General features: G+C 57.6%; 43 protein-coding genes (2 of these 43 running past the window's edge). 23 read left to right on the top strand and 20 right to left on the bottom strand.

Annotated features, from left to right (window positions below):
- Positions 1-106, top strand: the 3' portion of a protein-coding gene (locus K3556_RS16415) for a LuxR C-terminal-related transcriptional regulator (RefSeq protein ID WP_260519347.1). 1676 nt of this gene lie to the left of the window's left edge; the window shows 106 of its 1782 coding nt (coding positions 1677-1782); the start codon falls outside the window, past its left edge; its stop codon occupies positions 104-106.
- A gap of 562 nt (positions 107-668) precedes the next feature.
- Here K3556_RS16415 and K3556_RS16410 read toward each other — a convergent pair.
- Positions 669-929, bottom strand: coding sequence for a DUF6552 family protein (locus K3556_RS16410; RefSeq protein ID WP_260519346.1), 261 nt, complete (start codon positions 927-929; stop codon positions 669-671).
- On the bottom strand, positions 919-1623 hold the full coding sequence (locus K3556_RS16405) for an SDR family oxidoreductase (RefSeq protein ID WP_260519345.1): 705 nt from the start codon (positions 1621-1623) through the stop codon (positions 919-921). The genes K3556_RS16410 and K3556_RS16405 overlap by 11 nt, the downstream gene beginning before the upstream one ends.
- A 97-nt stretch (positions 1624-1720) precedes the next feature.
- On the opposite strand from K3556_RS16405, the gene K3556_RS16400 reads away from it, so the two are divergent.
- From K3556_RS16400 to K3556_RS16345, 12 genes are all read left to right on the top strand, one after another.
- A complete protein-coding gene (locus K3556_RS16400; protein WP_260519344.1) occupies positions 1721-2599 on the top strand; it encodes a LysR substrate-binding domain-containing protein in 879 nt (292 codons plus the stop codon).
- Between the two features lie 202 nt (positions 2600-2801).
- The gene (locus K3556_RS16395; protein ID WP_260519343.1) at positions 2802-3254 is read left to right on the top strand and encodes a c-type cytochrome; all 453 of its coding nucleotides are present in this window, start codon (positions 2802-2804) and stop codon (positions 3252-3254) included.
- 21 nt (positions 3255-3275) lie between these two features.
- Entirely contained in the window at positions 3276-4646 is a 1371-nt protein-coding gene (locus K3556_RS16390; RefSeq protein WP_260519342.1) for a cbb3-type cytochrome c oxidase subunit I, read from the top strand.
- Positions 4646-5452 (top strand): CbbQ/NirQ/NorQ/GpvN family protein, encoded by an 807-nt coding sequence (locus K3556_RS16385; RefSeq protein WP_260519341.1) that lies wholly within the window; start codon positions 4646-4648, stop codon positions 5450-5452. Before K3556_RS16390 ends, K3556_RS16385 begins: the two co-directional genes overlap by 1 nt.
- A gap of 79 nt (positions 5453-5531) precedes the next feature.
- A complete protein-coding gene (locus tag K3556_RS16380; RefSeq protein ID WP_260519340.1) occupies positions 5532-7478 on the top strand; it encodes a nitric oxide reductase activation protein NorD in 1947 nt (648 codons plus the stop codon).
- On the top strand, positions 7475-8011 hold the full coding sequence (locus tag K3556_RS16375) for a cytochrome c oxidase subunit 3 (RefSeq protein WP_260519339.1): 537 nt from the start codon (positions 7475-7477) through the stop codon (positions 8009-8011). The genes K3556_RS16380 and K3556_RS16375 overlap by 4 nt, the downstream gene beginning before the upstream one ends.
- On the top strand, positions 8011-8274 hold the full coding sequence (locus K3556_RS16370; protein ID WP_260519338.1) for a hypothetical protein: 264 nt from the start codon (positions 8011-8013) through the stop codon (positions 8272-8274). Before K3556_RS16375 ends, K3556_RS16370 begins: the two co-directional genes overlap by 1 nt.
- Before the next feature lie 75 nt (positions 8275-8349).
- Positions 8350-8550, top strand: a complete 201-nt coding sequence (locus K3556_RS16365; RefSeq protein WP_260519337.1) for a hypothetical protein — start codon at positions 8350-8352, stop codon at positions 8548-8550.
- Complete coding sequence (locus tag K3556_RS16360) at positions 8550-8798, top strand: hypothetical protein (RefSeq protein WP_260519336.1); 249 nt, start codon at positions 8550-8552, stop codon at positions 8796-8798. The genes K3556_RS16365 and K3556_RS16360 overlap by 1 nt, the downstream gene beginning before the upstream one ends.
- Positions 8799-8900: 102 nt before the next feature.
- Positions 8901-10118: an NnrS family protein gene (locus tag K3556_RS16355; protein WP_260519335.1), complete on the top strand. Its 1218-nt coding sequence runs from the start codon at positions 8901-8903 to the stop codon at positions 10116-10118.
- 384 nt (positions 10119-10502) lie between these two features.
- Entirely contained in the window at positions 10503-11726 is a 1224-nt protein-coding gene (gene hemA / locus K3556_RS16350; RefSeq protein WP_260519334.1) for a 5-aminolevulinate synthase, read from the top strand.
- 24 nt (positions 11727-11750) lie between these two features.
- Entirely contained in the window at positions 11751-12254 is a 504-nt protein-coding gene (locus K3556_RS16345; protein WP_260519333.1) for a DUF2478 domain-containing protein, read from the top strand.
- A gap of 4 nt (positions 12255-12258) precedes the next feature.
- Here the strand turns inward: K3556_RS16345 and K3556_RS16340 are convergent, their stop codons facing one another.
- The 15 genes from K3556_RS16340 to K3556_RS16270 all read right to left on the bottom strand — a co-directional run bounded on the left by K3556_RS16340 (position 12259) and on the right by K3556_RS16270 (position 29396).
- Positions 12259-12978 carry a CbiX/SirB N-terminal domain-containing protein gene (locus K3556_RS16340; protein WP_260519332.1) on the bottom strand — a complete coding sequence of 240 codons (720 nt, stop codon included), beginning with the start codon at positions 12976-12978 and terminating at the stop codon, positions 12259-12261.
- A 31-nt stretch (positions 12979-13009) separates the two neighbouring features.
- Positions 13010-14572, bottom strand: coding sequence for a nitrite reductase (locus K3556_RS16335; protein WP_260519331.1), 1563 nt, complete (start codon positions 14570-14572; stop codon positions 13010-13012).
- The gene (nirJ, locus tag K3556_RS16330; RefSeq protein WP_260519330.1) at positions 14547-15761 is read right to left on the bottom strand and encodes a heme d1 biosynthesis radical SAM protein NirJ; all 1215 of its coding nucleotides are present in this window, start codon (positions 15759-15761) and stop codon (positions 14547-14549) included. The genes K3556_RS16335 and nirJ overlap by 26 nt, the downstream gene beginning before the upstream one ends.
- A 1-nt stretch (position 15762) precedes the next feature.
- Positions 15763-16251, bottom strand: coding sequence for an Lrp/AsnC family transcriptional regulator (locus K3556_RS16325; RefSeq protein WP_260519329.1), 489 nt, complete (start codon positions 16249-16251; stop codon positions 15763-15765).
- Positions 16248-16700: an Lrp/AsnC family transcriptional regulator gene (locus tag K3556_RS16320; RefSeq protein ID WP_260519328.1), complete on the bottom strand. Its 453-nt coding sequence runs from the start codon at positions 16698-16700 to the stop codon at positions 16248-16250. The genes K3556_RS16325 and K3556_RS16320 overlap by 4 nt, the downstream gene beginning before the upstream one ends.
- Positions 16697-17695, bottom strand: coding sequence for an AsnC family transcriptional regulator (locus tag K3556_RS16315; RefSeq protein WP_260519327.1), 999 nt, complete (start codon positions 17693-17695; stop codon positions 16697-16699). Before K3556_RS16315 ends, K3556_RS16320 begins: the two co-directional genes overlap by 4 nt.
- 3 nt (positions 17696-17698) lie before the next feature.
- Positions 17699-18862, bottom strand: a complete 1164-nt coding sequence (locus K3556_RS16310; protein WP_260519326.1) for a cytochrome D1 domain-containing protein — start codon at positions 18860-18862, stop codon at positions 17699-17701.
- Positions 18859-19164 carry a cytochrome c gene (locus K3556_RS16305; protein WP_260519325.1) on the bottom strand — a complete coding sequence of 102 codons (306 nt, stop codon included), beginning with the start codon at positions 19162-19164 and terminating at the stop codon, positions 18859-18861. Before K3556_RS16305 ends, K3556_RS16310 begins: the two co-directional genes overlap by 4 nt.
- Positions 19157-19921 carry a uroporphyrinogen-III C-methyltransferase gene (gene cobA / locus K3556_RS16300; protein ID WP_260519324.1) on the bottom strand — a complete coding sequence of 255 codons (765 nt, stop codon included), beginning with the start codon at positions 19919-19921 and terminating at the stop codon, positions 19157-19159. Before cobA ends, K3556_RS16305 begins: the two co-directional genes overlap by 8 nt.
- A gap of 225 nt (positions 19922-20146) precedes the next feature.
- Complete coding sequence (locus tag K3556_RS16295; protein ID WP_260519323.1) at positions 20147-20563, bottom strand: copper-binding protein; 417 nt, start codon at positions 20561-20563, stop codon at positions 20147-20149.
- Positions 20564-20630: 67 nt separating this feature from the next.
- Positions 20631-22466, bottom strand: a complete 1836-nt coding sequence (locus K3556_RS16290; protein ID WP_260519322.1) for a NapC/NirT family cytochrome c — start codon at positions 22464-22466, stop codon at positions 20631-20633.
- A gap of 104 nt (positions 22467-22570) precedes the next feature.
- Entirely contained in the window at positions 22571-24247 is a 1677-nt protein-coding gene (locus tag K3556_RS16285) for a nitrite reductase (protein ID WP_260519321.1), read from the bottom strand.
- A gap of 255 nt (positions 24248-24502) precedes the next feature.
- Positions 24503-26104, bottom strand: coding sequence for a VPLPA-CTERM-specific exosortase XrtD (gene xrtD / locus K3556_RS16280; protein WP_260519320.1), 1602 nt, complete (start codon positions 26102-26104; stop codon positions 24503-24505).
- A 222-nt stretch (positions 26105-26326) separates the two neighbouring features.
- Positions 26327-28774, bottom strand: a complete 2448-nt coding sequence (locus K3556_RS16275) for a tetratricopeptide repeat protein (protein ID WP_260519319.1) — start codon at positions 28772-28774, stop codon at positions 26327-26329.
- A 187-nt stretch (positions 28775-28961) separates the two neighbouring features.
- Entirely contained in the window at positions 28962-29396 is a 435-nt protein-coding gene (locus tag K3556_RS16270) for a VPLPA-CTERM sorting domain-containing protein (RefSeq protein ID WP_260519318.1), read from the bottom strand.
- Between K3556_RS16270 and K3556_RS16265 the strand changes: the two genes are divergently transcribed.
- The gene (locus K3556_RS16265; RefSeq protein WP_260519317.1) at positions 29397-29699 is read left to right on the top strand and encodes a hypothetical protein; all 303 of its coding nucleotides are present in this window, start codon (positions 29397-29399) and stop codon (positions 29697-29699) included.
- Positions 29700-29897: 198 nt separating this feature from the next.
- Positions 29898-30716 (top strand): alpha/beta hydrolase, encoded by an 819-nt coding sequence (locus K3556_RS16260; protein ID WP_260519316.1) that lies wholly within the window; start codon positions 29898-29900, stop codon positions 30714-30716.
- 54 nt (positions 30717-30770) lie between these two features.
- Here the strand turns inward: K3556_RS16260 and K3556_RS16255 are convergent, their stop codons facing one another.
- Positions 30771-40019 (bottom strand): non-ribosomal peptide synthetase/type I polyketide synthase, encoded by a 9249-nt coding sequence (locus tag K3556_RS16255; protein ID WP_260519315.1) that lies wholly within the window; start codon positions 40017-40019, stop codon positions 30771-30773.
- Between the two features lie 39 nt (positions 40020-40058).
- Positions 40059-44510 carry a MupA/Atu3671 family FMN-dependent luciferase-like monooxygenase gene (locus K3556_RS16250; RefSeq protein WP_260519314.1) on the bottom strand — a complete coding sequence of 1484 codons (4452 nt, stop codon included), beginning with the start codon at positions 44508-44510 and terminating at the stop codon, positions 40059-40061.
- Between the two features lie 756 nt (positions 44511-45266).
- Here K3556_RS16250 and K3556_RS16245 point away from each other — a divergent pair.
- The 8 genes from K3556_RS16245 to K3556_RS16210 are packed head-to-tail and all read left to right on the top strand — an operon-like array spanning position 45267 to position 54154.
- A complete protein-coding gene (locus tag K3556_RS16245; protein ID WP_260519313.1) occupies positions 45267-45656 on the top strand; it encodes a DUF2946 family protein in 390 nt (129 codons plus the stop codon).
- 59 nt (positions 45657-45715) lie between these two features.
- Positions 45716-47833, top strand: coding sequence for a NosR/NirI family protein (locus K3556_RS16240; RefSeq protein ID WP_260519425.1), 2118 nt, complete (start codon positions 45716-45718; stop codon positions 47831-47833).
- Between the two features lie 23 nt (positions 47834-47856).
- Positions 47857-49764, top strand: a complete 1908-nt coding sequence (gene nosZ / locus K3556_RS16235; protein ID WP_260519312.1) for a TAT-dependent nitrous-oxide reductase — start codon at positions 47857-47859, stop codon at positions 49762-49764.
- 3 nt (positions 49765-49767) lie between these two features.
- Positions 49768-51036, top strand: a complete 1269-nt coding sequence (locus K3556_RS16230; RefSeq protein ID WP_260519311.1) for a nitrous oxide reductase family maturation protein NosD — start codon at positions 49768-49770, stop codon at positions 51034-51036.
- Positions 51029-51925, top strand: a complete 897-nt coding sequence (locus tag K3556_RS16225; RefSeq protein WP_260519310.1) for an ABC transporter ATP-binding protein — start codon at positions 51029-51031, stop codon at positions 51923-51925. Before K3556_RS16230 ends, K3556_RS16225 begins: the two co-directional genes overlap by 8 nt.
- On the top strand, positions 51922-52743 hold the full coding sequence (locus tag K3556_RS16220) for an ABC transporter permease (protein ID WP_260519309.1): 822 nt from the start codon (positions 51922-51924) through the stop codon (positions 52741-52743). Before K3556_RS16225 ends, K3556_RS16220 begins: the two co-directional genes overlap by 4 nt.
- The gene (locus tag K3556_RS16215; protein ID WP_260519308.1) at positions 52740-53258 is read left to right on the top strand and encodes a nitrous oxide reductase accessory protein NosL; all 519 of its coding nucleotides are present in this window, start codon (positions 52740-52742) and stop codon (positions 53256-53258) included. Before K3556_RS16220 ends, K3556_RS16215 begins: the two co-directional genes overlap by 4 nt.
- The gene (locus K3556_RS16210; protein WP_260519307.1) at positions 53255-54154 is read left to right on the top strand and encodes an FAD:protein FMN transferase; all 900 of its coding nucleotides are present in this window, start codon (positions 53255-53257) and stop codon (positions 54152-54154) included. The genes K3556_RS16215 and K3556_RS16210 overlap by 4 nt, the downstream gene beginning before the upstream one ends.
- 10 nt (positions 54155-54164) lie before the next feature.
- Here the strand turns inward: K3556_RS16210 and K3556_RS16205 are convergent, their stop codons facing one another.
- Positions 54165-57671, bottom strand: partial view of a translocation/assembly module TamB domain-containing protein gene (locus K3556_RS16205; RefSeq protein ID WP_260519306.1) — the 3' portion only. It continues 258 nt past the right edge of the window; the window shows 3507 of its 3765 coding nt (coding positions 259-3765); its start codon lies beyond the right edge, outside the window — the gene reads right to left on this strand; the stop codon is at positions 54165-54167.

The raw sequence follows: 57671 nt of genomic DNA, 5'->3' as shown, positions 1-57671 counted from the left end.
CCACGACTGGATCGACTATCGCGTATACGACGACAGCGGCCAGTTAATCTTCTTTCGGCACTGGAAAAAGGTTCTGGACGAGGCAGAAAACCACCTGTCGCGCTAGCTTTTACCCTATGTGGGGTATGATCCTTTCGGTCACAATTCCTATCATGGTTGTATTAAGACCAAGGAATTTAAAGTTGCCAAACGTATTCTCAATTACCGGGAAAAACCCGAGCGTCTGCTGTGCAGGGGTTCATGGACCAATTGCCCACTTAGGTGGGCATCGCGCTGGTCTTAGAAGGGGGTGGGCGTGTGGTGATGGCACGGGGTATTTGCTGTCGGGAACATCGGCAGCGACCCCCGTGTTTTAGACCCTAACAGATGCCACCGGACCGGGGACTTCCTGCCCTGATCCGGTGGTTTTTGTTTTTTGGGTGGTTTTGGAGTGCTTTGTCTAACGGCGTTTTACCTTTGACCTGAGGCATCAGACAACGGCGGATCGCCTGGGGGTGGAGCGGACCAAAGGGCAACCCACCGCAGGACGCGTCAGTGACTGGCTCGGTTTGGCTCGCGGTGGGTTGCTTTTGGGTTTTCTGACTTGGGGAGGGCGAGGCGTCAGGCTGCAGCGAATGCCCGGATTGTGTCCGAGCTGTCCGATGCTGCACTAAGTATGAATGGCTGGCCTACAAATGTGACCCACTCGCCATTCCTGCGATCATCGCGCCAAGCGCTACAAGATGGACCAACATCAGTGCTTTATCGTTCCACATCGCACCGACCGCAAACCAACCCAATACGCCGATCAAGAATAAATAGAGGTTCCAAGGCGCCCACCCAAAGCCCGTCGCGGTGTATCCCATAATCTGAATGATTGATGCTCCCCATTTGACCCCAAAGACGATGCGGTCAGATGGTGACCTCTGCGCAATGAAGTCAGACGGCACGGGTTAAACCCCCGTCGATACGCAAGTTCTGCCCCGTCATGTAGCCGCCGCCATCAGACGCGAGCAAAGAAATCACCGAGGACACTTCATCAGCGCGACCATAGCGACCCATTGGAATGCGCGCTTTGCGATCTTCGGTTTCCGGCAGACTGTCAATGAAGCCGGGCAGGACATTGTTCATGCGGATGTTGTCGGCCGCGTATTTGTCAGAATAGAGCTTGGCAAATGCAGCCAACCCCGCGCGAAAAACGCCTGACGTCGGGAACAGAGGATCAGGTTCAAATGCAGCGAAAGTCGAAATGTTGATGATCGCACCACCGCCTTGCTTTTGCATCAGCGGAGTTACCAATCGCGTCGGGCGGATGACATTCATCAGGTAGACTTCCATGCCTTGATGCCAGTCGTCGTCGCTAATCTCCAACACCGGGCCTTTCGGACCGTGGCCTGCCGAATTGACTAGCACATCAACACGCCCCCACCGATCCTGTGCGCCTTGAACGAGTGATAACAAATCATCCCCGTTCAAGTTAGAGCCGGTCACACCAAACCCACCAAGCTTTGTGCCAAGGGCTTCGCCCCGTCCCGACGACGACAGAACACCAACCTTGAAACCGTCGGTTGCAAGGCAACGCGCCACATCTGCGCCCATCCCGCTGCCGCCTGCCGTAATAAGAGCTACTTTTTCTACTGACATTTTCGCCTCCATAACTGGTACGATGGAGTATATTGGCCAATGATTGCATTAACGATTGAGATTTGATGTTTCATGGCAATAGAAATACTATTGCACAATGACACCACTTCCCCCTCTAAATGGACTCCGAGCTTTTGATGTTGCCGGTCGTCGGCTGAGTTTCCGCGCTGCGGCCGATGAGATGGGCGTCACGCAAGGAGCCGTGGCGCAGCAGATACGTCAGCTGGAAGCGCATCTCGGCATCACACTATTTGACAGATTACCAAAAGGATTGGCACTGACAGCCGCAGGTCGCAGTTATCATGAAAGAATCGCGCGTGCGTTTGCAGAGCTGCGTTCAGCAACAATTGAATTGAAGCCGGAACCCGGTAAGGTCTTGATCAGCGTCACGCCAACCTTTGCGTCTAAATGGCTTATTCCAAACCTGCCCGACTTCGCTGAAAAGCATCCTGACGTTGATTTACGCATCCTCGCGACCGAAAAGGTGTCCAGCTTTCATAGCGATGGAATTGATCTTGCTATTCGGCAGGGAAAGCCACCGTTTGGTTCGGCGCTGAACGCCACCCTTTTGTTCAAACAAGAAGTGGTCGCGGTTGCTGCACCCAAGCTGGTTGAAGGCTCAGGGCGGTCCGTTGAACTGGAACTACTATCAGTTTTGCCAAAGATCCATGACACCCATGATCTATGGCCCAGCGTTTTGGAAGAACTGGGCGTGTTGGATCAAAGCAAGCGTGGACTTCGGCTGAGTCAAACAGCGCTAGCGGTGGATGCCGCCGTTTCTGGGCAGGGCGTCACTCTTGTAAGCCGATTTCTTGTCTCTAACGACATCGCAGCAGGCAACCTTGTAGAGATTGGACCATCGAGCACCGTCGGAACACAGGATTTCTATCTTCTGTCTTTGCGTAAATCGGCATCAAATGCGTCGATTGAAGCAGTTGTATCTTGGTTGGCTTCACGCGCCGACCATGCGGATTAAACTCCAAGAACATCATGCAGCAGCGGAGATTGGTTCAGTGGCAGCGAACGGCAGCAAAGTCCGCACACCCAACATCGCATCGCTGGCGTTACTTAAACTGGCCTAAAACCCTCGGGATTCTGCCCTCTCCTTAACAATAGTCAAGCTGCTGACATCACGGCTCCGTTATCCAGAAAATTGGATAACTGAACTGGAGGCCAATATGCGAGAAGTCATGACCAAGACCATGGCGCGTAACGTGTTCTATGGCGGCTCGTTGTTTTTCATTGTGGTCTTTTTGATCCTGTCGGCGCATTCGGTGCGATACGTGGTGACCAAATCGACTGCAAATGCAGAACTGACGGAAAGCGTAGTGCGCGGCAAACATGTGTGGGAAAAGAACGCCTGCATCAACTGCCATACGATTATGGGCGAGGGCGCTTACTTTGCTCCCGAGCTGCAAAACGTGATGTCCCGGTGGGGTGTTGACGATGACCCGGAAGCAGCATTCGAAGTGCTGAAGGGCTGGATGGAAGCACAACCCACCGGCATCGAGGGGCGGCGTCAAATGCCGCAATTCAACCTGAGCGACGAGCAGATTCGTGAACTTGCAGACTTCTTCCTGTGGGTGAACACCATCGACGCACAGGGCTGGCCCCCCAACGAGGCGGGCTAAGGCCGGAAGAGGAGACGTGAAATGAAATACCAAACACAAAAAATTGCCTATTGGTACTTCCTGGCAGCCATGGCGGTCTTTGCCGTTCAGGTGCTGGGCGGTCTGTGGGCCGGCTGGATCTATGTCAGCCCGAACTTCTTGTCCGAGCTGATGCCTTTCAACATCGTGCGCATGTTGCACACCAACGCGCTGATCGTCTGGCTTCTGCTGGGCTTCTTCGGTGCGGCTTACTTCCTTGTACCGGAAGAAGCCGAGCGTGAGATGCATTCGCCAATGCTGGCCTATCTCCAGCTGGGCATTATGCTTCTTGGCACTGCGGGCGCGGTCGTAACTTATACGTTCGACCTGTTCCACGGTCATTGGCTCTTTGGTATGGAAGGGCGCGAGTTCATCGAACAACCCGTCTGGGTCAAAGTGGGCATCGTCGTGGCTGCGCTGATCTTCCTGTACAACGTGTCGATGACAGTGCTGAAGGGTCGCAAGACGGCGATCACAAACGTGCTGCTTCTGGGCCTTTGGGGTCTGTCGCTGCTGTTCCTGTTTGCCTTCTATAACCCGGGCAACCTGTCGCTGGACAAAATGTTCTGGTGGTACATCGTCCACTTGTGGGTGGAAGGCACCTGGGAGCTGGTTATGGCGTCCATCCTTGCCTTCTTGCTGCTGAAACTGACCGGTGTCGACCGTGAGATCATTGAAAAATGGCTCTATATCATCGTCGCCACCGCGCTGTTCTCGGGCATTCTGGGAACGGGTCACCACTACTACTGGATCGGTCTGCCGAGCTATTGGCAGTGGATCGGGTCGATCTTCTCGACGCTTGAGGTGATCCCCTTCTTCGCAATGATGAGCTTCAGCTTCGTCATGGTGTGGAAAGGCAAACGCGACCACCCGAACAAAGCTGCCCTTCTGTGGGCGCTGGGTGCCGCAACCGTCGCCTTCTTCGGCGCGGGTGTCTGGGGCTTCCTGCATACGCTGCACGGTGTGAACTATTACACCCACGGCACACAGATCACCGCAGCCCACGGTCACTTGGCGTTCTTTGGCGCTTATGTGTCAGTGAACCTTGCGATCATCACCTATGCCATGCCGATCCTGCGCGGACGTGATCCGTATAACCAGGTTCTGAACATGGCGAGCTTCTGGCTGATGACCGGCGGTATGTCCTTCATGACCTTCGTCCTGACCTTTGCAGGGACGGTTCAGACCCACATGCAACGTGTGTTGGGCGAGAACTTCATGGAAATTCAGGAAGGCGTGCACCTGTTCTTCATCATGCGTTGGGTCTCTGGCCTTGCGGTGGTGATTGGTGCGATCCTGTTCATCTATGCGCAACTGGTGCCGCGTCGCGAAGTCATCGAGAAGACGGACCAGTATGAAAGCGAAGGTGCCTGATGGCTGCCGTTGACAAAAAAACGGAGGGGGCTTCGGCCCCCTTCTACTCACCCGTTTCTGACGAATGCGATATTTTCGAAGCTGCCGAACGCCATGGGCTGCCGCTGCTTTTGAAAGGTCCGACCGGTTGCGGCAAGACCCGCTTCGTCTCTCATATGGCTGCCCGACTGGGTCGCCCGTTATACACCGTAGCCTGTCACGATGACCTGTCCGCCGCCGACCTTGTTGGTCGCTACCTGCTGAAAGGCGGGGAAACGGTTTGGGTCGATGGCCCACTGACCCGCGCTGTGCGGGAAGGGGCAATCTGTTATCTGGACGAGGTGGTCGAGGCGCGCAAGGACGTGACCGTTGTCTTGCACCCGCTGACCGATGACCGCCGTATCCTGCCGCTGGATAAAACCGGCGAAGAGATCGAGGCCGCCCCCGGCTTCATGCTCGTGGCAAGTTACAATCCGGGGTATCAGAATATCCTGAAGACCCTGAAACCATCCACCCGCCAACGTTTTCTGTCGATCGACTTCGATTTTCCCTCCCACGACCGTGAAATCGATATTGTCACACGCGAAAGCGGGCTGGATGTCAGCCGGGCGACGTCCCTTGTCCGGCTGGCACATAAATTGCGCGGCCTGAAAGGGCAGGATCTGGAAGAGGGCGTATCGACCCGTCTGGTGATCTATTGCGCCACGTTGATCGAAGACGGCATGCCCGTCGAACGCGCCATCCGCGCGGCGATGATCGAACCTCTGTCCGATGACGAAGACGTCAAGCAAGGGCTGATGGATCTGGTCACCGCGATCTATGGCTAATGCCACATCCGCGACCGGCCTTGGTGTCGGTCGCGGGCTTACTCACACTGGACGGTCCGCCTGACACCCGAGGTTCCCCATGTCCGAACGCATTTTTGATCCTTTTGAGCCCGAAGAAACCGTCGGCAAGATCTGGCACAAATACGCCAGTGTGTTGGACACGCCGGGCATCCACGATGAAAACGCGGTCAATCTGACCGATGTCGAAGGGCGCTTGGGCGTCTTCTACCGCGGCCTTGGCGGATCGCATTCGACCGAGATCAAGCAGGCCACTGTCGCCGCCTCGCACCACCGTCTGTCTTTCCGCCGGTCGCTTGGCACGTGGCGCGAAACGCAGGCCCGGCCCAGTTTTGACGGCGAGGCGTTGCGCCTGCCAGAAACCATCGCTGAATTCCCGGCGCGCGAGGCCAATGCGGCCTTGTATTTCTGGCTGGTCGCCTCGGTCGCGCATGCGCCCGACCCGGTGGGGGACACCGATCCGCTGCGGTCTGATCTTCGCGCACTGCAAGCGTCGATCGCCATGACACAGGCGACGTTGAAAGACTGTCCCGGCCTGCGCGGGTTTTATGAAACGCTGGTTGGTGCGTGCCGCGCGATGCGGCCAGATGCTAAACTCCCCCGAACCGAGGCCGCGATGGAAGCGGCGATTGACCATCTGCTGGGCGGGCCAGAGCCTGCACGCAAATTGGCAAAGGAATATGTCGGTTTGATCCGCTCGCCCGATGCGGACCTGTCGCATCTGGCAGCCCCGCACGGCTATCGCCCGTTCCGCCCGGTGCCGATGTGGCCCGACCTGCGCCCGATGGTGGCGCGGATGCCAGCCGACCGGTTGGGCGAGGGCGACGAGGAACAGGGCAGCGGGCCGGGGGACGAAGCCGAAGGCACCAAGGCTGCGCGCCGGTCTGAAAGCGATCAAGCCGAACGCCGCGACAGCCTGATCCTGCACAAGTTCGAAGCGATCTTTTCGTGGGTCGAAAGCCTGAACATGAACCGTCGCATCGAAGATGATGACGAGGATAACGCCCGCCGCGCCGCCGAGGATCAGGACGAGCTGGCACTGGGGCAGGTGTCGAAGAAGACCGCAACGCGGCTGAAGTTCCACCTCGACCTGTCACCCGAGGATGCCGAGCGCGAGCGTTTGTCCGGCAAGCACCTCTATCCCGAATGGGATCACCGCACCTCAAGCTATATCCCCGATCACGCGCGGGTTTTGTCCAGCGTCGCGGACGAGGTTGAGGCGATTGACCACGACCCCGCCACCAACCGCCGTATCCGCGCGGTGAAGCGCCAGTTTGAAGCGCTGCGCCCGAAACGGGTGATCCTGCCGCGTCAGCTGGACGGGGACGAGCTGGACCTTGAAGCCGCGATTGCCGCGCAGGTCGAATTGCGCGCCACGGGTCGGTCCAGCGACCGTGTTTACCGCGCGGCGCGGGTGATGGAACGCGATCTGGCAATCTCGGTCCTGATGGATGTATCGCGCTCGACCGAAAGCGCCATTGGCGACCGGCAGGTGATCGACGTCGAAAAAGAAGCACTGACCGCGCTGGCCTGGGGGCTTGAGGCGTGCGGCGACGATTTCGCGATCCACACGTTTTCATCCCTGAAGCGGGGCCGGGTCTTTGTGCAGGAATGCAAAGGGTTCGACGAAAAAATGGGTCCGCGTGTCGAGGCGCGCATCGGCGGGTTGACGCCAGCCTTCTATACAAGGTTGGGCGCGGCGATCCGCCATGCCTCGGCCGAGCTGGACGACCGCCCGAACACCCGTCGTTTGTTGCTTGTCATCACTGACGGCAAGCCCAATGATCTGGACCATTACGAAGGCCGCCACGGCATTGAAGACAGCCGCATGGCGGTGCGCGAGGCGCGGCGCAAAGGCCACGCCGTGCATGGCGTCGTGGTCGACCAAAAAGGGCAAGGTTGGGTGCACCGCATCTTTGGGGCCGATGGCTTCTCGGTCGTGCCGGACCCCACGCGATTGACCGCCGCATTGCCCGAGATTTATCGCCAGATTACCGGTGGGGCATGACGGATCAAACCTCGGTTCTGGATGAACTGCCCGGCGATCTGATGATCTGGGTTCTGATCGTGTCTGAGCTTTTGGTCTTCGGCGCGGGGCTTTTGGCATTCCTTGGAATGCGCGCGATGGACCCTGTGGGGTTTGCCGCCGACCAGGCGGCACTGAACCGGGTGGCCGGTGCGGCCAACACTATCGTGCTTGTCACCAGCGGCTATTGCACCGCGCGCGCGGTGCATTCGGTGCGGCACATGCGGCTGTGGCTGACGGCGGCGATGGCGTTCGGCGTCGTCTTCCTTATCGTCAAATGGTATGAATATGCTGAAAAAGCCCGCCACGGGATCAGCATCGAGACCAGTGACTTCTTCACCTTCTACTATCTGCTCACCGGATTTCACGCGCTGCATGTGGTGGCTGGGCTGATCATCTTCGCGCTTCTGATGCGCTGGGGCAATCCCCGTAATCTGGAAGCGGGGGCTGCGTTTTGGCACATGGTCGATCTGGTCTGGGTGTTGCTGTTTCCCATCATCTATCTGGTGCACTGATGTCAAACGCTGTCCTGACCCGCGCGCTTGTTTTGCTGATCGGCCTGAGCATGGTGACCACCATCTTTGCAGGCGTCTTGCCTGAGGCTGGGCCAGTCTTTGTGCTGACGGTACTGGTGCTGTCGGGCCTGAAATCCTTCGTGATCCTGTCCGACTATCTGGGCCTGCGCGCGGCCCCATCTTTTCGCGGCGGGTTCACCGCCTTTCTGATCGGGTTTCTGGGTCTCGCCGCGCTGCTTTATGCGTTGCCCTTCGCGATGTAACGCGCTTGATCATGATCAAGCCCCCCGCCACCCGGATACGATATGCTGACTGAAGAACATGACAGGAGTCCTGTAATGAAAACTCTCTATCTGGCCCTATTGGCCGGGATCGTGGCCTCACCCGCCCTTGCCCACCATGATAAGACACCGCTGCGTGAAGCGGTGATTGACGGACATTCGCACGCCGTTGGCGGCGCGACCTTGTGGCTGCTAGGGGCGGCGATTGCGCTGATCCTGGCGCTGGTGGCCGTGCAAAAATCCATCTTCCGCAAGTGATGTCTGTGCCAGAAGGAAAATCCGGGCGGTGGCCGGTCTGGGCCGTTGCGCTTGTGCTGTATCCGCTGGCAGCGGGGGCGGCGGCGGTGAACCTGTTCTTTCTGTTTCTTGTGCTGCAAGCCGTCGGCTTGCGCGCGTTGACCCCGATCGAGTCGATTGTCGGCGGCATCATCCTTGGCGTGCCATTTGCCTGGATTTCGGGCAAATGGATGCGTGGCTTGATTGATCAGGCCGAAGACGACAGCTGACGCGGGTCTTTTTTCAACCTATGCGCGGCGGACTTGACTTTGGTCATTCGGCACGTCCGCCAACCCCATAGGCTACGGTACGTAAGCCAAAAGGGGCCTGTCATGGCAAATGTGGTGCAACGCGTCCTGAGCGAAGGGTTTCGCGCCTTCTTTCTGGGTGCCGCGATCTGGGCAATTTTATCCGGTCTGGTGTGGGAGTTTTGGTTGGGGGCGCAAGCCGCAGGCAACGCCGCCGAATTGACCAGCCTGTCGATGGCCCCGCATCTGTGGCACGCCCATGAAATGGTGTTCGGCTATGCCGGCGCGGCTGTTGCCGGGTTTTTCCTGACCGCCGTGGCCAGCGGGCGCGGGTTGGTTATCGGCATTCTGGCTGCGGTTTGGTTGGCGGGTCGGGTCGGTCTTTGGTACTCCGCCGCGCTTCCGCCCTTGGTGGTCGCTGGTGTCGATCTGGCGTTTTTGACTCTGCTCGCCGTTCGGATCGCGCTGCAACTGGTCAATCGCCCCAAACCACAACACGCAATATTTCTGGTTTTCCTTGGCACGCTGTTGATTGCCAACTTTCTGGTGCATCTGGAATGGACGGGCCTGACGGTCGACACCGCGGGCGCGGGGTTGCGGATTGGGCTGTTGGCCCTTTGTGGCCTGATTGTCGTGCTGGGCGGGCGGGTCACGCCGGGTTTTATTCGAAACGCGATGAACCGGGCGGGCCATGCGCCCGAGGCCCTGCCACCGCAGACCCCGCGCCTTGATCGCCTGGCGGTGCTAGGGGCGATTGCCCTGCCGTGGAGCGTGCTGGTCCCGATGCTCGCGCCCATCGTCGCGCTGGTGTTGGGGGCGGTCCACGGGGTGCGCATTTGTCTGTGGCGTCCGCGTTGGGCTCTGCGCGATCCGCTGTTGTGGTCGCTGTTTGCCGCGCAAGTCTTGATGGTCGCCGGGCTGGTGCTGTTTGCCCTGTCCGGCTGGGGCATCGCCGACGAGGTTGGCGCGCTGCATGTTCTGGGACTGGGCGGCGTCGGCGGTATGACCCTTGCGGTGATGAGCCGCGCTACGCTAGGCCACACGGGTCGCGCGCCTATCGTGCCGCGCGTGGTGGCAATTGGATACGGGCTGATGATCCTGTCAGCACTGACCCGCTGGCTGGCCGCGGACCTTCTGTATCGCTGGTATGATGTGCTGGTGCTGGTTGCGGGGGCGGCGTGGATCGGGGCGTTTGTGCTGTTCCTTGTTGGCATGGTGCCCGCACTGACAGGTGCGCGCACGGCCCGTCCCGCGCCGCCGCCACCCCCGATGCCGCTGCATATGAAAACGGCATCGGCTTGACGTTGGTTAAGTGCGACCGGGCAGGGATGTGCCACTTATGGAGGAAGGCCCACCCACCGAGGTTGTTCCCACATCCTCGTCCCTGTTCTGCGAATACGGCCTCTGTGATCAATGTCGCCTCTGTTCTTGGGTGAGGCCGGCGGCGAAACCGATCACGTTCGGGTTTTCGAACCCATAGGCCAACCGCCCAGACGCATCTGATGCGTTCCGAGGCCGGGTGTCCCCAACCGGGGGCGGGCGGTTGGTCTTACCTTCTTGTGTCATTTGGTATTTATGGCGGCAACACGCGCCACGGTTTTTACCGTCCACTTGACAAACATCATGTCAGCCCCGCTTCCGATCCGGTTCAATACCACAACCGATAAGGCACCGGAGGGACGTCCCATGAATTATCAAGACTATTTCACAAGCCGCCTTGATGCGCTGCGTGATGATGGCAATTACCGTGTTTTTGCCGACCTGCAACGCAAACGCGGCGCGTTCCCGAAGGCCCGCCATACGGGTGCGGATGGCACGGGTGACGTGACGATCTGGTGCTCGAACGACTATCTGGGCATGGGGCAACACCCCGATGTGCTCGCTGCCATGCACAATGCGATTGATACGGTGGGCGCAGGGGCAGGCGGCACGCGCAATATCTCCGGCACCACCCATGACCATGTGTTGCTTGAGGCCGAGCTGGCGGATCTGCACGGCAAAGAAGCCGCGCTTCTGTTCACCTCGGGCTACGTGTCGAACTGGGCCGCCCTTGGGACGCTGGCGTCACAAATTCCCGGCTGCATCGTGTTTTCCGACGCGCTGAACCACGCCTCGATGATTGAAGGCATTCGTCATTCGAAAGCTGCGCGGGTGATCTGGAAGCACAATGATCTGGAGGATCTTGAGGCCAAGCTGGCGGCTGCCGATCCCGACGCCCCCAAGCTGATCGCTTTTGAAAGTGTCTATTCGATGGATGGTGACATCGCGCCGATCAATGAAATCTGTGATCTGGCCGACAAATACAACGCGATGACCTATCTGGACGAAGTGCACGCGGTTGGCCTTTATGGCCCGCGCGGCGCAGGTGTTGCCGAACGCGAAGGGCTGATGGATCGCCTGACGGTGATCGAAGGCACGTTGGGCAAAGCCTTTGGCGTGATGGGCGGCTATATCGCGGCCTCGGCCGAGCTGTGCGATTTCGTACGCAGTTTTGCCAGCGGGTTCATCTTCACCACCGCCTTGCCGCCCGCCGTGGCCGCAGGGGCGCGGGCCTCGGTCCAGCATCTGAAACGCTCGAACGAAGAGCGCAACAGCCAGAAAGAGCGCGTCGCGCGTGTGCGTGAGGGGCTGGATGCGATGGGCATTCCGCATATCGACAACCCCAGTCACATCATTCCGGTGATGGTGGGTGACCCGGTGAAGTGCAAGTTCATCTCGGACACGCTGATGCGTGATTATGGTGTCTATATCCAGCCGATCAATTACCCGACCGTGCCCAAGGGGACCGAGCGTTTGCGCATCACCCCATCGCCGGTGCATTCGGATGCGGATATCGAACATCTGCTGGGCGCGTTGGAAGAGCTTTGGCACCAGTGCGAAGTCGCGCGGGTGCCGATGGCGGCGCAGTAAACCCCCATTCTAAGGACTAATGTGATGAGGATCGCTTCAATCTCGGCCCCCGGTCCGGGTGAAACCGACCGTCTGATTGCCGAGGCCGCCGCGACGCTGGAAGCCGAAGGGTTTTTGCTGAACGGCATCGTGAAAGTCCTGCAAGACGCGCCCAAAGGATCGCATCATTGCGAGATGGATGTGCGCGTATTGTCGGACAACCGCACCATTCGGATCACCCAATCATTGGGCAAGGGCGCACAGGGATGTCGTCTGAACCCGGAAGCCATTGCCGAAGCGGTGGCCGCTGTCGATCAGGCCAGCAGCCTGGAGGCCGATGCCTTCATCCTGAACAAGTTTGGCCCGGAAGAGGCCGAGGGGCGCGGGTTTCGTGCCGCTATCGCTGCTGCTCTTGAGCGCGGCATTCCCGTTCTGGTCGGGCTAGGCGGGGGCGAGGCCAGCCGCAAAGGCTTTGCCGCGTTTGTCGGCGACATGGCCGAGACCCTGCCCGCCGACCCCGACGCCATTTTGACCTGGGTGCGTGGCTAGCGGTTTAGGCTGACGCTGCCTGTTGTGCGGCGTGACCCTCGTCCAGTTTTGCTTTGATGGCGCGGGCCACCATGGCATCAACGCCCGCCAATTGGCTGATCACTGGCAGAACCCGGCCCTTGAAAGCGCAATCGCCCAATTCCTTATGCACGTCTTCGCGCACATGGTCGCCCTCCATTGCGAAGAACGGCAAGCACAGCACGCTGGCTGGCAGGTCTTTGGCAACTTCGGGGATGGTCGGGGATTGTTCTAAGAAGCCGACCTCGACCTTGGTGCCGCCAAGGGCTGTGGCCAATGCGGTGGCAAAATCATAGGTGGCGCGTTCGGGCGCCGGGCGGCCACTGCCGGACCCATGTGCAACCAGCAACAGCGCGTCTTTGGGGCTGACACCTTGGTCTTTCAGCGCGGCGGCAGCCAGATCAGGCAGGGCGGGGTCCATGCCAAAGGGCGCCATCACCTCGAACGGGGCGTCGCCCACGCGACCTGCCAGACAGGTGCGCACGAACCATCCATCGGACATGAACAGCGGATAGACCGGCGCGCCGGGCACCATTTTTTCAAGCTGCGCGCTCAGGCTGCCGCGCTTGGCCAGCGTGGCATGCCCCAGCCGCAATCCGGGCAGATGCGCCTGCACCCGCGCTACGTATTGCGCCAGCGCGGCTTCGGCCGGGTCGGGTGACGACGGTTGCCCGTGCGAGACGATCAGGGCGTCGATATTGTCCATTGGCTGGCTCCTTTTCAAAGCTGGCGCGTGATCAGTGGCTGGTGCCTTCTTCGAAGGTGATCTTGTTCCAGACGTTATACTTGCCGGATGGTTTGCGCATCGGCAATCGTTTCACAATTTCGAGCGTTTTGGCGTCATAGACCAAAACTTCGCCCTCGTCTTCCCAAACTGATACCAGCGCATGGCTGCCATCCTTGGTAAATTCAACGTGGGCGACGGTGGCACCGGGCACAGGTTGCAGGGTCTGCACAATCTCAAGCGTTTCCTTGTCGATGATGTGCATTTTGTCCTTGTTCGGTCCAAAGAACACATCGGCCCAGACATAGGGCGAGTTCTTGTGGCTTCGCATGAAAAAGCCGGGGCCTTCGGTTTCAACCCGTTTCACGGTTTCCCAGCTTTTCATGTCGATCACCGACACAACACCTTCTTTCAGGTGCGGTGTGGCCATGACGGTCGTGTCGCCCCGTTGCCAGGTGATGCCCGACCCAAGATGCGGCATGCCGGGCAGGTCCAGATCGGCGACTTTCATGCCGATCACAAGGTCGATGACCAACCCGTCCTCGCCTTTGCGCGATGCGCCCATGATGTGCTCATAGCTTTGGTCAAAGAAGAAATCGTCCAGATAGTCGGGCGTGGTGATCTTGCGGATCGGAAAGGGCGTGTCCTGTTTGGTCGGCCCTTCGATACGCCAGTCATGGGTGAAGCCTGCTGCAAACAAACCCAAGTCGGGGTGCTTGCTGTATGACACTTCCCAAATCTCGGGCACATCTTTCAGCGCCAGTACGAAACTTTCGCGCGGCGGGGCCTGATACACGGCCGAAACCCGGCTGGGTGTGCCGTCTTTACCCACAACCTCGTGCACCTCGGCGACAGACAGGTCGTCGGTGGACAGGATGGTCAACGTATTGGGCAGGTAGTTCGCGACGGCCAACCATTTTCCGTCGCCCGACATGGCGATGTTGCGGCTGTTCAAGCCGGCGCGCACGCGACCCACCTGTTTCAGAGCGTAAATGTCGTATTTCTGCACCCAGCCATCGCGTGACATGATGAAGACAAACTTGCCGTCGGGCGTGAATTTCGGCCCGCCATGCACGGCGAAGGGTGTTGCAAACCGGTCCAGCACCTCGAACGTGTCGCCATCCAGAACCGAGACGTGATGGTCGCCGGTTTCCACCGCCAGCGTGATGTTCATCGGGTCCGAGGACCAGACGGGCGCATCCACCGGGGCGTAGTCTTCGTCCATCACACGACTGGCCATGATCTCAGCTTCGTTCCACGGGGGAATGACGGCAAGCGGGGTTTTCAGGTAGTCAGCGAGTTCGGCAATACGCTCTTCCGACAATTCCTCGCCATAGGCTGGCATTTGCGTGGTGACGCGGCCGTCACGAATGACAGCAGCAATCTTCGGGCCGCGCATCCGGGCCAGTGTTTCGGGGATCAGCGCAGGACCTTGCGCGCCCAGCCGGTTTTCAGCGTGGCACTCGGCGCAATAGTCCTGATAATCCTGCGCCGGATCGGCGCTTGCCACGAAGGGCAGGGCGGTCAGGGCTGCGGCAAGTGCTACGGCTTTAGAAAAACTGGTGTTTCGGGTCATTACTTTTGCCTCGGAAGGGGGTGACTTCAAGCCGGTCGGCATCGGTCACGCCAATTTCGTCATTTGTCAGATAGCAGGCCGGATCTTCGGCCCACGGATCGCCCGTGACCTGCAGCGCGCGGATGCGGGTGTTGCCGCCACAGACGTCCTTGATCGCGCAGGCCCCGCAGCGGCCCTTCAGCGGACGGGGGCGGGTGCGCAGGGTGGCGAGCATCTGGTCATCGCCGGTCCACAGCTCGGAGAACGGTGTCTCTTTCACGTTGCCGATGGTGTAGTCGGACCAATATGTGTCGGGATGGACCTTGCCCAGAAAGTCGATATTGGCGACGCCCATGCCGGAGGAGTTGCCGCCCCAGGCCACAAGATGCTCGCGCAGATTGGCGACTTTCTCGGCGTCAAACTTCTCGGCCGCCCATTGCAGGAAATAGCCCGCATCGGCGTCGTTGTTGCCAGTCACAATGTCCAGCTGCCGCCCGCCCGAGGCACTTTCCCATGCCCGATCGATCAGCAGGTCCATACCCTTGCGGGTCATGATGTGATGCGCGTCCTCGCCCCGGTTTTTGTCACCGCGGCCGGCATAGACAAGGTGCGACAGATAGAATTTGTCGACCCCTTCGTCATCGCACAGTTTCAGCAGGTCGGGCAGATGGTGTTGCGTGCCTTCGGTCAGGCAAAAGCGCAGGCCAACGCGCACATCGCGCTTTTTCAACTCGCGCACACCGCGCACCGCATCGTCAAACGCGCCATCCACGCCGCGGAACCAGTCGTTGGTTTCGCCAATCCCGTCGATCGAGATGCCAACATAGTTGAACCCGATCTCGGCCACCTGATCGGCGGTCTCGCCGTGGATTTTGGTGCCGTTGGTCGACAGGGCCAACACGCGGGTCAGCTTGCGCGCGCGCTTTGCCAACGGGAACAGATAGGGGCTGTCCAGCGGCTCACCGCCTGACAGGATAATCGCGGGGACTTTGAATTGGCCCAGATCTTCCAACGTGTCCATGGCCTGCGCCTCGGACAGTTCGCCGGGGAAATTCACATCGGCCGACACGGTGTAACAGTGGCGGCATTTCAGGTTGCAGCGACGCGTCAGGTTCCAGATCACCACGGGTTTTACCATCCCGTCACCCCGGCGCTGACGCACGGGGGTCGGTTTGGCAAGCTGGTGCATGTATTCGGTCAGGCGGAACATGTCAGTCCCCTTTCTTACGAAGCCGCAGCCCCGTCTTTTTCAGAATGCGAGTGGAATAGAGCGTGTCACTGCAGCGCAGCGCATCGCCCAGAAGGTCAACGATCTGCTGGCGCTTTTCCTCAACCTCGTCGCGCGATGATCCGTGGACCATGGCAAACAGATTATAAGGCCAGTCGGGCAGGGCGCGCGGGCGTTCATAGCTGTGGGTGACGAAGGGCAGCGCGCCGATTTTCGGGCCGACTTCGTTCAGAACTTCGTCGTCCACATCCCAAACCGTCATGCCATTGGCGGTCATGCCCAGTTTGTAGTGGTTGGGCGCGGCGGCGATCCGGCGGATGACGCCACTTTCCTTCATCGCTGCAAGGCGCGCAGTCAGATCAGCTTCCTCCAGTCCCAGCTTTTCGGCCACCTCGGCATAGGGGGCAGGGACCAGCGGCAGGCCGGATTGCAGCGCTTCGATGATGGCGCGGTCTGTTGCGTCGATGCTCATGCCGCCACCCTGAAGCCGATATAGAATTCCTGAAGTTTTGGGAACAGATTGACCTTCAGGCCGGTTTTGCCCTCGATCCGGGCTGCGACGTCTGCGATGCCCTCAGGGGTTTCGCAAGCCAGCACGAACCACATGTTCAGCTTGTGGGTGCGTTCGTAGTTATGGGCGACTTCCTCGTGGGCGTTCACTTGGTCGTTGACCTCGTCAAACCGGTCGGCTGGCACTTCCATCGCGCACAGGCAGAAGGCCCCACCCATGGCCGCGGCGTCGAAAAACGGACCAAAGCGGGTTAGGACGCCGGAGGCGCGCAGGGCTTTTACCCGGTCCAGCAATGCCTCTTCCGTCAGCCCAAGTTTCTCGGCCAAAGGCGCAAAGGGGCGGTGGTCCAGCGGCAGGTCGTCCTGCAATGCGTTCACCAAAGCGCGGTCGATATCGTCAAGGGCGGTCATTCTGCGGCCTCCTTTTCTTTGGCGATCATCGCGCCGGTCTGGCGGAAGCAGCGGGTGGAAAACAGCACCTTGTGGTCCACATCAGTCAACGCTGGCAGCGCCTTTGCCTTGTCCAGAACCGCCAACGCATCTGCGCGCGATTGGGCGTGGATCATGCAATACAAGCGGTAGGGCCAGACACCAGCGACCGGGCGGCGTTCATAGCACAGCGTTATTCCGGGCAGGGCGGCCAGTTGCGTGCCTGCGTCAATGATACGACCCTCTGGCACATTCCAGACGACCATCGCGTTTGATTTCCAGCCCAGCTTGCGGTGACGCACGATCACGCCAAGGCGCGACAGAAGACCCGCCTCGGTCAAGGCGGCAACGCGGGCCAGCACGTCGGCTTCAGTCCGGCCAAGTTGATCAGCGATCACGGCATAGGGGGCAGGGACCAAGGGCATACCTTTGGTCAGGATGTTCATCAGGGCTTTGTCGCCTTCGCGGATCGCAGACATATCCACGGCGCGCGGGGCGGAGTGCATTACGGGGGTGTCGCCGGAGCCCATCTTGAACCCAAGATCGATGTTGAAGGGTTGCCTCAGACGCAGGTCCAACACCCGCAACCCGGTGCGATCCGAAATCCGTGCAAGCGAGGCATTCACCGCGTCGCGGTCCGGCCCGGTGGCGACAAACCAGAGGTTCCAGTGATCCTCGCGTTCATACGAATGGTTGACGCCTGCGTCTTCATTGATGATCGCCGCAACCTCTTCGATGCGACCCTCGGGCGCGGCCACCGCAGCCAGCGTTGACGCCGACAGCGTATTGGGCGCACAGGTCGCGCCGACCCGCGTGATGGTGCCACTGTCGCGCAGGTCAGCCAGACGGTTCAGCACGTCCTCTTCCGTGGTGCCCGCCGCGCTTGCCAATTCGGCAAAGGGGCGACGGACCACGGGGAAATTGCGCTGCCAATCGTCCAGCAGGTGGCGGTCAATGGGATCAGTGACGTCTTTCATCGCTTACAAACCCGTCCGGTGCGCACGTGCGGTGAAGAAGATGCCAGACGGGCTGTCGGCCTCAATTTCGCGCAGAAACTCGAACGTGTGCGTGTCATAGATCTTGACCTTGTTTTCATCCCGAACGCTGATCCAGATTTCATGGCCGCGCGGGGTGAACTCCATGTGCAGCACGGCGGGGCCGGGCTTGAATTCGTGGATGATCTGCTTGGTCACCGTGTCGATCACCTGAATGGTGTCGTTCATCGGGTGGGCAAAGTTGACCCAGACCTGACGGCCATCGGGGCGCGCCATGGCAAACACCGGCTGGGAATAGGTCTTGGTGCGACCGGTTTCTTCCAGCGTGTTTGCGTCGATCCACAGAACCTCGTGATGGCCCACGGCAGGCAGCACAAATTCAGACCCGGTCAGCGCCCAGCCTTCTAGGTGGGGCATTTTGTAGACCGGCATATCTTCTTGCCCGCGGCCATAGTTTGGCAGCACGCGGATCGGTTTGGGATCATCTTCCCACAGGTCCAGCGCGGTCAGGCCGTCTTCGCCAAACAGCCCGGTGATATAGGTGCGGCCATTGCCAGTGACCAGCGCGTCATAGGGGTTCTTGCCCATGTCGGGGATTTTGGTGATCGCGGGATCACCTTCGCCGGACATGTCGGCAATCCACGTCTCGCCCGTGTCCCACATGGTGAAGACAAAGCGACGACCGGGGGCGTCGACCAGCCCGATGGTTTTCGAGCCTGTCGGGATATCGGCCACCAGCTCCAGCGTGTCGGCGTCAAAGACGCGCACGCCGCCGGGTTCATAGTTCGATACGGCCACCAGTTTGCCATCGTCAGATATCGCGCCGCCGATCGAGTTGCCAGCTTGGACGACGCGGTTGGCTATCTTGCGTTCGACGATGTCGACCTTGGTCAGCCCACCGTCGCGGCCAAACACGTAGGCAAAGCGTTCGTCGGGGGAATACACCATCGAGGCATGACTGAGATCGCCCAGCCCTTCGATGCGGGTGAGCGAGGCGCGGTCGGACTGATCGACCAGCAGCACAGAGCCTTTGGCGCGTTCGATCACAAGACCAAGGTCACCCGTGGCAATCGTTGTGGCGATGGTGTCGGCAAGCGCGGCCGTGCCCAGCGTGGCAGCCAGCGTCAGGGCGGAAATCAGCGTTTTCATTCGGTGTCGCCTTTCAGAAGATAATCGGCAATCCAGGCGGCCTCGGCCTCGGTGATGAGGGGGCGCCATGGCGGCATGGCCGTGTCGGGAATTCCGTCGAGGATCACGGATTGCAGAACCTCGGCGTCGTAATGTTCGATGGTTTCAGGCCGGATGTCTGGCCCCAAACCGCCCATCAGCGTCAACCCATGGCACGATCCGCAATCCTGATGCACCAGACGGGTCAGCGCTGTCGGGTCCAAACCGGGCTCACCCGCATGGGCAGCCCCGGTCAGAATCAGAAGGGCCAGAAGGCTACGCATGGGCCGCAATCGCTTGTGCGGGATCGAACTGGCCGGCGTCATAAAGCGATACGACCTTGCCGATGATGAACAGGGTGGGCGGCTTCAACCCGGCGCGGCGCGCGTCCTTTGCCACGTGATCAAGGGTCGAGAGCATGCGGGCCTCGTCGGGCGTCGAGGCGCGCGAGATGGCCATGACGGGGGTCGACCCTGCCAGACCTTCGGTCATCAGGCCCACGGCGATCTGGCCGATATTGGCCACGCCCATGTAAACAACAAGCGTGGTGTCGGGGTTGGCCAGACATTTCCAGTCCAGATCCAGCACATCGTCGGCCTGACGGTGGCCCGTGACATATTGAACGCCGGTGGCAAGCCCGCGATGGGTCAGCGGAACGCCGGTGACGCTTGCGGCACCTTGCGCCGCGGTGATGCCGGGGGCGTATTCAACCTCGACCCCTTGCGACACGACATATCCGGCTTCTTCCGAACCGCGCCCGAAGATCAGGGGATCGCCGCCCTTCAAGCGGGCGACATTCAGGCCAGCTCGGGCCTTTTCGACCAGTATTTCATTGATACGCTCTTGAGACACCGTGTGACATTTCGCGGCTTTGCCGACGAAAATCATCTGGGCGTCCGGTTTGGCCATGGCGACAATGTCGTCAGACACCAAACGGTCATACACCACCACATCAGCATCTTTCAGCATACGGATGGCTTTCATGGTCATCAGCTCCGGATCTCCGGGGCCTGCGCCGATCAGGTAAACTTTGCCGGTCATGTTGTGTCTCGCTCGTCCTTTGGATGGCTGGAAGCCGGGCACCCTCTGGGAGCGACAGCATGAAACATGCGTCTGAAGTTAGACATCGCCAGCGGGTGAGGCTTGGGCCGGTTAACGATTGTAAGATGCCCCGGCTGCTGTTTAGCCTCCTTGACATAAGTTAAGGCGTGCCGTTTTCAGCACCCCTTAACACGTGAATAATTTTAAAGTACTGTATTAAAACGATTATTTAGAGGTCACCGTGACCATGCCGATCATCTTTTGTGTTTCCCAATGTGGGCCGCACAGGTAATCCTGATCACCCTCAGTCAGGAAGGTGAATTCGATGGTTTCTTCCGGGAAAGCGCGGTCACTTTCGGGCTGGTCGGGCAGAATCACACTGTGGCTGGTGCGCTTGTCGACATTGACCCAACGCACTGTTGTGCCGACGGGAACGACCAGTTCGCCGGGGCAAAAATTGTAGTTGTACATTTTCACGACGGTGACGCCGTCAGCATCTGCTGAGGGCGCGCCGAAAAGTTCGACATATCGTTCTTCGGCCTCGGCGCAGATGGCATCGGTTTTTTCATCCGCCAAAACGGGGAAAGCCGCGCAAAGCACGGCAGCGGAGGACAGGGCAAGTGCATGAACAGAGCGTTTCATAAGCGTTCCTTTCTGAACCTCGGGCAAAGGACGCTGCGGCCGGTTGAGGCGGCCGCAGCGCAGTTTCTTATTGCTTGACCACGTTAATCGCAGCTTCTGCATTGTCCAGAGCCAGGCTGGTGTTCAGCGTCACATGGTGGAAGCGCGCCGCTGTGAAGTCATCGTGGATCGCAAAGCCGACCGTGTAGGTCTTGCCAGCTTCCAGCGCGACATCGCCCGCGCCACCTGCCAAGGGCCGCGAGAACGTGACCGTCCAAGTGCCATCAGCGCCCAGATTGGCCTCGCCTGCCATTTCGCCTTCGTTCACTGTGCGATTTTGCAGCAGATAGCCGTTTTCGGCTGTACCATCTGCATAGACCCGCATCAGATCCATAAAGGTGCCATCGGCCAGAAGCTGGTCGATCTCAGCCTGGTCTTTGACCTTATCCCAACCACCCAACGGCTTGTCGCCACGGCCTTTCAGCTCGATATCGGTCCGGCTTTCGGCCAGATACTTGGTGATCGTCGTGTCGGCCTGAAGTTGGGTCGCGATGTCGCCACTGGCGGCAATCGCCTCGGCACCCGGATCGAAAGGCATATAGGTGTTGTCGGCGTGACAGGTTGCCCAACAGCCCACTTGTTCACCCATTTCGATCCCCGTGCCGGTGATCATCATACCAACCTTGATCTGGTTGTCCGGGTCCATCTTGCCGCCGTCAACAAACGGGGCAGGGGTGTGACCAGCGTCCAGCCACTGCAGGCGGAAATAGACGTTTTCATCGTCATATGTTGCCTTCAGGCTGGCTGCGATCGTGCCGCGTTTGCCGGGGATTGGGGTCGGCTCAAGTTCGTCGTTCTTGCCACCGCCGCCTGCAACGATCTTGTTACCGATGGTTTCCAACTCTTTCGCATGGCAGGTCGAACACTGGTCGCCGCCTTTGGTCAGCGGACGCGCACCACCATGGGTTTTACCATTCTGCGCCCATTCAAACGAGGCTTGGCCCGGATAGAACAGGGTCATGTCTGTGGCCGCCACTGCGTCCCAATCGACATTGGCCCCAACCGACCCACCAGCGCTTGCGCCGTCGGAGCTGCCTGTGTCACCAGCCGCCGGGGCTTCCGTCGCCGCGCCAGCCATCTCAGCTTCGACTTTGGCGCGTTCGTCTGTGCGGGCGGCTTCAACTGCTGCCATCATACGGGCCTGAGCCGCGTCGGCCTCGGCTTTGCGTGCGGCTTCTTCTTCGGCTTCCTTGGCTTCAACGCGGGCAAGGCTGTCCAAATAAGCTTGCGGCACTTCACGGGCAAATTTCGGGTTCGGGGCTTCCAGCGCTTCCAGATATTCCTCTTCCGCGCGGTCACGCAGATCCGAGTGGGCAATGCCTTTGTGGCAATCGATACAGGTTTGCCCCGTCTCCATCGCGTTCAGGTGTTGCTGGCGGGCGCGCGGGCGCTGGAATTCTGGCATCATCGATTCAAAATGGTGACAGTTGCGGCATTCGCGGCTGTCGGAATTTTTCATCCGTTCCCATTCGTTCATCGCCAGATGCAGACGCTTGGCCTCAAATTTCTCTTCAGTGTTGATGGTCCCGACCATTTTGCCCCAAAGCTCTTTCGAGGCTTTGATCTTGCGGATCATCTTGTGGGTCCAGTCCTTCGGAACGTGACAGTCGGAACAGACCGCGCCAACGCCCGAGCGGTTCACATCGTGAATTGTGCCCTTGTATTCCTGGTAAACGAAATCTTCCATCTCGTGACACGAGATACAGAAATCTTTGGTGTTCGTGGCTTCCATGGCGGTGTTGAACCCGCCCCAGAAGATGATGCCGGCGACAAAGACGCCAGCTATGCCGGCAAGCGGCATTCCCCACAGGAAATACCGGCGCCAAATTGGCTTTTTCGGGTCACTACCGTTGGTCTGGGACATGTCCAGGCTCCGTTCTGGCTTCGTGGTTGGTCCGTGCTCAGACCAGTCAGTAGAAAAGGGGCGGGCGCTGTGCCCGCCCCCTTGGGTTCTTTTTCAACTCACCCTTAGGTGACGTGGTTCGAACGGTTGTAGACGTTGAACTTACCGGTCGGGGCAAACAGGCCGTCGATCCGGGATTTCTCTTCCAGCGTCTCCGCGTCGAAGATCACGATCTGACCATTCGGCTCAAGCGAGTCCGAGAGGTTCCACTTGGACACCCAAACTTCGGTGCCGTCCGCGTTGAATTCGAAGTGAACAGCGGCGCTGCCTTCGTCTTCAGTGATCTGGATCGTTTTCACGATCTCGCCGGTCTCTTTCGAGATGACCTGAACCGATTGCTGAATTTCAGGCTCGGGGTGTTTGGTCTGGTCCGCCCAAATGTATTTGGAATTCGGGTGGGTCCGGACAAACAGGCCAGCGCCGTCGGTTTCAACTTCGTAGCAGGTCTTCCAGGCGTTATCCGGATGGCCTTCGGGGTCGTTGCCCCAGACCGTCACAGTACCAACACCAAGGTGGGTTGTGCCTGCAACCGGACCACAATTCGGGTCAATCCAGTTTGCGCCGGGGCCGGGGTGCGGCAGCGCTGCGGTGTCGATCATGGCTTCAAGCTTGTGGGTTTGTGTGTCCACAACAACCATTTTGTTCGACGCGTTTGCCGCGATCTGGAAGTAACGACCTGTCGGATCAAAGAACCCATCGTGCAGGAACTTGGCCGAGTTGATCTTGTCGATGCTCAGGTTGTCGAGGTCGGTGTAATCCACCTGCCACAGCTGACCCAGCTCTTTCACTGCCACGATCCATGTCGGTTCGTTCGGTGTGGTGTAGATCGCGGCCACACGGGCCTCTTCCACATACTCACCATCGACGTTCACGCCGCGGGTCGACACAACTTTGACCGGTTCCATGGTCTGCGCATCAACGATTGCGAAGTGCGGCGGCCAGTAACCACCACCGATGACGTATTTACCGTCGCCGGAGACTGCTACGTCGCGTGCGTCATAGGCAATCTTGACTTCCGAAACCAACATTTTGTCCGGCGTCTGCCAGAGGTCGATTTTGGTCATCTTGCCGTCGCGGCCCATGGTGTACCAGAAGCGACCCGGATTTTCCGGCTCTTCCAGTTTATGGTGCTCTGACGCTTTCAGAACGTGCACCGCATACCCGGTGGGGATGTGTACCAGAACTTCTTTGGTGTCGCCGTCGATGACAGCCACTTTACCTACGTCACGTTCAATGACGACGAAGAAGTTTTCCCAGTTGCGGCCGTGCAGCGGCTCGGTCGGGTAGTCGGCTTCTTCGACATAGACCTTGCGGGTCTCTTTCATCTGAGCCAGCGACATTTCTGGCGGTTTTGGCGGATCCATCATGATGTAGGTCGCCATGTCTTTGATCTGCTCCTCGGTCATAATGTCCGAGAAGTTGTTCATGCCGCCTTCGGTGCCCCAGGTAATGATCTTCTCTAGACGTTCCTGGCCGAGCTTCAGCGTGCCACTTTCAGTGACGGTGCCGTCTGCGGCAGTGGTTTTCACAACGGGCTCAAGGCTTTTGCCTGTCGCACCTTTGCGAAGCACGCCGTGACAACCGGCGCATTGTTCAAAATAAAGCTGCTTTGAGGCTTCAAATGCTTCGTCGCTGAGGGTCGGACCCTCAGCCATTGCTGGCAGAGCGACGCTGCTGAGCATCATGGCAAAGCCAATCCCTAGCGAGCTGCGAATATTCTTTTGGGTGGTTCCAAGTGACATGATCACTCTCCATTTGCTTGGTGAGGCACAAGGAAGATGGAACCAATGGCAAGGCAGTGTCTTGATATTTGTCAACGAGGCTCACGAAAAAGAGAGCGAAACGGGTAAATCCCTGTTAAATAATGATTTAAACCCAGATGCCTTGGAGCTCCGACGTGTATCTGTACGCGGCTAATCAAAGTTCATCGCACTTTCCCTGTTTTGTTTCGACTCGGCCATCCAAAAGATAACCTATTGGGAAATTTCGAATGCAGCCTACATCGGGACAAAGCGTGGCAGGCGCGGCAAGCTCATCGAAATGAAGTTGACCAGACGTGCGTCGGCGTCGGCATCCGTCTCATCCGGCAGGATCGGAGTGACATACCGAACCAGAGCGCCATCCGTCCGACCGATGGTGATGCTGTCGATGACAACGCCGATCTTTGCGGCGAAATCATTGGTCTGCCGCTTGCCGCGCTGTTCAAACCAGTAATAAACCAGCTGTTTGCTTAGTCCTTTTTGAATGACGGCGCGATTGACGTCGAATGTGCCATATTCCGGAACTTTCGGGTCAATCTTATAGGGTTCCAGGCTGAAAACTTCCCAACCCCCCACCGGCAGGCAAACCTCGGGTGAATGTATGCCGGACCCTTCGGTTTGCTTGTCGTAATAAGCGATGAACAGATTGACGAAGCTGGGCTGTCCGGCAGCCGCGTAAGTCGTCTGAAGATAGTCTGTGGCCCCAAGTACCTTTTCGACCTTGGCATCAAGTCGAGAAGATGCCCCTTTCCATTCTTCAATCTGCTTTGGGAAAAGTGAAAACGGCGCGCGTTCGACTTTGACGGTTTCCCCGCCCTGCAAGTTGAACCAGATCGCCGAGGTGGCAACGGTGATGAATGCGGCGGCAGTGAGCGCTTTTGACGCCTGAATGTTGAAAATCCGGGCTGCAATGCCTCCGAAGCCCTGCGTATCCAAGTCGATCGCTTCACTCAGCGGCTTAGGGTCGCGGCTTAGGCGTTGTAGCGCGACCGCCAGAATAAACAGGATCAGAATGCAGATAACAAAGATCACCCAGCCTTCAAAAAAGTGCAGGAAACCTTCTGCTTGCTCGATACCGTAACGGTCAACCAGAATGCCGATGATCCCAATGCGAACAGAGTTCATGAATACCGTCAGCGGCGCTGCGGAAAGAAGAAGCACGGCTTTGTGCCAGACCGGGCCACGATAAAGAATTGCAAACAGGTACGAGAAACTGAGGATCGGAAACAGGTATCGCAAGCCCGAGCAGGCTTCCGCGACCTGAAGCTTATAAACCCCAAGGTCAATAATATTACCTTCCAGAAAAACAGAGACCCCAGCCAAGCTGACGAACCAGACACCCAGAGCGGACGAGAGGTATTGGAGCAGGATGGTCAGTTTCCAGTACAGGAACTGAGGCAGCGGCAGCATGAAGATCAAATGCAGGACCGGCAACTGGTGCCGTTTGCCGCGTTCCCATCCGAACACAACCAAAACCACCCCACCAAGCCAGATGATCATCGCATAGGTCACGATGTCGGGAATTCGGGTTAAGTTTCCAAGAATGGCGATGGCCAACCCGATCACGATCACAGCAATTCCAGGTCCGCGATCGGTAACCGTGAGTTTCGGCGGTGGGGCTTTGCGCAGTTCGCGCAGAAACAGGTAAAGCGAGATTATGGGAATCAGTGGTCCGTGGCTGTATTCCGGTGTGGTCCACGCGTCGGCCAGTGATTTGAAGCCGATCCAGAAAACGGGAAGTGATCCAAGGATCAGAATCGCGAACCAGAACAACCCAACCACATTCATTTGGGGCAGGGCGGACAGTCGCTTTTCTGGCTTATCACTCGTTATGGACATACAATCTGTCTCTTCATTGAAGTTTGCAAACAATGGTCGCAAATGGAATCCGCGTAACAATAACCTATTTATCTCGCATTTTCAGGGCATCGCCCATTGGAAACTGCAAAAACAGAGAAATAACCAAGCATCTCACCTGAAAGTGAGACATTTGTTCGCGATCAAGAAACGAAATGTCCACGGAAAGCCAAGATACAAGGTTATGGACAGTGTGTTCTAGGTTTACTGGGCCTGCTCAGCCTTCAGCTTTGTCAGTCGGGAGATTTCAGTATCAATTGTTCCGGCAAACTCTGGAAGGTTGTTGGGGTCAAGCATCGCTTTGACCTTTTCAAACTGCGCCAATGCGTCGTCCAAACGGTTCACCGATGCATAAGCCATCGCAAGGTGGAACTGCACGGCGGCATTGTCAGTCATCGCCGAAGCCGCGGGCTCAAGGTACTCGACGGCTTCGTCATAGTTCTGAAGCCGATAGGCGATCCAGCCATAGGTGTCCTGGAATGGGGCAACATTCGTGCCACGCAGTCGTCGGGCTACAGTATAGGCGCGCTCCAGACTCTCTGTATCTGACCGGTGGTCTGCCAGCAGGCTGGCCAGGTTATTCGCAATGATCTGGTTGCTGCTATTTGCGGCATAGAGCGTTTCATAGATCGATAATGCCCCGTCGATATCGCCCTCTTTCTCTAACCTGCCGGCGTCTAACCACAGCAACTGTAAATCGTCGGGCAATTTACTGCGCGCGCTCATCAGTGTTTGTTTGGCTTTGTTCTGTTCGCCGCTGCTGTTTTGCAGGCGGTAAAGTGCGATCCAGACCTCTGGGCTTTGGTCATTCTCATCGAGCAGATCGACATACAGCTCTTCGGCTTCCAAGGTTCGCTCGGCCTGTGCGAGGATCGCAGCTTTGACAAATCTGAGCAGTGGCGCGTCAGGTGCGTCGTTCAGAAGGCCGTCGACATGGTCAAGAGCCTTGTCGATAGCGTTTTGCTTAAGATGAAGCCGAATAATTGCAATGTCGGCGTTATCTACACCTTCGCTTTCGTCGGACATTGAACCCAGAAAGGCGTTCAACTCTTCTTGACGATCCTGAGATGCAAGGCGACGGGCCGTCATGTCGTTGGCAAATGACGTCGCTCTTTCGGTGCCGATTGACTGAAGTTCGGTCACCACACCTTCATTGCGTCCCCAATCCTGCATTTTCAGATAGAGATCACCCAACGACACCAGAATGGGTATGTTTTCCGGATCTTTCCGTAGGGCGGCAAGCAGGATGTCCTCAGCAGGTCGGTATTTTTCCTGTTGCACCAGTAGCGCGGCATAGCGCAAGCTCTCCGCCGGAGCGCTGCCAGAATTCTCGACCGCAAGCGCCAGCATTTCGGCCATCAATTCCCTGTTTCCGTCACGCTCGTGAGCGCTGGCCATCAGTGTCATGATTTCGGGATCATCGGGGCTACCAGCCAACGCTGTGCGCAATGTCACAATAGCGTCGCCAGATTTGTCATCTGAAATCAGCCAGCGCGCGCGTTTCTTCAGCGCTTCAGTATGCGTTGAATCGCGTTCGAGGACTTCTTCGACTAATGCCCGTGCCCCGACAAAGTTTCCCGTGACCTCCAGCATATGGGCCAACGAAACCTTGATCGAGTCGGTATCTGCAGACGGTTCCATTTGTTCAAGCAAAGCCTGCATTTCTGCAATCGCCTGATCCCTTTGCCCGAGGTCGAATTTGACAGAGGCGCGAAGCGACTTAAACATCGCCTGTTGCGGTACGCCGCTGCCGATCAGAGTGTTTAGTTCGTTCAGAGCAACCTCGTTCCCGCGATGTTCAGAAAGAAACTGGACGAGTGTTGCCCCCGCCTCGGAATCCTTGCTCTTCGGGTCCACCCGGTTGCGCAGCAGCGTTTCGGCCTTGTCCAGTTCGTCGCGGGAGATGTACCACTGTACCAATGCACCAACGATGCGATTGTCTTTGGGGAAAGCCGCAATCATCTTCATGAGCTGAGCTTCGATCCGGGCCGGATCATTAACCTGATAAAGAACGCCTAGGCGAGTTTGCTGCAAGGAAATGGACTTCGGATCAAGGGCAATTGCGGCGTCAATTTGTTCCAAAGCTTTGTTCCAGCGTCCCAAGCGGATGAAATCGTCGATGACCAACCGCCGCAGGCCCTGACGCTGTGGGTCTTCTTTCAAAAGCTCCATCGTGGCGTCGAACGCCTTTTGTCGCGTGGCTTCGTCCCGTGCAAGCACGGCGTCACGATAAGAAAGGGCGACAACAGAAGCGCGTGCTGTAAAGTCGTCCGGCGCCAATTTTGCCAAATACTCTCCGTGCCGTTTCAACTCATCCCAGTTTGCGTTGTCCAATGACATTTGAGCCAAGGCTTTGCGACCTTCCAAATCATCCGGGAACTGTTCGACCAGCCGAAGATACTGGCTGTAAGCGCTGGCGGTTTCACCGGCGTCTATTTGCATCTGTGCAAATCTGGCCCGGGCTTCACGATGCTGACCATTTAGTTTGAACACGTTCTGAAACTCGACTTTCGCCCGCGCGTAATCGCCGTTTTCGATGTGCTGCAATGCAGTTTTGAAGTGTTCTTCGGCACGTTCTTCCGACGACTGACAGGCCGTCAGGGCGAACAATGCTAAGGCTAGTGTTAATCCGGTAAAGAGTTTGTTGATCATGGGATGCGTTTAGCTTTTGATATGTGAGTCGAATAGGATCTGAGAATGCAATTGCGCCCCAGTATATACCCATACTGTGGATTCTAACAAAAAATCAGAACGCAGCGACGCCAGATGAGAAAAGGGCAGGTGCTTTGGAAAAAAAAGGGCCGATGAAACGGCCCTTTTTGTTATATGTGCGCTTTGATCAAGCAGCTTTTTTCCGCTTCCGACCAACCAGACCAAGCCCGGCAAGGCCGCCCAGCAGCAAAAACCCTGCTGCGGGAACGGGAACGGCTGCAACCGTGAACGATTTGATGCGGAAGTTGTCATTCCAACCATCAGCACCAATAGTGAAAGAGCTGGCGATAGTGTTCCCGAACAGATACGGGTTCGCGGTGCTCTCGTTCGCAACCATTGCGCCATTCACATAAACATCAGCGTCGTCGCCCCACCCAAAATACGAATAGGTGACGGACATCAGGCGAACTGACTTGTCGAATGTAAACGTGATAGCCTCATCAACTAACCCATCCAGCTGTGCCGAAGTATCCAGGAAGCCGGTTACACCAAGGCCGCCTGAAGTCTGTGTCAGGTAGTCAGTTGACCACCCGTAGCGCCATGGGTCGATTGAACCCGACACGTGCCAGATGAGAACGAACCCAAGCTGCCAAGCGCGGTGACATCACCCCCTGTGGTCAAATCAACGGTGGTTGCGGCTGTCGCAGCAGTTGCAACCATTGTTGCTACGGCTGTTGTCGCCAGTAATTTCTTCATATCCTCGCCCTTCCCAATAAAGACTAATCAATTGATACGCATAAAAAATTTATTACTACTAAGCGATTTTAGCATTAAATTGCGTGCTTGTCAGCCAGAATTTGTCGGAAAGGGGGCAAATTTGTGGTGGAATTTCCGAAATTTAGACACTGCAACCAGTTTGGCGTGATTGTTGGCTTTGACGAAACAATGACCAAGGGATTTTAATCCTGAAAAAGCGTGTGCATGGCCAGGATGGACTGTAGTTTCGCACTATTTTATCAATGGATTGTGCGCCAATTCGAACTGTCTGTTACAGTTGCCACAGCCACGGCGTTTCGCGATCAAACAACTGGGACGATATTTGAATGACGACAGGATACATGACATGAGCGGGTGGCATTGGCTTGCAATACTTCTGGTTTCTGGCTTGGTTTTTTCCATCTGGGCCTTCCAGCGCTGGGGTATTTACGAGTTCCCGAAAACCGAAGAAACGCCTGCAGCTTACGGCCTGTCGGAAGTTGTCGTGAAAGAACTCATTTCAGAAGACGGCGCGCGCATTCAGGTTTGGGTGTCTTCACCAGATGAAGGCGCGCCGACCATTTTGTCGTTTTACGGCAATGCGGCAAAGATCGGCGGTTCGATGGAGCGGTTCAAACCCTTGATGGCCAAAGGCTATGGTATTGTGGTCATGCAATACCGGGGGGCAAGTGGCGACAAGAACCGATCGTCGGAGCGAGGGTTCGCCATGGACGCACGGGCGCTTTACGATCAAATGGACACCCTGATCGGGCGCGTTGTGCCATCTGAACGACGTATATTACATGGTTTGAGCCTAGGTTCGGCCGTGGGCGCGCGGCTGGCATCTGAGCGTGAGTTCGGCGCGGTTATACTGGAGGCTTCAATGCCGCGTGCGTGCAGGTACTATACCAAACGCTACCGTGGTTTTCCCTTTTGCTACCTTATGTGGTCCGAGCGCTACGATACCGTCGACCTGATTGACCGCGTGACGGCCCCAAAGCTGTTTGTACATGGTGCAAAAGACAAATCTCTGCCTTTTGAGTGGGCAGTCCAGTTGGCCGAGATCGCCCCGGATCCAAAACGGATTGTCGTGTTCCCTGATGGCGGGCATGCCGATTTAGCAAAACACGGCTTGATTGATCTAATGTCTGAATTCATTGAAGATGTGATACCGTCAGCGGAATGATGGCGTCTGTGTTATTCTGGGCGAACCATTATGGCGCAAGGGCAGATTGGTCGTTCAGTTAATCAGTCGTTTCACGATGTACTGGGCCAAAGCCGCCCCGTTTTTACCGGTGACCATTGATCGGTGATCGCCTTCGACATGAAGCGTCTGAATGCGGCGTTCCGGCACCCATTTCTCCCAACCATAGGTGTCAGATTTTTCCCGTACCAAGAGTTCGCGCACCGAGGTCGGGTTGCTTTTGAACAACAAGACATCACCGTCGAATTGGCCGCCTTCGTAATGGCGTGCCGCGTCGATCCAAGCCATCTTCATGATCCTGTAGCGATGATAAGATGGATTATAATGCTGTAGCAGTTTTAATGCAGGACCCCGATAGACCAGGTTCTTGAAGAAACTGCGCGACCGCTTTTTCAGATTTGACAATCCGCTGTCACGCATCAATGCCACTTCGTGCTCAACACGTTTTCTTAACGGCAATGAGGCATTCGTTCCGAAATCGGCCACAAATCCTGGAGCAAATGTGTCCAGAACAAAGAAAACATCAACGACGTCGCCCTGTGCCTGCAATTGGCGCGCCATTTCAAAGGCTGTGAATGCCCCGCCTGAATATCCGGAAAGGACATAAGGACCGTTTGGTTGGTGTGCCTTCAAATAGGTTATGTTGTCGGCGGCCATTTCCTCGATGCTGTTGCGTGGGGTGTGACCAAGGATGCCCCGTGTTTGAAACCCGATAACGGGGCAGGTTTTGCCCAGACTGCGGGCCAGATCCGCCAGGTTGTTAAGGTTGCCTCCGACCCCGCCTACGATAAAGAGCGGCCTGTTCCCGGTGCCGGGACCGGGGTGGATCACGGTCGAGGTGTCCCAGTCAAGGTCTTTGGCATCCTCGGTCAAGGCGAGGGTTGAATCTGCTTGCCCCTCATCTATCACTCCGGCCAGATCACGGATGCTGGGATTTTGAAACAGGGTCGAGATCGGAAGGTCGAGCGAGAACTCTGCCCTGATCTTGTCAAACAAGCGCACGGCGAGCAAAGAGTGCCCCCCTAGATCAAAGAAGTTTGCCTCGGCGCTTATGGTGTCCAGTTTCAGAACGTCGCTCCACATCTCAGCAAGTCGGCGTTCTGTTGCATTCTGCGGTTCCAGATAGTCCCCCATCTCCATGGCGTCCGAAAGGGGTGGCAGGGCTTTGCGATCCACTTTGCCGTTCTGGTTCAAGGGAAGTTCGGATACCGGAACATAGAAACTCGGGCGGGCATATTCCGGGATGCGTGTCTTGACGTGTTCCGCCAGAATGCGGCGCGACGGCGTTTTGTCTTCCGGCACAATGAAGGCTGCAAGCACCTTGTCAGTTTGCCCTTCAGGGACCACGGCGACGACGACAACCTGTTTCACCATAGGATGATCTTCAAGCACGCTCTCAATCTCAAGCGGTTCTACGCGGAACCCTCTGACTTTGACCTGCGTGTCCTTGCGGCCATAGAAGCGCAAAGACCCATCGCCGGGGTCCATAGCCAGATCACCAGAGAGATACAGCCGCAAGTCGGGATCCCATGGCGCCGCAACAAACTTTTCGGCCGTCAGGTCCGGGCGGTTCCAATATCCCAGTGCCAGACCGCGACCCGCGATGCACAGTTCCCCCTGAATGCCAGCAGGCACAGGGTTCATCGCTTCGTCGACGATAAAGATCTGCGTGCCGGGGATGGCTTGTCCGATGGGAAGAGATTTGCCAGAGACCGTGTCTTCGTAGGTAATGGGATGGGCGTTGGTGACATTGCTTTCTGTTGGGCCATATCCGTTTATCACGGTTATATTAGGACACGCATCCATGACCTTTTTCACGTGAGGGGGCGATACGACGTCACCGCCAACGATCACCTGATCTACTTTTTCGAAAGTCAGGGGATTGGTGTCTGCAACGGCATGAAAAAGACCGGATGTCAGCCAAAGCGTGTTGACATCATGGCTGGCCACGGCGGTCGCCAGATCGGAAATGGATAATGTTCCATCTGGCGGAATGACGACGGTGCCGCCGTGCAAAAGCGCTGCGAATATATCGATGATCGAGGTATCAAAAGCAAATGCCGAGGAATGAAGCGTCACTGTTTCCGGACCCATCTTCAGCCAATCGGTATCACACAGCATTCTGATAACTGTGCGATGGGGCAATACGACCCCTTTGGGTGTACCGGTGGTGCCGGAAGTAAACATCACATAAGCGATGTCTTCACCTGTCAGGTCCGGCTTGGGTGCCTCCTTTGCATCAAGGTCCAGATCAGTCAGAGAAATCGTTTTCACGCCGGTGTCTGCAACAGGATCGCACGTGCCAATCAGCACCCCGATGCCGGTATCTTCCGCCATGAAACGTAGGCGGTCAGCGGGCAGGGCGGTATCAAATGGGACGTAGCCAGCACCGGATTTCAGGACGCCCATAACCGCGACAATCAGATCAACCGATCTTCTGGATGATATCCCAACCAGCTGCCCGCGCTGCACGCCCAGATCGACAAGCCATTTTGCCAGCGCATCGGATCGGGCGTCCAACGTCTGGTACTCCATCGTTGCGTCGCCTTGACGGACAGCAATCCTGTTTGCGTGCTTTTCAACGGTGGCTGCAAAAACCTCGGTAATGGTTTGAGGCCCAAGAGCGCCCGGATCCTCAAAGGTTCCGCTGCTAGGCTGGATGGAACCGGACAATAACGCACTCGTTTTGCCGATTTTGACATTCGGATCAGCCGTGAGACCTTCAAGCAGCGACAGGAACTGGTTCAGGTATCGCTGGATCGTGTCCGCATTGAAAAGGTCGGTGTTATAGCTCCAGTAAAGCTTTGCTCCACTGGGGGCATCCAGCAGATTGAAGAAGATCTCGAACAACTCGTTACCGGTCGGATTCACTTTGAACTCGGTCGAAAGCCCGCTGTAGGGCAGGGCGTCAATCTCGGACAGGTTGTCGATATTGACGATGATGGGCACCAGCGCCAGACGCGATGGGTCGCGCGGAATGCCAAGGTCGCGCATCAATGACCCATAAGTATAATTTTGATGATCAAGCGCCGACAAAAGATTGCGCTTCACCTGTGCAATCAGGTCAGCAAAGCTCTCTTCGGGTTGCACCGAAGACCGTATGGGCAGGAAGTTCACACAATGCCCAACCGTATTCTCTGACCCGAAGGACAGCTGGCCGGCGGCCGGCAGCCCAACAACGATATCGCGCGAACCGGTCAGATGCGAAAGGAACAACTGGAACGCGGCAAAGACGACATTTTCAAGTGACGAGCCGGTTGCCTTCGCCATGTCCCGCAGACGCTTATCAAGGGACGCGCTTAGGGCGGTGTCGATACGTTCAGCCGAACTGGTTCTGACGGGGGGGCGTGGTCGATCCGTAGGAAGATCCATAACAGGGACATCGCCCGAAAAGCGATCGAGCCAGTAGTCACGATGCTCCGTCGCCCTGTCGGTGACCAACCAGTCCTTTTCCTCGGCGACGAAATCCACAATGCTTTCGATCGGTGGAAGCTTGGCGTCGCGGGCTTCGACAATCGAATTATAGATTTCTGATAAGTCCCGCATGATAACACCAATGGACCAGCCATCGCAGATCATGTGGTGCAGCCCTATCAGCAATTCGTGCCGCGCAGGGGCATAGGTCAGAAGACGCGCCCGCAGCATCGGACCATGTTCCAGATCAAATTCTGTCGATGCCACATCGTGGTGTATTGATGCGCGCGCGTCAGATTGCTGTACCGGTGCCGCATCCTGCAGATCGGCGGTTTCAAGTGCGAATGCCACATCGGGAGAAATCGTCATTTGCAAGCTGTGGGGGTCGAAGGTCGCCCTAAGGCTGTCATGCCGTTGTCCGACACGTTGAAGCGCCTGCGTCATCGCATCGGCGTTGATATCCCCGTCGATATGAAGGCTGCAGGACAGGTTGTAAGCTAGGTTCGCACTTGGGTTGCTAAGGATGGCCGAGAAAACTTCCCGCTGTCCTTCAGTCAGCTCGCTGCTGCGCGCCTGTGGCGTCTCGTTCGTTCCGGGGCTGGCCGTATCCGGCGTTTCGGCGGGCGCGGTCTCATCAACATAGCCGCGCGATCGCATCGCGTCCGCCAGCGCGGATACGGTTGGGGATTCATAAAGCTGGGCAAGCGGCATATCGACGCCGAAGGACTTGCGGATACGATTGAACAATCGCACAGCGTTCAACGAATGGCCGCCGAGCGCAAAGAAATCGTCATCCGGCCCAATGGAATTTACGCCCAGAAGCTGCTGCCATTCACTGGCTAGGGCGGCCGCCAACGGATCCGAGATGGCCACTTCCGCACCCGCGCCTTCGTCCTCTGATTGGGATTTCGGAACTTCTGCCATCGCAAGGCGAATTTGTTCCAGGGGGACCGGGGCTACCGTGACGTTCTTCCCCATAATGTTGAAAACACGGGTAAATACTTCGTCCGCGTCGCGACGGCGAATTCCTGTCGCCAACATTTTTTCAGTCAGGCTTGTGGCTTCTTGACCGGGTCGCAAGTTGCCTCCGGCAACAGCGCGAAGCACGAGGTTTTCGATCACGACAACCAAAGCACCGGACCCATCACGAATTTCCACATCGAAGGCTGCGATGCTTTTCTTCGCCGTGTTACGGCGCACCGCGCGTGAAATGATCTTGGCTGGCACAGGCGCAAGGACCGACACATGTTCGAACGAGATGGGAACATACACGTTGCCTTCCATCTCGCTTGCATCAATCAAATGCAGCCCCACCGTCATTGCCATATCGACAAGCGCGGGGTGAAGATGAATCCCAGTTTCCAGATCAGACAGAAAGGCGTCTGGAAGGGTAAACTGACCCTCTGCATACTTCTGATCAATTCGGATTTCGCCGATGTTGTTCCAGCGCGGCCCGAAGTCAATCAGCACCTCTTGTGGCGTCTGGCCACTTCGTGGCGCGAGTGTTTCTGGGGCAACAAAGTCGGGCAAGCCCGGCGTGGGCGACCCTTTCTGACGTGGCTCGATCCGGGCATTGGCGTGTTCGACGGGCGGCTTGTCGGTGCCCGCTGAACTTGTGATCCTCAGGTCAAATCCCTCGTCAGACGGAGTCAGGTGCACATCAACATTTCGTGCAGCACTGTCAGTGAAGACCATTGGCGCCGCAAGCGACAAGGATTGAATTTCGAATTCCACCGAACCGAACTGATCTTTCGCCGCCTCGGCTGCTATTTCAAGATAAGCGGTGCCGGGCAGGACCGGAGTATCGCCGACAATATGTTCTGCGATAACCCAGTCATCCATGGGGTCCAGACGCCCAGAATAAACCACAGCGCCATTCTCATCCAGCTGTCGCGATCCAAGAAGTGCGTATGGGCTGTCCGATTTGGGGCCGACACCATAAGTTTCAGCCGCCATGCCAATGTCGCGCCAGATGCTCCATGCAATGGAAAGCCCATCAGACCGTTCGGCGGCCAGTGCTTCAAGATAAGCATTGGCGGCGATGTAATCGCTTTGACCTGCGGGACCGATGACTACGGATGAAGATGAGAACACCGCAAAAAGGTCAATCGAGCCATCCGGCAAAAGCTCTGCAAGATGTTGCGCGCCGATGATCTTCGGCGCCATGATGGTATGCGCCTCGTCCAATGATTTGACCGAGAAGGGCGCGTCGGCGATCGCACCAGCCGCGTGTATCACACCATTGATGGTGCCAAATTTGGCCTTGGTCTGTTCAATTGCGTCTGTCAAAGCGGCTCTGTCAGTCACATCAACAGCGAAATAAGCAACATCGCCACCAAGTTTTCTGATTGCCTCGGTCAGCGCATGATCTTCCTGTGCCGACCGGGACATCATCGCGATCTTGGCATGAGTTGTTTTCGCCAACCAAAGCGCCAGTTCGCGCCCGATGCCGCCCAGACCGCCGGTTACGACATAAACGCCGCCGCGCTTCAACCGACCGGGCAGATCTTTGGATGCTGCGATTGACGAGGGCGATCTTTGAGGGATCAGACGTTTCTGATTCAGATAAGCAAGTTCGTCTGCCGCATCCGCGCTGGCTGCTTCCGCAATAACGTCCTGAGCGCGCGCGGATGTGGTTTCGATCCCGATCAGTGCAGCTTCCAGCCCCGGAATTTCGCGAGGGGCCACACGTACCGGCCCAATCAGCGACTGCATATCTGGTGAGATCGAGACCAGGTTCTGTGCATCTGGCGCGACTGGCACAACAAAAGCCAGCTTTGAGTTTGGTCCGATGCCATTGAGCTGCATGGCACGCAACAAGAGATAGGCATGGTCAAAGGGCGCTGCGGTGTCCGTTGTCTCTAACGGCCACAACTGCAACATCGTTTTGCTTCCATCACCCAAGGCCTCGAGAAGTTTCTCGAAATCTTCTGCAACGTCTGTGCGGATCTCAAATTCGTTACCGGATTGGCGATAGGCATCGCCCGCGCGAACAACGGTCACTTGCGCCCGGGATGATTTCTGGAGCGTCGCCAGGACGTCGTTTGCGAACGGGTTCTGGTTGGCAAAAATCACCCATGAACCAGAAATCTCGGGCGCGGAACCAGCGGGCTTTTCTTCGACCCAAGCCGTAGTTTCCAACCATGTATCGATATCTTCGCGGCGGTGCAGGCTGGGCAGTTCCTCTTCGATGGGTTTGGCCGCTGTTTGTATTCCGGGTTCAATCCAGTGTTTGGTTTTATCGAACGGATAAGTGGGCAACGAGATTTTGCGCCCGGTCTGTCCGGGCAGCCGTTGCCAATCTAAGTCGACACCATTTGCCCATAGCCCGCCAAGGGCAGCGACCGACACGCCAATTTCGCTGGTCTCGTCCTTAGGCTTTGGCGCGCAGGGGATCAGTCCGCGCGGAGGATTTGCTCCCGGAATCATCTGGACCAACGGAAGCAATGACTGCGAGGGACCCATATCAATGATTATCTGGTCCGGTTTCTCCAATACACATGATATCGCGTCTGCGAACCGCACCGTGTTGCGTAAGTGTCTGACCCAATATTCGGCCGAGAGGAAATCATCATCGATGCCCCAACCGCCGCGCAAGGCAGATACCATCGGAAGTGTCGGAGTGCCGAATTTGATGCCTTCGAACCCTTTGCGGAACCGGTCAAGTTGCCCGTCCAGCAAGCGGCTGTGCGCAGCGACGTCCAGCGGTATCCTGCGGGCAGCGTGTTCCGTTTCGCAGAGTTGTTTTTCCAGCGCTGCGATCTCGTCCATATGGCCTGAAATGACACTGACTTCAGGCGCATTCAGGGCGGCAATGTCCAGATTGTCACCGACCAGTTTTCGAACAGTGGCTTCATCGGCGGGGATGGTGGTCATCGCGCCTTTGGGCGCGTCATCCATAACCTGCCCCCGCAACGTCACAACCCGAAGCGCATCGCGCAGAGACATGGCTCCGGATACGACGGCCCCTGCGTATTCCCCGGCCGAGTGCGCGACGATGCTGTCTGGTTTAATACCCCAGCTTTCCAACTGCTTGGTGTATGCATAACCAAGAATGGTCAGGGCCGGGATCGCATAGGCGGATTTCGTGCTGAGCTTGTCGCGCGCATCGTCATCGGCAAGTGTGCGCAAGAACATCACTTCGTACAGATCGTCCGGCGCGCTTGCAGGCAGCAGTGAAAAACACTCGTCAACGGCAGCCTTGAAAACGGGTGACTGCTGCAGCATCTCGGCGCCCGCGCCGGGATATTGCGCGCCGCCGCCCGGATACATGAACACAATGGAAGCGGCAGAGTTGCTGTCGGATTTACCAGCTTGCAACAGGGCAGGGGCAGCACCAGTCAGGGCTGCGAGAAGATCGTCCTTGGTTCTGGCAGCAATGGCCATTCTGGCTGGAAATGCACGTCGCCCATTTATCAATGTATGAGCGACATCACCCATCCTGGTATCGCTTTGTTCAAGAAAGGACGCCCAGTTTTCGTTTCCACGCGCAAGTGCCGCGTCGTCACGGGCAGAAAACGGAAATACACGCCAGCAGTCTTCAGCCGGTGTTTCGGGCCGTTCCGGTGCCTCTTCTATGATTACATGCGCGTTAGTCCCGCCAACGCCAAGCGAGTTGATTGCCGCCCGTCTTGGACGCCCTTCGGACCTCCACGGCTTGCCTTCACCAGAAACCTGAAACGGGCTGGACGAAAAATCGAACCGGCTGTTGGGTGTCGAGAAATTGGCAGTTGCAGGGATGAACCTGTGGCGCATCGCTTCGACGATCTTGATCAAGCCAGCGACACCCGCAGCGGTGTCCAGATGCCCAATGTTGGATTTTACAGAACCGATATCAATCGATGACTTGTCGCCGGGGCCATAAACGTCGTTGAGCGCCTCTAGCTCGATCGGGTCACCGATGGGTGTCCCTGTGCCATGAGCTTCGATGTATGAAATCGTTTCCGGTTCAACCTGTGCAATGGCTACCGCTTCCCCTGCGGCCTCGGCCTGCCCTTCGACAGACGGCGCAAGATAATTTGCTTTCGAAGACCCATCATTATTAATCGCCGAGCCAAGGATAACGGCCTTGATGTCATCACCGTCGGCCAATGCGTCTTCCATCCGGCGCAGCGCCACCAGCGCGGACCCTGAACCGAAAACCGTGCCTTCACTGGCTTGGTCAAATGCGCGGCAATAGCCATCTGGTGACAGGATTTCGCCTTTCGCGAATTTATAGCCAACCCGGTGTGGCAACTCGATCGTGACACCGCCGGCAAGGGCCATGTCACACTCGTAAGACAGCAGCGCATTGACAGCCATGTGGACCGCGACAAGTGATGTCGAGCACGCGGTCTGAACCGCCACCGATGGACCGGTTAAGTTCAGAATGTACGACGCACGGGTTGTCAGGAAATCCTTGTCATTCCCGGTATGGCGCAACAGAAACAAGCCGATCTCTTCCACGAGGTCGGGATTAGAAAGCAGGTTGTATGGCAAATAGGCCTGCATGCCTGAGCCCGCATATATCCCGATGCGACCATCGAAGCTTTCCGGGACATGGCCCGCGTCTTCCAGAACTTCCCAGCAGGTTTCAAGAAAATGCCTGTGTTGGGGGTCAAGGATCGCCGCTTCGCGCGGTGAAAACCCAAAGAAGCCAGCATCAAAACTTTCCATCTCAGGCAGGATATTGGCCGCCTTGACATAGTTTGGGTCCGCCAATGCTGCCCGACTAACGCCCGCGGCAAGCAAGGCCTGATCGCTCAGCTTTGTAGTCCCGACCCGCCCGCTGGAAATTAAATCCCAGAATTCCTCAACATTTCTCGACGCGGGAAATCGACCTGCACGCCCCACAATGGCGATGCGGTTATCCGGTTTGCTTTCCTGCGTCATGCCTGAATACTCGATATTTGGCGGTTTTGCATCATGAACTCAGCGCCTGCCCATACGTGCAAGGCGGGCGGCGGCGCGTGCAGCACCACGATTAGCAGCAGTCTGATCGGTTTTGGTTTCACCGCTCATAAATTCGCTGAGCTTGCGGACGGTTGGATATCGGAACACATCGGTGATCGAGATCGCCCGATCCAACTTGCCCTTCAGAGCACGCTGCACCTGAACGACAAGCAGTGAGTGTCCCCCCAGATCGAAGAAGTTGCTGTTGACCGAAAAATCGTCGATCCCCAATGCATCGCGCCACACCTGATAGATGATGTTTTCCGTTTCATTATCAGGGGCTTCGGCGGGTTGATCGGTCCTGGATCTGACCGGATGAGGCAGCGCATTGCGGTCGACTTTGCCGTTGGGTGTCAGCGGTATCTTGTCTAGGACAACAAACTGTGACGGGACCATGAAATCGGGCAAAACGGAGGACAAAGCCTGCTTGAGGTGCTCGGTTGATGGTGGCGTGCCGGACGATGTAACGTAGGCGACAAGGCGAGTGTCGCCCGCCGAAAACTCGACCGCCTTGGCAACGGCTTCAGCGATGGACGGGTCTGCACGAAGTTGGGATTCGATCTCGCCCAGTTCTATCCTGTGACCGCGAATTTTGATCTGGTTATCGATACGACCCAGAAATTCAAGGACACCGCCCGGTCTGCGACGAACCAAATCGCCTGTCTTATAGAAGACGCCGTCATCTGTTTTGACAAACCTGTCGGCGGTCAGGTCTGGCTGCTGCCAGTATCCGTTCGTGACACCTTGCCCGCCAATCCACAATTCGCCAGCAACGAATTCGGGCAAACTGTGGCCCTGCGTTGAACGTATGTCCAAACGAGTGTTGGCGATTGGTTCGCCCAAGGGAACAATATGCTCTATCTCGCTGAGCTCTGCACAGGAGGACCAAATCGTTGTCTCTGTCGGGCCATACATGTTGAAAAACCTTGCGTCGGTCGCAGATCGTAAATCGCGTGCCAGATCCAGAGGCAGGGCCTCTCCGCCGACCATCAGCACATCAAGATGCGAAAGCGCACGCTGTCCCGGCTCGTCCGCAGCCAGCATTGATGCCATTGAGGGCGTACATTGCAGATGCGTGATATCTTTTTCCACGATTTCTTCCGCAACGGAGGCTTTTCTGCCAACGCCGCCTTCGGCTTCCAGCGCGTCCATGAGCGCTTTGATATTGGGCAGGTTTTCAAGCGCGATATCTGTATCAACGCCGAAATCAATCAAACAGCCGATCTCATCGACGCCAATGGCCGTCACCTGACGCACGATGTCTTTTGCGCTTTCGGTTGTGCCGAACAAACCTGACGTCATGTAGTACCGCTCGAATGCATGATCGAGCAGCTGATCCAGATCTTCCGGTGAAAGCTCTTCTTGTTCGAACATTTCAACCGGTGACATGCCTGCGGTGTTGGCGCGCTCAACAATTGTCGGGAAAGTCCATGCAGCGCGTTTCACAAGATCTACGGCGCTTTTAAGGTAGCTTTTCATCGGACCGCGCACGGTTTCGCGCACGGTTTCTTCGTCGTCACCCACGAATGTATGAAGCATCAGGGTGACAGTACCATTCCCGGGGTGGCCAGCCTCACGCCACGCTACACGGTAGGCTTTGATCTTTTCAGATACCTCCTCAACCGTTTGCCCCAGAAGGTGAGTCAACACCCCGCAGCCTTTTTGGGCTGCCGCAGCAAAGGTTTCCGGATTGCCAGCCGCAGTGAGCCACAGCGGCAAATCAGCCTGCATCGGTTTTGGGTGGATCTCGACGTCTACCGGTTTGCCATCATGCCCGGCAAACGTCTGTTTTTCACCGCGCCACAGCGATCGCAATGTATCAACGTTTTCAAGCATGATGTTCTTGCGGTCCGCGAAAGCATCTGGCCGGACGACGAAGTCGTTTGGTTGCCAGCCAGACGCCAATGCGATGCCGGCGCGCCCGTTTGACAGGTTGTCAACCAGCGCCCAATCTTCGGCCACACGAATGGGGTGATGCAACGGCAAAACCGACGATCCCGCCCGAAGCTTCACGTTCTTTGTAATACCGGCCAACATGGCCGCACTAATTGCGGGATTTGGGTACAATCCGCCAAAGGCATGAAAATGGCGTTCGGGTGTCCAGATCGCTTCAAAGCCATTTTCGTCTGCGAATTTCGCGCCTTCCAGCAACAGGCGATAGGCATGATGCCCAGTTCCAGCCACTTCGGATGCAAAGTAAAACAGCGAAAACCCTGGCAGATCAGCACTAGCCGGACCATCGGTCTGAAGCACAAGCGTCAGCCCGCGGGTCAAGGTCCAAAAAAGTTCGAGAACCGAGATGTCGAACGAGATCGAAGTCACGGCGAGAAAGCGAGAGCTCGTACCATAAGGGATCTTCTGATCCATCCCTGCAAAGAAGTTCTGGACCGCTCTGTGCGGGACCATAACCCCTTTCGGAGTGCCGGTCGAACCGGACGTGTAGATCAGGTAAGCAAGTTCATCCGACGACACTTTGGGCATCGGTGCCGCTTCGGCGCCTGCGGTGGGAAGGACAATTTGGCTTGGTTTAACATCCAGAAGGGATTGCGTTTTGGTGCTGGCAACCACCAGACAAGCGCCAGAATTCTCGATCATGAAAGACAGGCGTTCAGCTGGATAATCGGGGTCCAGTGGCAGGTAAGCTGCCCCGGATTTGAGGATCGCAAGCAAAGCAACAACCAGATCGACAGATCGTTCAATACAGAGACCGACAACTTTTCCGGACTCAGCACCTCGATGCATCAACTCGCTGGCAAAAATATCCGCATGTTCTTTCAATTCCTGATACGTGAGCGTTACGCCCCCTACATCGAGTGCAATCGCATCAGGCGTCTTTTCCGCCTGCTGGTCAAAAGCGTCATGTATGGTGAGGTCAAAATCGACCCCGGTTCCAGAGTCGCGCAATTCGTCCTGATCAGTCAGGGCGAGACCAGTCAGCGGCGCCGACGAGTTTTCCAAAAAGTTCCGTAAAAAGAAGCTGAAATGTCCGGCCATTACGGTCAAGATATCTGCGTCAACGCCACGCGCCACGAACCGAGGATTATCCGCGATCAGGGCGAACGTGCCACCGGTTAAAACTTCTTCGTCCGCGCCTTCGGATGCGAAAATTACAGACAGGGCAAGCTGAGATGCTTCCCGCTGTTTCGGATCGGTTAGGCGCCGCGGAAGGTCAGCAGCCATGGGCGCCAAGGCCCGCGCATCTTCCAAAGCAGCATCGAATTTGGCGGTTGTGGTTAATCCGGTGTCATCTGGCGTCAGGTCAATGCTGACCAAGCGCCGGTCAGACAACGCGGGATGAAGCGACGGTTCGCGCAGCGCAAATGTGGCGCTGGATTTGCCGGATAACGCACAAATCCATGCCAGATATGCTGCACTGAGGTGCGTTGTTGAACAGGCGGGTAAGTCTAGTGGGGCCCTAACGACACCTTCCTGTGTTTCCGCAGCTAACGGGTATGGGGGGACCGCAGGAAAGGCTTTCGAGCAGATTTCTTCCCATTGCGCTTCATTGTGGCCCACGGCCTTTAGAAGTTCAGCCTCCAACTCAGTCGAGGTTTGGAGAATTTCACCTGCCTGAAGAGACAACGCCGCGAAGTCCACCGGATCGCCGGTCAAAGTGCTCAGATCAGAAAGAACGACATGCGCGTCTGCTGCTGCAATGACTATGCTGTCGTCCTCAACAGAAATGACTTCGCCCGGTGTTCCCCCGTGGTCATCGCTGATCTTTAAGTTTCCGACAACAAGCAGAGTGTGCCCGGTCAACAGCTTTGCGGTTCCCAAGGGATTGGCATAATTGCCAAAATCAAGTCCGCGAACGATTGCCGACAATGACTTGGCGGGTTGATCAAACCGCAACAGCCCCAGATTGGCGGGACGCTTGATACTGGAGTGCCAAAGCATCTTTCCGCTTTGAGGGGTCGCATTCAGTGTGCCCGCAAACAAATCTTCCAACAGATCGCGGAATGTTTCCAGCCCGACCTCGTAGCATTTGGCGTTCAGGCTGAACGCGGTTTCTGTGCCTGAAATGGGGAATGACTTGGTGCGGTAAATACCCCCCGCATCGACCTGCATGGTCATTTCGTGCCAAGTGACCGCGTGCTGTTCTGCACCGGACAGAATGGCCCAGACCGGCACGTTGCGCCCGGCAAGGTCTGGCAACGGGCCGTCGTGGAAGTTAATCGCGCCGGTCTTGGCTTGTGCGACCAATTCTTCGGGCAACACGCTGAGATTGGCGACACTGAAAAGCCAATCAACGGATATGCCACCTAATTTAGGGTCTTCAGGAGTGCCCAAAACGGGAATTTCTTTGGATCTAGCCCATTCTGCAATCTGGGTGTCGGAAGAAATAATACCGGCACACTGGCCACCTTTTTCAAGAAAGGCTTCGGCGCACTGGATAAGCAATGTCCCATTACCGCAAAAAACACCGTTCATGTTTAAATCCTTGTCTCCGTTGACAAAAGCAAATCAAAGTCGATTGCTGTTTGGCCGCAAATCCGCAGGCCGTATGTCTCTAAAATTTGAACAAATCAATTTGAGTGTGTGGTCGGATGGCGCGAAATACACCAATCCATCCAGCCAAGTCGTGTTCATAGAATTATTCTGAACGGCGATGCTGATTGTGAGCGAAACAACAAAAAGAATGATCGGTCAGGAAAATGCCTCCCGTTCCATTCTGCCGTCAGCAAACTCAAGATTTCCCCCTATTCCCTTCCTTTCCCAGCACTTTTGGCCGATGCCACACATGGGTATCAGTGCGCGAGCTTTGTCAGCAACTTGTTTTTCTTCTGATACCAAGAATCATGTTGGGGGGCTTGCCGTGCTATGTCCAGTTTTTTCTGGATTGCAAATTCGAGAAAGGCCGTGGTGCATTTTTAGCCAGCCATGAAGGCATTAGATGCAATGGGTAGGACCTTGGGATACGGGCGATTCCTGTCAAACCTCATGATGTCGTGAAGCAAAGGCTACGCAGCTATTTCTGCAACATTGCACTTCTGTTTGCAGGAAGCTGTGTATCACCACCACGAGTTCGCGGTTCATGACTTAGATCAAGGAAGCTGAACCTGCCATCCCACACAGTTCTGGCTGAAACGCGAAGAGGATTCGGAAATGCGCTGCGTGGGGCAGATGTCAAAGATCGTTGTGGGGCCCGTTTGTCGTGCCACCAACAGTGGTGCTTTGGTGGTCTCGATGCTTGCGCTGGTTTTGCAACTCATCACCTCTTCCATCGGTTACGCCTCCAACGGTACCTGGATCGAGATTTGTTCTGATTTTGGAACGGAATACGTGCAGGTAGACCTGTCCGAGGCGCCGACAGGTGATCATGACAGATGTCCCGATTGTGCGAATTGTGCGATGTGCGCGGTCTCGCTGACCGGGCTTGTCGGCGAGAGCCACACAAGTTTTGCACCCGTGTTCGCCGTGGCTTCGGTCACGCAGCAGCAGTCCCAGACCGATGGCCCGGCCTTTTGGCGGGCATGGCCGGAAACCCGGGGTCCTCCAGCCGCGAAAAAGAACAAAACTGACCGCGCCACCTGCGCGTTTATAGCGACATTCCAAGAAAACGGAGGTGCGCTGTGAACGTAAAGCGCGCGATTTCTCACTGGCTCAGTGCCATTGTCGTGATCCTTGCCGGGGTCATGGCGGGCGAGGCAAACGCCGAAAGCCTCGCAAATTTCCTTCCCGACATAACGCCCTCTGAATTGGTCGAAGGTGCCGACGCGTTCGGCCCGATCCGCGAGGATGTGCCGGTAGCCCCCGTCCTGAAGGGCGGCGAGACCATCGCCTATGCCTTTCTGACCTCGGATTTCGTCGGCACGACCGGGTATTCGGGCAAACCCATCCATGTTGTTGCGGCGATTGACGCCGATGCGGTGTTGACTGGCGTGAAGCTGGTCAAGCACTCGGAACCGATCGTGCTGATCGGTATTCCCGAATCCAAGATGGTGAAGGTGACCGAAGGCTATACCGGGCTGGATTTGAAAGCCGAGGTGGAGGCGGGCGGCACCGCGCATGATCTGGACATCATTTCAGGCGCGACCGTGACGATCATGGTGATTGACGACAGCCTTGTGCGCGCAGGCATCAAGGTCGCGCGCGGTCTGGGCCTAGGCGATCTGTCCCCGGCACAGGCCGAAGGGCCGAAACGCGAAGTCGACATGACGCAAGAGACCATTTCGGACTGGACGACCTTGGCAGGTGACGGATCGGTGCGTCGTATGACGCTGGATGTGGGTCAGATCAACGCCGCGTTTGAGGAAACCGGCGATGCGCGCGCCATCAAACGCCCGGAAAAGGGTGCCCCTGATGACACGTTTATCGACATGCATGTGGCGCTGGTGTCGGTGCCGTCGATCGGTAAATCGCTGTTGGGTGAGGCGGAGTATAAAAACCTGACCGCTTGGCTGGAGGAAGGCGAACACGCGATCCTTGTGATGGGGCGTGGGGCCTACAGCTTCAAAGGGTCGGGTTATGTCAGGGGCGGCATCTTTGACCGTATCCACATGATCCAAGGCGACAAGTCGGCGCGCTTCTTTGACAAGCAACACCTTCGGGTTGGGTCTCTGGCGACCCCCGACAACCCCAGCTTTACCGAGATGGACCTGTTCAAGATCCCGGCCGAGGCCGACTTCAACCCCGCCGAACCTTTCCGTCTGCAATTGTTGGTGCAACGCGCGGTCGGGGCAATTGACAAGACCTTCCTGACCTTTGATCTGGATTACAAACTGCCGCAAAGCTATTTGCTGCCCCTGCCTGCCGTCGCGCCCGTGCTGAACGATGCCGATGACGAGGCTGCCGCCAAGTCGCAGTTGTGGAAGCGCATCTGGAAAGACAAGTCGGTCGAGATCGGCATTCTGGGCGCGATGCTTTTGGTGCTGACTGGCGTGTTTTTCTTCCAGTTTCAGGCCACCGCTAACGCACGCGTCTTCTTCTGGTTCCGCATGGGGTTCCTGACCTTCACGCTGTTCTTCCTTGGCTGGTATGCCAATGCGCAGCTGTCGGTGGTGAACCTGTTGGCGTTGATCAACAGTTTGCGCAGTGGTTTCACCTGGGACGCGTTCCTTATGGACCCGCTGGTGTTCATCCAGTGGTTCGCTGTCGCGGCCGCTTTGGTGTTCTGGGGCCGTGGGGCCTATTGTGGCTGGCTGTGCCCGTTCGGTGCGCTGCAAGAGCTGACGAACCGCATCGCGCGGGCGTTCAAGGTGCCGCAATGGACCCTGCCTTGGGGGCTGCATGAACGCCTGTGGCCGCTGAAATACATGATCTTCTTCGGCCTGTTTGGGCTGAGCATGGTGTCGCTTTCGATGGCTGAAACCTATGCCGAGGTTGAGCCGTTCAAGACCGCGATCATCCTGAAATTCGTGCGCGACTGGCCCTTCGTGGTCTTTGCGGTCGCGATTATCGTCGCAAACCTGTTCGTTGAACGGTTCTATTGCCGTTATGTGTGCCCGCTGGGCGGCGCATTGGCAATTCCGGCCCGTATCCGCATGTTTGATTGGCTGAAACGCTATCACGAATGCGGCAATCCCTGTCAGACCTGTGCCAATGAATGCCCCGTTCAGGCCATTCATCCAACAGGCGAGATCAATCCCAACGAGTGTGTCGACTGCCTGCATTGTCAGGTTCTGTATCAGTCGGCCGACAAATGTCCGGTTGTGATCCGCAAGATCAAGCGGCGCGCAAAAACCGGCGTGGCGGACCTGAATATCCCGCCAAAAAACCCACCGGCTAATCACCCTAACGCCAAGACGTCATAAATTCCTTGAAGGAGGTAAAACCAATGACCGAAGAAACGAAAAACCTATCCATGACCCGTCGGGGCATGTTGGGGGCTGCCGCTACCACTGCGGTCGTCGCCGGCACCGGCGGTATCGGTGGTTCGATGATGACGGCGACCCCGGCACGTGCTGCGGGTTCAACCGAGCTTGCACCCGGCGAGCTGGACGAATATTACGGTTTCTGGTCGTCAGGTCAGGCCGGCGAGCTGCGTATCCTCGGTTTCCCGTCGATGCGCGAGCTGATGCGGGTTCCCGTGTTCAACCGCTGCTCGGCCACAGGCTGGGGCCAGACCAACGAAAGCATCAAAATCTTTGAAGACGGCATGTTGCCCGAAACCAAAGCGTTCCTGGCCGCCAATGGCAAGCGCGTGCATGACAATGGCGACCTTCACCACCCGCACATGTCGTTCACCGATGGCACCTATGACGGTCGTTACTTGTTCATGAACGACAAGGCCAACACCCGTGTGGCACGCGTGCGCTGCGACGTGATGAAGCCTGACAAGATCGTGGAAATTCCGAACGCAAAAGCCATCCACGGCCTGCGTCCGCAGAAATTCCCGCGCACCGGTTACGTATTTGCCAACGGTGAAGACGAAACACCGATCGTCAATGACGGATCGATCCTGGACGAGCCCGATAAGTATGTGAACTTCTTCACAGCACTTGACGGTGACACGATGGAAATCTCGTGGCAGGTCATGGTCTCGGGCAACCTTGATAACACCGATTGTGACTATCAGGGCAAATATGCCTACTCGACCTCGTACAACTCGGAAATGGGTATGAACCTGGCCGAGATGACCGAGAACGAACTGGATCACGTTGTCATCTTCAACCTTGCCGAAATCGAAGCCGGCATCGCCGCAGGTGATTTCACCGAAATGAACGGCGTCAAAGTGATCGACGGCCGTAAGGGTCAGAACAAGAAATACACGCGCTATGTTCCGATCCCGAACAGCCCGCACGGCGTCAACACCGCGCCCGACATGAAGCACGTCGTGATCAACGGCAAGCTGTCGCCGACCTGTTCGATTCTGGACGTGACCAAAATGGACGCGTTGTTTGAAAGCGATGCCGATCCGCGGTCTTGTGTTGTTGCCGAGCCTGAGCTTGGTCTTGGCCCGCTACACACTGCCTATGACGGTCAGGGTAACGCCTTCACCACGCTGTTCCTGGACAGCCAGGTGGTGAAATGGAACATCGAGAAGGCAATCGAAGCCCATAACGGCGCTGATGTCGATCCGATCATCTCGAAGGTGGACGTGCATTATCAGCCCGGTCACAACTCGACTTCGATGGGTGAAACCAAGGAAGCAGACGGCAAGTGGTTGATTTCGATGAACAAGTTCTCGAAAGACCGGTTCCTGAATGTGGGTCCGCTGAAACCTGAGAACGAGCAGGTCATCGATATCTCGACAGATGATATGAAAGTGGTTCACGACGGTCCGACCTTCGCCGAACCGCATGACTCGATCATCGTGCGTCGTGACATCGTGAACCCGAAAGACGTCTGGGATCGTAACGATCCGATGTGGGCCGCGACCCGCGCACAGGCGGAAGCTGATGGGGTTGATATCGACGACTATATGGACACTGTCATTCGTGATGGAAACAAAGTCCGTGTTTACATGTCGAGCCAAGCGCCGACCTTCTCGCTTGAGACGTTCGAGGTGACCGAGGGCGACGAGGTGACAGTGATCATCACCAACTTGGATGACATTGATGACCTGACCCACGGCTTCACCATGAACAACCATGGCGTCGCGATCGAGATCGGGCCGCAGGCGACAGCCTCGGTCACGTTCACAGCCGCGAAACCGGGCGTTTACTGGTATTACTGCCAGTGGTTCTGCCACGCACTTCACATGGAGATGCGCGGTCGGATGTTCGTGAAACCGAAAGCGTAAACCATGCGAAACCTGCTTCCTTTTCTGACGGTGCTGTTCACCCTTCTGATGACATCTCTGGTGTCAGCAGCCGAGGTGATCGTGCCAGCAGAGGAGGGGGCACTTGCAAAAGCCATCGCCGGGGCCACCCCCGGCGATGTGCTGATCTTGTCACCCGGTCGCTATGCGGGCCCCGTGACACTCGACAAAACCATCACGCTGGACGGGCGCGGCAAGGCCGTGATCGACGCTGGCGGCACCGGATCGGTGATCACCGTGACCGGCGCGGATATTGTGGTGCGCGGGCTGGAGCTTGTGGGGTCCGGCGACAGCCACGAAACCATCGACAGCGGGGTGCAGCTGACCAAGACGGCGCGGCGCGCTCTTGTCGAAGACAACAGAATTCTGGGTAACCTTTACGGCGTGGACATCCACGGCGCACGCGACAGCATCGTGACGGGAAATACCATCGAAGGCCGTCAAGACCGCCACATGAATAGGCGTGGCAACGGCATTTACGTTTGGAATGCCGCCGGTGCGCAAGTGCTGAACAATGATGTCCGCTTTGGTCGCGATGGCATCTTTGTCAACACCTCGAAAAAGAACCTGTTCAAGGGCAACCTGTTTCGCGATCTGCGGTTTGCCGTGCACTACATGTATGCCGACCGCAGCGAGGTGTCGGAAAATGTCTCGATCGGCAACCACCTTGGCTATGCGATCATGTTCACCAGCCACGTGAAGGTGTTAAACAACGTCTCGATCAATGACCGTGACCACGGGGTCATGCTGAACTATGCCAATGAAAGCGAGTTCGTCGGCAATTACGTGAAGAATGCGTCTGACCGTTGCACGTTCCTCTATAACGCCAACAAGAACGTGTTCACGGATAACTGGTTTGAAGGCTGCGATATTGGCATTCACTTCACCGCCGGGTCCGAGCGCAACCGGATCGTCGGCAACAGCTTTGTCGGCAACCGCACGCAGGTCAAATATGTCTCGACCAAATGGGTTGAGTGGTCCGAGGATGGGCGCGGCAATTACTGGAGCGATTTTGCCGCCTTCGATGTGGATGGCGACGGCATCGCAGACGCCCCCTATCGCCCCAATGACAGCATGGACCATGTGCTGTGGACCCAGCCTGCTGCGAAACTTCTTCTTGGGTCGCCGGCCGTGCAGCTTGTGCGCTGGTCGCAATCCGCTTTCCCGGCGCTTCTGCCCGGTGGCGTGATCGACTCGAACCCTCTTATGCGCGCTGTAAAACCAGCCGCGAGTGAAAAGGTGCCTTATGACTGATAATGCATTGACCATCGAACATGTCCGCAAGGACCGGGGCAAGATCACGGTTCTGGATGACGTGTCGCTCAGCGTCGCAGCTGGCGAACGGGTGGCCCTTCTGGGTCACAACGGGGCCGGCAAATCGACCCTGATCAAAACAATTCTTGGCCTTACACCACTCACGGATGGCCAAATTCGCGTCGGCGACGCGAAGCCCGGCAGCGGGGTTGCCCGCCGCACAACCGCTTATTTACCCGAGGCGGTCAGCTTCCATCCGGCGTTGACCGGACGCGAGCAGCTGACGCTGTTTGCGCGCCTTGACGGGCAACCCGCCGATGTGCCCGGGCTTCTGGACCGGGTCGGGCTGGGCGACGCGATGGACCGCCGGATTGGGGCTTATTCCAAAGGAATGCGGCAACGTTTGGGGCTGGCGCAGGTGCTTCTGGGCAATCCGAAAGTCGCGCTGCTGGACGAACCGACCAGCGGGCTTGATCCGATCTCGCGCCAGGACCTTTATGCGATCATTGATGAACTGGCCGCCAATGGCACGGCTGTTCTGATCGCCAGCCATGCGCTGACCGAGGTCGAGGCGCAGACCGATCGCATCGCCATTTTGCGTAAGGGGATCAAGGTGGCCGATGACACGTTGGAAAGCCTGTCCGCTCAGGCTGGCCTGCCCACGAGGTTACGCATTCGCGCTAGCGGCCAACATGCCGACGAAATTGCTGCGGCAACGGGCGGCACACGGATGAACGGAGCATCTGTCGAAATCCTCTGCACGCCCGATCTGAAGATGGAAGCGCTGCGCCGCGTGGCAGCCATGGGCGAAGTGATCACCGATATCGAGATGACGCCGCCACGGCTTGAAGACCTCTATCGCCATTATGCCAAGGAGCGCGCGCAATGACCCGCTTTCTCGCCATTGCCTCGACCGAAATGCTGATCCTGCGCCGCAACCGCTGGCTGCTGATGGCGACCGTTATCATGCTGCTCTTTGCGCTGGCGCTGACCTTCGCAGGCAGTGCGCCGACCGGATCGGTGGGCGTTGATATGTTGACCGTCTCTGTCACCTCCATGACCACGCTGTCGGTCTATCTGGCCCCACTTCTGGCGTTGATGATCAGCTTTGATGCCATCGCGGGCGAGGCGGAACGCGGCAGTCTGTCGCTGCTTTTGTCCTATCCGGCTGGACGCGGGGAGATCCTTTTGGGCAAATTCGTCGCCCATCTGGCCGCACTGGCTTTTGCCATGACCGTCGGGTTTGGTGCGGCGGGCGCGATTGCGGCATGGTTTGGCGGGGCAGGGGCGGACAGCCTGACCGCGCTGGCGCGTCTGATCGGCACCTCGATCCTGTTGGGCGCGGTGTTTCTGGCGCTTGGCTATCTGGTGTCAGCGCTGTCGCGCAGTGCCACGGCGGCGGCGGGTTTGTCGGCGGGCCTGTGGCTGGTCTTCGTCGTCCTTTATGACCTTGGCCTCTTGGGCGCGGTGGTGATGGACGGCAGCGGAGATTTCACCCGCTCGGTCTTCCCATGGCTGATGGTGGCCAACCCGGCCGATGCGTTCCGGGTCTGGAACATCTCGGCCTCGGACGGCGTGGCGATGGCATCGGGCATGGTTGGGGCGGCTCAAACGCTGCCAGCATGGGCGGCACCGTTGTCGCTTGCCCTGTGGCCGCTTCTGGCCTTTGGACTGGCGCGTGCCGCCTTCAAAAGGGTCGAGCCATGAAGCGCCTGATTGCCCTGAGCCTGCTGGCGCTGGTTGCCTGCAATGAAGACGAGGCGAAAGCCCCGCCGCCTCCGACGGACCTGACCGAACAGGCGCTGAGTTATTTCTGCCAGATGAACGTGGCCGAACATGGCGGACCCAAGGGGCAAATCCATCTGGAAGGCCATCCGGCGCCGTTGTTTTTTGCGCAGGTGCGTGACCTTGTCGCCTATCTGAAAAGCCCCGAACGCGAGGCTGAGATTACCGCGATCTATGTCAGTGACATGGGCGTTGCGCGGAGTTGGGCCGATCCCGGCAAAGGCAACTGGATCACCGCCGAAGATGCGATATACGTTGTGGGCGCCGAAGTAGCCGGCGGCATGGGTGCGCCCGAGGTTGTGCCCTTCGCTGATGATGAAAGCGCCGGTGTGTTCATTGCGCAATATGGCGGTGAAACGCACAGATTGGACACCATTCCCGATGACGCCGCACTTGGTGCCGTCGACCTGAACAAGACGTTGGAGACACCTTCATGAGCATCCTGAATCGCCGTCGATTTCTGGCCATCTCTGCCGCCGCTTTGGCGGTGCCGACGGGTGCCAGTGCCTCTGTCGCACGCTGGACGGGTCGGGCGTTGGGCGGGCCGGTGTCGATGCAGCTTGTGGGTGTTCCACAAGCCGATGCGGATAAGATTTTCGCAACCGTCGAAGCTGAATTGAACCGGCTGGAAGATGTCTTCAGCCTGTATCGCGAGACGTCTGAACTGTCGCGCCTGAACAGGTTCGGAAAGATCGGCGATCCCTCGGCGGACCTTTTGCATGTGCTCAGCGCTTGCGCCAGCCTGCATGCGGCAAGCGATGGGCTGTTTGACCCCAGCGTTCAGCCGCTGTGGAAGGCGCTGGCCCTCAATTCGGGCAACGATGCCATTGCGACGGCAAAGGCTGCTGTGGGCTGGTCGAAGATCAACTTCGATGCACTTCATGTCAGACTGCCGGCCGGCGGGGCGCTCACGCTGAATGGTATTGCCCAAGGCGCCGTAACCGACCGGATCGTCGCGCTTTTGCGCGGCCAGGGGTTGCGCGATGTGCTTGTGGATATGGGCGAGATCGCAGCGATGGGGCAGGGGCCAAAGGGCCCGTGGTCCATTGGCGTTGCGCAGACTGACGGCACGTTGGTGCACCGGCTGACTGCGACCGACCGGGCAATTGCGACATCGGTGCCGATGGCGATGCAAATCGGGGGCGATCAGGGGCATATCCTGTCGCCGACTGGTGGCGCTCCGGTGCAAGAACTGGTGTCGGTTTCCGCACCAACCGCGATGATCGCTGACGGGTTGTCGACTGCGTTGTGCCTGGTGGATGACGCCACAGCAGCCCGCATTGTTGCAGGCTTCCCCGATGCGAAGATCGAGGTGATGACCAGCGCGGCTTAAGCCACGCGCGTCAGTAATCGCGTTCGAAATAGATCCCGATCGTGCTGTCGCCATCGGAACCAACTGTTCCGCGCGCCGTCAGCGATGGGTTGATGGACAGGTTCAGGTTGATCTCGGTATCACCATCCGAGCCGACGGTCACATCGGTATAGATGTTCTCTGAGATATACTTGCCCACTTTCAATGCCGCCTCGCCGTTTTCATCAGTGGTCAGGTCCAGATCATCCAATCCGAAATTGTTGCGCAGTTTGCCGACGATCCCTTCGCCACCTTTGCCCGCTAAGGTCCTGACCGCTGCCGCAAGCTGTAAAGCCTGCAGCGCCGAGATTTCCGAGATGTTGCGGCCAAACAGCAGCCGCGCCAGCACCTCGTCTTGCGGAAGGTCCGGGCTTGAAGAGAACGTGACCTCGGGTTCAGACACCGGGCCAACCAAACTAATGCGCACCAATGTATCGTCGGTTTGGGTTTCGGCTGCGAAGGTCAGATAGGGGTCGAAGGCTCCGCGCAGTACGACGCGCCCTTCGCTGAGCGTCAATCGTTTACCCAGAATGTCCAACCGACCCCGGATCAGGTCAAACTGACCGGTCGGGATCACATCGGCACTGGTGCCCGACAGCCTGAGCGTTCCCCCCAGTTCCGCATCCAACCCGCGCCCGCGCACAAACAGCTGGCTGGGCGCGCGCACTGTGATGTCGATGGGATAAGGGCGTGCTGCCGCCGTGGTTGGACTGGGGTCAACAATCAGCCCGGCAAAGGCGCGGGTCTGGCGCGCGGCGGCTTTTTCATTGATGTGCTGAAGTTCGGCCATGATCGGCACAGTGCTGGCGGGCACTTCTGAAATTCGGATTTCGGTGCGACCAAGCGCCAGATCGGCACGCAATGTGGCCCCACCGGCCAACGGGCCACGCACCGTGCCGTTGCCGTTCACGGTCGTTTCAAAAAACTTTCCATCGGTCAGCTGGGCGCGATCCACATTGACCTGCAGATCGGCTTGAAAGGGGGCCTGCATCGAAACTTCGCCGCGCGCCGTGATTTGTCCGCCCGTAATGATTGAGGTCTCAACGTTGATATCTGCCCGCCCGCCTGACAACACAGCGGTCGCGCTGTTGATATCCAGCGCTTGCCCTAGTTTCGGCAGCGTTAGGCGCGCGCCAGCGGTCTGCACAGTGCCCGACAGAGACGACAGTTCCAGCGGGCCATTCAGCGACAGGTCAAATGCGGCCCGTCCCGTCAAAAGCCGTGGCTGGATCGCCCGGTTGGCCAGTTCAAGCGGAACAGTGCCGTCGATCTTAAGATTTGCGCTGCTGGCATCGGCTTTCATGGTGCCGTTGACCGAAGCATTGATACCGCCGGGACCATTTGCTGCGACATTCAGTTGCCATGCGTCATCCACAAGCGTTGCCGTGCCGCTGGCCGTCCCGGGGCCAGAGATCCCATCTGCGACGACGCCCACGTCGCGCAGTTTGACGTCGAAATCCAGTGTGTTGCGCCCCTCAACCGCTCGTCCTGTGGCTTGCGCCGTCAGCTCGGGCGTCGCGATGGACAGGTCATCCAAAAACACCACCTTGTCATCGCCGCGATGCAAGCGCGCCATGAACTGACTGGACCCGCGGATCAGGTCATCCAGTGTCGGTTGCCCAATCCCCAGATTGCTGCCCGAGCCGTCAATCTCGGCGTCAAAATCGCCGGTTGCGACGTGATAACTGCCTTTGGCAACGGCGGATATGCCGCCGGTCAGAGGTTGCCCGATCAGGGACGCATAGGGCGACAGCGAAGCGGCCTTGGCATTGACGCTGCCCTTGACCAGCCCCGGTCCGTCTTTGGTGATTTGTACCGAACCGTCCAGCGATGCTGCAACCTCGCCCGGTCCTGTAACATCTGCGACCACGGCCCAGATGTCCTTGTTTTGCGTGACCGAGCCGACAAGCGTCGCTGGTCCCAACAGGCCCGGATCGACAAGGGCGCTGTCTTTGATACGTATATCAAACTGCGCGGTTGAGGCGTCCGTTATCAACACTGCCGACGCTGAAGCGGTGGCCTGCTCTGTGGTGATGTTCAGGCGCTCTAGCCGGGTGCCAGTTTCATCGCGCACGGCTTTGATATCCAGCTTGCTGGTCCCGGCGATCAGCGGGTCAAACCGCGGCTGCCCGATGCCCAGATCCGTGCCGCCGCCCGTAACTGTAAGGTCAAAAGCGCCACCCAAAAGGTTCGCCGAGCCATTCAGCGCCACTTTGGCGGCCCCGGTCAGCGGTGCGCCGGCCAAATCGGCGAATTGCGACAGATCGCCAGCCGTCAGGGCAACATCGCCGTTGGTTGTCACCGTGATACCGTTTGCCAGATCACTGGCGGATAAGCTGCCAACCAGTCGGTAATCTGTGCCGCCAAGGTTGATCCCCGAGATCTCCAGCGGCGCATCTTCGCGCCAGTCAAAGGACAGTTTGCCAGCCAAGCTGGGGCCAATGGCGGTGGCCAGAGCCTTGGATTTCGGGGTTATACCTTGCGCGTCCAAAGTGATGTCGCCACCAACACTGCCCGCATTGACCCCGTCACCATGCGTCAATGTCCCGTTGGCCGAGATGGTTGCAGCGTCCATTGTCAGGTCGTCACGGGTCAGCGTGTTCAATATGAAATTGGCCTGCCATGCGTCGCCATTGGCTGCATCGTATCCAACGGCCAGATCAGCCGACCGCACGTTGGTTTTGGGACCGGTCAGGGGCAAAAGCACCGGGGCACCGTCTTTGTCTGCAATACGGCCCGTCAGGCTGAACCGCTCGGGCCATCCCTTGGCGGACACGGCAAGGTTGCCTTGAAGCGTCATCGCCTCGGTGGTCAACTCCAGCGTATCAAGGTTCAGCGCGCCGTCAGCAAACCGTTGGCCGGTGGCGGTCAAAGCGACGTTGTCGCCGAAAAAGTCGCGATAATCGGGCAGAAGCACCGGGGCAATGTCGCCCGCAAGCTGCGCGTCGAACCGTTTCAGCATGACAGGAGTTTCTGGTGTCGATGCGGCTTCGTCCACCTCGTCTTGCACTTTGACCTGCCCGGTCAGACGCGGCTTGCCATCAGTAGCCAGGTCAATATCGGCGGTGAAATCAGCCACTGGGCCCGTTCCTGCGATGGTCAACGCGACGGCAGGGCGGCCGGGCAGGTCCAGCATGTTGGCGGCGATACCATCTTCGCCCTCTTCCACGGTCAAGGTCAGGTCAAGCTGGGTGGTTGCGTTGCTGTAGTCACCATCCAGCCGCAGGGCCCCAGTCGGTCCATCTGTCCGAATGATATCAAGCGTGGCGGCACCTTCCCCATCCGACAGTTTCGCCGCGCCTTCAAGTTTGACGACTGCGGCTGTGCCAATAACCGGCTCAGCCAGTTCAACACGCTCGGCCAGGATCAGGCCGATTTCGACCGAGACAGGTAGCTCCGGCAAGGAAAAGCCGCTGGCCTCTGGCGCAGGCACGCCGCCGACGGGGGTAGGTCTGCGGGCGATAAGGATCTCTTGCGCTGCGAGTTTCTTGATGTTGAT

The sequence above is a fragment of the Aliiroseovarius sp. M344 genome (genome assembly GCF_025140835.1).
In the GTDB taxonomy this organism is placed as follows: Bacteria; Pseudomonadota; Alphaproteobacteria; order Rhodobacterales; family Rhodobacteraceae; genus Aliiroseovarius.
Note: the sequence above shows the minus strand (reverse complement) of the source record. Positions and strands in the feature narration are given on the sequence as shown.

What these genes read in the sequence shown, in the direction of transcription:
- K3556_RS16255 (WP_260519315.1), bottom strand. Translation starts at nt 40,019, where the DNA reads ATGACGCAGGAAAGCAAACCGGATAACCGCATCGCCATTGTGGGGCGT.
- K3556_RS16345 (WP_260519333.1), top strand. Translation starts at nt 11,751, where the DNA reads ATGAGGATCGCTTCAATCTCGGCCCCCGGTCCGGGTGAAACCGACCGT.
- K3556_RS16390 (WP_260519342.1), top strand. Translation starts at nt 3,276, where the DNA reads ATGAAATACCAAACACAAAAAATTGCCTATTGGTACTTCCTGGCAGCC.
- K3556_RS16340 (WP_260519332.1), bottom strand. Translation starts at nt 12,978, where the DNA reads ATGGACAATATCGACGCCCTGATCGTCTCGCACGGGCAACCGTCGTCA.
- K3556_RS16310 (WP_260519326.1), bottom strand. Translation starts at nt 18,862, where the DNA reads ATGAAAACGCTGATTTCCGCCCTGACGCTGGCTGCCACGCTGGGCACG.
- K3556_RS16230 (WP_260519311.1), top strand. Translation starts at nt 49,768, where the DNA reads ATGCGAAACCTGCTTCCTTTTCTGACGGTGCTGTTCACCCTTCTGATG.
- K3556_RS16220 (WP_260519309.1), top strand. Translation starts at nt 51,922, where the DNA reads ATGACCCGCTTTCTCGCCATTGCCTCGACCGAAATGCTGATCCTGCGC.
- K3556_RS16325 (WP_260519329.1), bottom strand. Translation starts at nt 16,251, where the DNA reads ATGAGCATCGACGCAACAGACCGCGCCATCATCGAAGCGCTGCAATCC.
- K3556_RS16225 (WP_260519310.1), top strand. Translation starts at nt 51,029, where the DNA reads ATGACTGATAATGCATTGACCATCGAACATGTCCGCAAGGACCGGGGC.
- K3556_RS16400 (WP_260519344.1), top strand. Translation starts at nt 1,721, where the DNA reads ATGACACCACTTCCCCCTCTAAATGGACTCCGAGCTTTTGATGTTGCC.
- xrtD (WP_260519320.1), bottom strand. Translation starts at nt 26,104, where the DNA reads ATGTCCATAACGAGTGATAAGCCAGAAAAGCGACTGTCCGCCCTGCCC.
- K3556_RS16210 (WP_260519307.1), top strand. Translation starts at nt 53,255, where the DNA reads ATGAGCATCCTGAATCGCCGTCGATTTCTGGCCATCTCTGCCGCCGCT.
- K3556_RS16315 (WP_260519327.1), bottom strand. Translation starts at nt 17,695, where the DNA reads ATGAAAGACGTCACTGATCCCATTGACCGCCACCTGCTGGACGATTGG.
- K3556_RS16285 (WP_260519321.1), bottom strand. Translation starts at nt 24,247, where the DNA reads ATGTCACTTGGAACCACCCAAAAGAATATTCGCAGCTCGCTAGGGATT.
- K3556_RS16370 (WP_260519338.1), top strand. Translation starts at nt 8,011, where the DNA reads ATGTCAAACGCTGTCCTGACCCGCGCGCTTGTTTTGCTGATCGGCCTG.
- K3556_RS16405 (WP_260519345.1), bottom strand. Translation starts at nt 1,623, where the DNA reads ATGTCAGTAGAAAAAGTAGCTCTTATTACGGCAGGCGGCAGCGGGATG.
- K3556_RS16290 (WP_260519322.1), bottom strand. Translation starts at nt 22,466, where the DNA reads ATGTCCCAGACCAACGGTAGTGACCCGAAAAAGCCAATTTGGCGCCGG.
- K3556_RS16365 (WP_260519337.1), top strand. Translation starts at nt 8,350, where the DNA reads ATGAAAACTCTCTATCTGGCCCTATTGGCCGGGATCGTGGCCTCACCC.
- K3556_RS16385 (WP_260519341.1), top strand. Translation starts at nt 4,646, where the DNA reads ATGGCTGCCGTTGACAAAAAAACGGAGGGGGCTTCGGCCCCCTTCTAC.
- cobA (WP_260519324.1), bottom strand. Translation starts at nt 19,921, where the DNA reads ATGACCGGCAAAGTTTACCTGATCGGCGCAGGCCCCGGAGATCCGGAG.
- K3556_RS16240 (WP_260519425.1), top strand. Translation starts at nt 45,716, where the DNA reads ATGGCGGGCGAGGCAAACGCCGAAAGCCTCGCAAATTTCCTTCCCGAC.
- K3556_RS16275 (WP_260519319.1), bottom strand. Translation starts at nt 28,774, where the DNA reads ATGATCAACAAACTCTTTACCGGATTAACACTAGCCTTAGCATTGTTC.
- K3556_RS16215 (WP_260519308.1), top strand. Translation starts at nt 52,740, where the DNA reads ATGAAGCGCCTGATTGCCCTGAGCCTGCTGGCGCTGGTTGCCTGCAAT.
- K3556_RS16395 (WP_260519343.1), top strand. Translation starts at nt 2,802, where the DNA reads ATGCGAGAAGTCATGACCAAGACCATGGCGCGTAACGTGTTCTATGGC.
- K3556_RS16245 (WP_260519313.1), top strand. Translation starts at nt 45,267, where the DNA reads ATGCTTGCGCTGGTTTTGCAACTCATCACCTCTTCCATCGGTTACGCC.
- K3556_RS16335 (WP_260519331.1), bottom strand. Translation starts at nt 14,572, where the DNA reads ATGACCCGAAACACCAGTTTTTCTAAAGCCGTAGCACTTGCCGCAGCC.
- K3556_RS16320 (WP_260519328.1), bottom strand. Translation starts at nt 16,700, where the DNA reads ATGACCGCCCTTGACGATATCGACCGCGCTTTGGTGAACGCATTGCAG.
- K3556_RS16360 (WP_260519336.1), top strand. Translation starts at nt 8,550, where the DNA reads ATGTCTGTGCCAGAAGGAAAATCCGGGCGGTGGCCGGTCTGGGCCGTT.
- K3556_RS16375 (WP_260519339.1), top strand. Translation starts at nt 7,475, where the DNA reads ATGACGGATCAAACCTCGGTTCTGGATGAACTGCCCGGCGATCTGATG.
- K3556_RS16380 (WP_260519340.1), top strand. Translation starts at nt 5,532, where the DNA reads ATGTCCGAACGCATTTTTGATCCTTTTGAGCCCGAAGAAACCGTCGGC.
- K3556_RS16260 (WP_260519316.1), top strand. Translation starts at nt 29,898, where the DNA reads ATGAGCGGGTGGCATTGGCTTGCAATACTTCTGGTTTCTGGCTTGGTT.
- hemA (WP_260519334.1), top strand. Translation starts at nt 10,503, where the DNA reads ATGAATTATCAAGACTATTTCACAAGCCGCCTTGATGCGCTGCGTGAT.
- nosZ (WP_260519312.1), top strand. Translation starts at nt 47,857, where the DNA reads ATGACCGAAGAAACGAAAAACCTATCCATGACCCGTCGGGGCATGTTG.
- K3556_RS16355 (WP_260519335.1), top strand. Translation starts at nt 8,901, where the DNA reads ATGGCAAATGTGGTGCAACGCGTCCTGAGCGAAGGGTTTCGCGCCTTC.
- K3556_RS16295 (WP_260519323.1), bottom strand. Translation starts at nt 20,563, where the DNA reads ATGAAACGCTCTGTTCATGCACTTGCCCTGTCCTCCGCTGCCGTGCTT.
- K3556_RS16250 (WP_260519314.1), bottom strand. Translation starts at nt 44,510, where the DNA reads ATGAACGGTGTTTTTTGCGGTAATGGGACATTGCTTATCCAGTGCGCC.
- nirJ (WP_260519330.1), bottom strand. Translation starts at nt 15,761, where the DNA reads ATGTTCCGCCTGACCGAATACATGCACCAGCTTGCCAAACCGACCCCC.
- K3556_RS16305 (WP_260519325.1), bottom strand. Translation starts at nt 19,164, where the DNA reads ATGCGTAGCCTTCTGGCCCTTCTGATTCTGACCGGGGCTGCCCATGCG.